This window comes from Bradyrhizobium sp. Tv2a-2, assembly GCF_000472425.1.
Lineage (GTDB): Bacteria > Pseudomonadota > Alphaproteobacteria > Rhizobiales > Xanthobacteraceae > Bradyrhizobium.
Genome location: NZ_AXAI01000004.1, coordinates 170699 through 224677, shown reverse-complemented (window position 1 = coordinate 224677; position 53979 = coordinate 170699). Strand labels below are relative to the sequence as shown.

The following is a 53979-nucleotide window of genomic DNA, read 5'->3' as shown; positions in this document are numbered from 1 at the left end:
GCCGCGATCTGGATCGTCACGGCACGGGCGTCGTAGCGAGGCGGATCAGGCTACGACTTCTCTTCCCAAATCATCGCCAAGTGTACGATGGTCTCGGCGGCCTTTTCCATGTCCTGGCGGCTGACCCATTCCAGGCGGGAGTGGAAGGCGTGTTCGCCAGCGAAGATGTTGGGGCAGGGCAGGCCCATGAAGGAGAGGCGTGAGCCATCGGTGCCGCCGCGGATCGAACTGCGCTCCGGCGTGAGCCCGGCGCGGCGGATCGCTTCGATCGCGTAGTCGACCGTTTCGGGGTGACGGTCGATGATCTCTTTCATGTTGCGGTACTGCTCCTTGATCTCCATGCGGTAGGTGGAGCGCGGATAGTCCTTCATCACGTCCTTGACGATCCGCTCCAGGAGCGCCTCTTTCTGCTTCAGCCCGGCAACGGTGAAGTCACGCACGATGAATCCGATCGTTGTCTGCTCCAGCGCGCCGGAGATGCCGATCGGGTGCAGGAAACCTTCCTTGCCCTCGGTGGTCTCGGGCGAGCAGGTGTCCTTCGGCAGCTGCTCGATGATTGCTGCCGCGATCTTGATCGCGTGCTCCATCTTGCCCTTGGCAAAGCCCGGATGGGTGCTGACGCCCTGGATGATGATGGTAGCGGCGTCGGCCGAGAAAGTTTCGTCCTCGATCTGGCCCGCAGTCTCGCCGTCCATCGTATAGGCGAAATCGGCAGCCAACTTCTTCAGGTCGACCTTGTCGACGCCGCGGCCGATCTCCTCGTCGGGTGTGAACAGTATCTTGATCGTGCCGTGCTTGATCTGCGGGTTCTGCACCAGGAACTGCGCCGCATCCATGATCTCGGCAACGCCGGCCTTGTTGTCGGCACCAAGCAGCGTCGTCCCGTCGGTCGTGATGATGTCATGGCCGATCTGCTGCTGCAGCGCCGGATGTTCGGCTGCGCGGATGATCTGGCTCGGATCGGCGGACAGGGTTATGTCGCCGCCCTGGTAGTTCCTGACGATCTGCGGCTTGACGTTCTTGCCGGTGCAGTCGGGCGAAGTGTCCATGTGCGAGCAGAAGCAGATCACCGGCACCTTCTTGGTCGTCGTAGCCGGGATCGTTGCGTAGACATAGCCGTGCTCGTCGAGATGGGCGTCGGCAAGGCCAATGTCTTTCAGCTCTGCGGCGAGCAGGCGGCCGAGGTCCTTCTGCTTCCCGGTCGAGGGGCAGGTCGGCGACTCCGGATCGGATTGGGTGTCGATGGTGACGTAGCGGAGGAAGCGCTCTGTAACGCTATGCTGAAACGGCAGAGAGGAGGACACAGTCGAAAACCGCGGCTTGGAGGGGATCGGGAAACAATACCACAAAAAGAAATGCCATTCCGAGGGCCGCGAAAAACCTTCGAAATGGCGCGAAGCCGATAGACGAGGCGAGAGGTCTTTTTAGATCGCTTCCTTGAGCTCCTTGGCGGCGCGGAAGGCGACCTTCTTGCTGGCCTTGATCTGGATCTGCTCGCCGGTGGCCGGGTTCCGCCCCATGCGGGCGGCGCGCTTGCGCACCTGGAGGATGCCGAGTCCAACGATGCGGATGCGTTCGCCCTTCTTCAGGTGCTTGGTGATCCGCGTGACCATGTCGGTCAGGATGCTTTCGGCCTGCTTCTTGGACAGCTCCTGATCCTCGGCGATCGCCGCGGCAAGGTGCTTGAGCGTAATGGTGGCCGGGCTAGCTGCTTTCTTCGCCATGTTTGGCCCTCCTCGTTGTTAAGAACGGCTTAGGAACCTAAGACTTTCAGGCCTTAGACGATTCGGCTGGGGCCTACTATGCCACTTCGCCCTGAAAACAGGGCATTTCCTGCATCGGCATCGCGAAAACCGCCGGATAATGCGGACTTGTCCAAGCTGCTTGACTTGGAAAGGTGGCCCCTTTAAGCCCTGCTCGAACGCGGTCTTCACTGCATCCGCGGGAGTAGCTCAGTTGGTTAGAGCGCCGCCCTGTCACGGCGGAGGTCGCGGGTTCGAGCCCCGTCTCTCGCGCCATTATTTCAATGGCTTAGCAGGTTTCCCTGATTTCATGAGTGTCATAAAGGGCGGCGATATGACCCTTTTGGCTGCTTTCTGTTCTAGGTTCTTGCCCCCAGACTAGCTTCATCGAACCGCCGAACGCTGGTGGTGTTCACCGGGTTGTAGACTTTCCGGGGCCGGTTGTTCGCGGCCACGGTATTCGCCATCTTGTTCGATTAATCGGTAATGGAGCCGCCGTCGGCGTCTCCCTCGACGGCCCCCTGATCGGCGCATGTCGGCGAGCTGTCGGCGCTCCCATTGCCAAAGGCAAGTTCCCGCACCTCGGCGAAGTTCTTCTGCAAGCGATCCTCGGAATAGGGCCGCGGCGCGACCGCGCAACTTAAGCAAGGCATCACCGCTCTGTGATTTCCGAGACAGCATCGTTACCGCGACGCCAAGCACGAGAGTCAGACCGAAAACAACGATCACCTCATGAATGTGATTTGAATCTATCTCAACCTGAGAGTGAAATCGCGACCAAACCTGATCAGGCGCGATCGCATCCCAACAGCCGCCTTCGGGCGGCTTTCTCTTTGAGAAGACCCATGAACATCAAGGCGTCACAGGCCAGCATCGACGAGCTCGTTACCGAGGAAGACAGCGGTCAGGCCTACCACACCAAGCACTACACTCATTTCGAGTGGCCGAAGGGCGCTTCGGGCCCGACCGTCGGCATCGGCTACGACTGCGGCTACTCCACGCCTGACCAGATCCGCAAGGACTGGGCAGGCATTATCCCCGACAACATGATCGCCGCGCTGGTCAGCGCTGCCGGACTGAAGAGCGCTGCAGCTGCAGATTTCGTTCGCCGGCACGGATCGAGCGTCACCATCACTTGGGACCAGGCGATGGGGGAGTTCATGCAGCGCGAGCTGCCGAAGTGGGAGGAGCTGTGTCGCGCGGCGCTGCCGAACTATGACCTGTTGCCGGGCGATTGCGCCGGCGCAATCGACAGCCTCGCCTACAACAGGGGCGCGGACGGCTTTCATCTTGCCGGGCCTCGATACACCGAGATGCGCAACATCAGGGCGCACATGGAGGCCAAGGAGTTCGCCAAGATCCCAGCCGAGTACCTGGGCATGCGCAGGCTCTGGCCCGTCAACAGCGACCTGTGGAAGCGCCGCGGCCATGAGGCGTCGCTGTTCTCGAAGGGGCTGCAGGACGCGTGACGCCATCCACGCTCCTTGAGAGACTGCAGTCCTTCAAGGGCAAGCAGATCATCGATTGCATCGACGAGATATCGCGGATCGCCGACGGCTTCACCTCAATGTGATGGACCCGACGTACAATGTTTTTGCAATCGACAACGACTATCGCCGCCTGAACGTGCGGACGGATAGCGAGTCTATCATCACCTCCTTACCATCGGTTAGCCGAAATGACGCCTCCGAGCGACCGCGCTCGTGGATCTGTGCGCTCAGATCTACGGCGGCGCTGGCAATTGGGATCACCTCGACGAAGGTCAGAATGATGGAGGCTATTGGGCCCTGAAGCGGCTCGATGGCTTCGAAGTCGTGGTGTTTCGCGGCTCAATCACGCGCCACGACCGAGTGAACCATGAGATCGACTTATCGAGGAGCGAAGTCTGTACAGAACAGGCCCCGATGAAATATCGATGCCATTATGATGCTCCCTCAGGATGGACTGCCGGGGAGCGCTTGGCCGAAAAGCGCTCGCTTTGGGACCCAAGTGAAATCAAAAACGAGGAGGTCCACTATGCGGTTGTCTAAATTCGGCGCCTTGGCGCTTATCGTGGGAGCAGCAAACGTAACGTCCGCGTCGTTCGCGCGCGCCGCTTCTGATTGTTCGATATTGGTAACGCTAGCGGATTGGGGCCAGAACTCGGCCGGCTACATTGACCTCAGATCCGGGGCAAGTTGCCTATTTCCAATCAGGAAACGCGGCGTGAGCGGCTCGGACGTCTCACAGAAGCCGGAGCACGGCAAGTTGAAAAAGCTCAACATGACGACTTACGAATACACGGCGAAGGCCAGATACAAGGGAAGCGATACTTTTGCCATCAAAGCAACGGGTCAGGGGCAGGCGGCTTCGGGGACGTCGGTCGTCACTGTGCACGCTACGATCAAATAGCGTTCCTCGCGTCCATCGGGACGTATCCGACCTTCCGGTCATTGTGCCATCATCGTGACTACGCCGCTGAAGATCCAAAATGGCTCCGGCAGTCCGCTTGGCGTGATCGCGCTCGACGACCGTTGCTCGGATGGGCCGAACCGATCGTGTCGACGACCTGCCTTCCGCCGTTCGTACGAGGTAGATGACTAGGAACGGAGGCGCGCCAGACGCCGGTGTGCGACAGGCGCTTGCTGATCCGGTCCGCGATGTCGAGCACGAAAATGATGAAGGCGGAACCGACGATCGATCCCAGCGGCGAGCCGACGCCTCCGTAGGCCCGGCTTGGCTACTTGGTGATGGCGGACGTCAGGTCGTGGGACTTAACACAGGCGGCACGCGCCCCAGGATACGCAGCAGCCCGCGCAACCGGCGCAGCCCGCGCAGACAAGGAACCAACCACCGAGCCCCCAGCCGCCACAGCCGCCGCCACAGCCGCCGCCGCAGCCTCGACAGCCGACGAAGCCACCACCGCCGCAGCCTCGGCAGCCGACGAAGCCGCCACCGCCGCAGCCTCGGCAGCCGGCAAAACCGCCACCGCCGCAACCTCGGCAGCCGCCGCCACCGCCGCAACCGTGGCAGCCGCAACCACCACATCCGCGGGCTAGCTGTATGGCGCTGCCGACGTTTTCCCTGTCGAAGAGATGGAACGTGGCGAGACTGACATCGGCCATTTCCTCTTCGCCAAGAACGAAGCGCTGATTAGGCGATGTATGGTCGGATTGCGGGATATCAGCGGTGGGCATCGTGGATGCGGATGCGCTACCGATCAGCGAAAGACCAAGTCCGGCCGCGCCCAATACCTTCGCGGCGGCGGCCTTGGTTGTGCGTTTCTGCTTCGAAGCTTGCTTGACCCGTCGCATGGTCGCATCCTCCGTAAGTACCTGTGAAAGCGCTAGGCTAGGGTGCCCTCAGCGAAGCCGGTGCGCAAGAGTTCCCTGTGCCAAAAGTGCGAAACATTTCATTGAGTTCCCATTCATCTTCATGAACGGGATCGACGGATAGCCGCTTTTGGAGGAGGCTGGGAAATGTCCAAAACAGCGCATTTTGACCCCGACAGACATTCGTCATTCGCTGATTTTGACCAACTTCGGCCGGCCGAACTCCCGCTGGAAAACCCACGAATCCCTGAGATCGTTCGGCCGCTGCCGGGTTCTGCCGCGCTCATTCCGTGCCCACGCAAGTAGCGCACCGTGCGAGAAGACGATCGGCGAACCGAATCCGCCCGGATCTTCGCAATAATGTTGTTGGCCGTTGACACCAGCGTAGGGCACGTCTCTGCCTCCGGTTTACAGCATCGAAACATCCGATGCCGGCCTGACAAAAGCCAGAGAATTTGGACTACATCGGTAACTGAGCTGTCCGTGCTCCAGCGCGTGACTAAAGCTCGCAGCCGATGCCACCGTAGCTGGCGGCGGTTTGTCATGAGCGAAATCGTTTTCGGAAAACCGCTGGAATAGCCCTGAAGGAAACGCGTGCGTGGTCCACTCCGATCGCGGGATACGCGCTTCAATCCGGTCCGCGGTCCAATCGCTGCATGGCTCCAAGTATCTTGAGCAGATAGTGCAGGGTGTGGGTGACGTCGTTGATCGAGAAATCCGCAAGCACCTCTTCGTAATAGGCGCGGATTTTCGGCTGGGCCTGAATGTGCCAGACGCGCCGTCCGGATTTCGTCATCGTCACGATCCGTGAACGGCGGTCGCGCGAGTCGGTCACGATTGAGACGTGGCCGTCCCGCTCCATGCGGCCGATGAGACCTGCGAGGTTCTGCCGGCTGACCATCAGATATTTCGCGAGATCGCCGATGCTCATGCCGCGCTGAACCTCCTGGCGGGACAGCGCCCCGAGGATGGCCCATTGCTGGGTGGTCAGGCCTTCCGCCTCGACGGCGCGGCTTCCGGTTTTATGCAACATATTGGCGCATTGGTAGAGGCGAAAGAACAAGCGGTTCGCCAGCTCCAGCCGTACCGATGGCTCTGTCGAACGATCCGTTACGTCCTCGCCGAGGTCGATCATCGAATCTTTCCTCTTGTGTTCGTCGACTTAATAGGACAATATATTGTCATATATCGCGCGAGAGTGCAAGAGCGCTGCCAAACGACGCGACGACGGGCCGGTGAAAGGCCGGACAAAATCGGGAGGTGTCATGACGCGTTTCAACGGCAAGATGGTCATTGTTACGGGCGGCGGCGGGGGCATCGGCGGTGCCACCTGTCGCCGGTTCGCGCGTGAAGGCGCGAGGGTTGCCGTCCTCGATCTCGATCAAGCCGCCGCGGAAAAGGTCGTTGGCTCTATCCGGAGCGAGGGTGGCACGGCGGAAGCGTATCGCTGCGATATCACCGACAGGGCCAGCGTCGACGCGGCGATCGCCGCCGCCGAATCCCGACTGGGCCCTGCCGATGTTCTGGTGAACAATGCAGGCTGGGATGTCTTCCTTCCCTTCACCAAGACCGTGCCGGCGCAATGGGAGAAGCTGATTGCCATCAACCTCGTCGGTGCACTCCATATGCACCACGCCGTGCTGCCGGGCATGGTGGCACGCAGATCGGGCCGCATCGTCAACATCTCCTCGGACGCGGCGCGCGTCGGCTCGTCCGGCGAGGCGGTCTACGCCGCCTGCAAGGGCGGCCTGGTGGCGTTCTCGAAGACGATTGCGCGCGAGCATGCCCGTCACGGCATCACCGTGAACGTCGTCTGCCCTGGCCCAACCGATACGGCACTGTTTGCCGACTACAAGCAAGGCGTCGGCAATCCGGAAAAGCTGCTGGAGGCGTTCAAGCGGTCGATCCCGCTTGCGCGCATCGGCCAGCCCGAGGATCTGCCCGGCGCCATCCTGTTCTTCGCAAGCGAGGACGCGGCTTATGTGACCGGCCAGGTCCTGAGCGTGTCCGGCGGCCTCACCATGAACGGCTGACCAATAGCAAAGGAGGATCAAATGCAATTCGAAGACATCATCTACGAGGTTCGCAACGGCGTTGCCTGGATCATCATCAACAGGCCGGACAAGATGAACGCCTTTCGTGGCCGGACCTGCGACGAACTGATAAAGGCGCTCCACAGGGCGGGTTACGACAAGACCATCGGCGCGATCGTACTGGCCGGCGCCGGCGACCGCGCGTTCTGTACCGGCGGCGACCAGTCGGCGCATGACGGCAACTATGACGGCCGGGGGACGATCGGCCTTCCGATCGAAGAACTGCATACGGCGATACGGGACGTGCCAAAGCCGGTGATTGCGCGTGTTCAGGGCTTTGCCATCGGGGGCGGCAACGTACTCTGCACCATCTGCGACCTGACGATCTGCTCGGAAAAGGCCATCTTCGGCCAGGTCGGCCCCAAGATGGGGTCCGTCGACCCCGGTTACGGCACGGCATTTCTGGCGCGCGCGGTCGGCGAAAAGAAGGCCCGCGAGATCTGGTACATGTGCCGGCGCTACAGCGGTCAGGAAGCGGTGGCGATGGGCCTGGCTAACGCCTGCGTGCCGCACGACCAGCTCGATGCCGAGGTCCAGAAATGGGGCGAGGAGCTCTGCGAGCGCAGCCCCACCGCGATCGCCATCGCCAAGCGCAGCTTCAACATGGATACCGCACACCAGGCTGGTATCGCCGGCATGGGCATGTATGCGCTCAAGCTCTATTACGACACCGAGGAATCGCGCGAAGGCGTCACGGCGCTGAAGGAAAAGCGCAAGCCCGATTTCCGCAAATTCGCCAAATAGCAGGGAATGCCGGGATCATTAGCGGCCGCCTCAAGGCGGCCCGCGATCATGCATCGGGAGGTACCTCATGAATCCTTACCTGGATGAAGATCTGGTCGCACTGGGTGAACAGGCGCGACGGTTCGCAACCGATCGCATCGCGCCCGGCTTCCAGGAGCGCGACCGCTCGCGCGTCCTGGACCGCGGGCTGATGGGGCAAATGGGCGAGATGGGCTTCATCGCCCCGGAGCTGCCGGTACGCTTCGGCGGCCTGGGATTGGGCTGCCTTGCCGCCGGCGTCATCCATGAGGAGATCGCCCGCGCCGACCTCAGTCTGTCTTACATCAATCTGCTGGGATCGCTGAACAGCCAGATCCTGTCGCATCACGGCCGCCCCGACATTGTCGGCCCGTGGCTTGCGCGTCTGATCCGCGGCGAGGCGCTGCTGGCACTCGCCCTGACCGAACCGCGCGGCGGCTCGGACGCCGCAAGCCTGCGTCTCCAGGTCGAGCGGACTGGCAACGACTACGTCATCAATGGCGAGAAGACGTCGATTTCCGCCGCCGATCAGGCCGATGCCGCCGTGGTGTTCGGCCGCACGGGCACGGCTGATTCAGGCGCACGCGGCATCACGGCTCTCCTCGTTCCCATGGACCTGCCTGGCGTGACGCGAAACCGCTTTGACTGTCACGGCCAGCGCGCCATCGGGCGCGGCTCCATCTTCTTCGAGAACGTCCGCGTGCCGGTGTCGCATCGTCTCGGCGAGGAGAATGCCGGATTCATCCAGGTGATGCAGGGCTTCGATTTTTCGCGTGCCCTGATCGGGCTGCAGGTGCTTGCCGTGGCGCGCGTTGCCCTGGAGGAAACTTGGGCCTATGTCGCCGAGCGTCATGCATTCGGCAAGCCGTTGTCCGCCTTCCAGGGCGTGTCGCATCCGCTTGCCGGGCTCGACACGCAGGTCGAGGCGGCGCGGCTGCTGTGTCTGCAGGCGCTCTGGCTGAAAGACAAGGATGCTCCACACAGCGCCGAGGCTGCCATGTGCAAATGGTGGGCGCCGAAGCTCGCCTACGACGTCGTGCACGAGTGCCTGCTGATGTTCGGCCACGGCGGTTATGATCGCGGCCCCATGGAGCAGCGGCTGCGTGACGTGCTTGGCTTCCAGATCGGCGACGGCACGGCCCAGATCATGAAGACCATCATCGCGCGCAACCGCGCGGGTCGTGCTGCCGTGCCGGCCTGACGACGATAAGAGAAGAGCGCGAAAACACGCGCCTCGTGGAAAAATTGGAGGAGGAAACATGGAGTTCGATGCCGTTCTTCTGCCGTCACGCCGCGCCGAAAGCATGGCACGCGGCCAGTGGCATGATCGTACGATCAACCACTATCTCGACGCCTGCGCGGCTGCAGTCCCTGACAAGCTGGCGCTGACTGCGGTTCGCGCCGAGGGTGGCGATTTCAGGCAATTCACCTATCGGCAGCTCGCGGCCCTGGCAGATCGGATCGCCATCGGCCTGTCCCGTCTCGGTGTTGGCCGCGACGACGTCGTTGCCATGCAGATGCCGAACTGGTGGCAGTTCAGCCTGCTGTACCTCGCTTGCTCGCGAATCGGCGCGGTTCTCAATCCGCTGATGCCGATCTTCCGCGAGCGCGAGCTCGGCTTCATGCTCAGGCACGGGGAAGCAAAACTCCTGGTGGTGCCAAGGCAGTTCCGCAATTTCGACCATGAAGCGATGGCGCGGCGCCTGAAGCCGCAACTGCCGTCGCTGGCGCGTATTGTGGTCGTCGACGGCGGCGGTGAGGATGACTTCGATACGTTGCTGACCAAACCGGAATGGGAGAAGCAGCCGGACGCGACCCGCATCCTCGCGGCAAACCGGCCGGGGCCTGATGACATTACGCAGCTGATCTATACATCAGGCACGACGGGCGAGCCGAAAGGCGTGATGCATTCAGCCAATACGCTGATGGCCAATATCGTGCCCTATGCGGAGCGGCTGAAGCTGGGCAAGGCGGACGTGGTGCTGATGGCCTCGCCAATGGCGCACCAGACCGGCTTTATGTACGGATTGATGATGCCGATCATGCTGCAGGCACAGGCGGTGCTGCAGGATGTCTGGGAGCCCGCAAAGGCGGCCGAGTTGATCCGCCAGCAAGACGTGACGTTCACGATGGCCTCGACACCATTCCTGACCGACCTGACGCGCGTGGTGTCGGAGACGGGCAGGGGCGTTCCGGGTCTCAAGACTTTCCTGTGTGCAGGAGCCCCCATTCCCGGGCCGCTGGTCGAGCAGGCGCGCAAGGCCCTCGGCGCGAAGATCGTCTCCGCCTGGGGAATGACGGAGAACGGCGCGGTCACGCTGATCAGGCTCGACGATGACGATGAGCGTGCCTTCACGACCGATGGCTGCGCGCTGCCGGGCGTCGAGGTCAGGATTCTTGATGGCGACGGCGCCACGGCGCCGGCGGGCGAGATCGGCAGGCTCGTCGTTCGCGCGAGCTCGAATTTCGGCGGATATTTGAAACGGCCGCAGTGGAATAACACGGACCCCGACGGATGGTTTGACACTGGCGACCTCGCGCGCATCGATGCTGCCGGCTATATCCGTATCACCGGCCGCAGCAAGGATGTCATCATCAGGGGCGGGGAGAACATTCCCGTCGTCGAGATCGAGGCGTTGCTCTACAGGCACCCGGCGGTCGCCCAGGTGGCGATCGTGGCCTATCCGGACGAGCGTCTTGGCGAACGGGCCTGCGCGGTCGTTGTGCCGAAATCCAACCAGACATTCGATCAGGCGGCGATGACTGAGTTCCTCAAGCAGCAGAAAGTGACCACCCAATATATCCCGGAGCGGCTGGTCGTCTGCGATGCGATGCCTGCGACGCCATCGGGAAAGATCCAGAAATTCCGGCTGCGCGAGATGCTGCGTGAGGGCGCGCTGTGAGCTTGATGCCGTCGTCATGACGACGCGATCGGGTCTTGCGCAAGATCGCCGTGGCTAGGCCCTCATATCCGGCCGCGCGGCCGCAGCGCCTAGCGTATGAGCGACGCGCCCAGGGGGGGCCAGGCCCGCATCCATTCCCGGATGTCGCTTCGCTCATCCGGGCTGCCCTGGTTAGTCAATCCCATTTTGCGTCATCCACTCGCCGGGAACCTGCCTCTTTACGGGATCGGTGCGAGGCGGTCGCGCCTGATGGGGTTCTGGAGAGGAGCAGTGTCGGCCAATCTACGGAAAGCATGATCGCATCGGGGATGCGTCGACATTCACGGCTTGCCGCGATTTCGGCAGAAGCGCGAGTGGGCCGGATAGAGCTTTCGTGAATTATGAACCAGTTCACAGGCGAATGTTGCCGTCCAGGGCTATTCGGTTTGGTCGAAGCGGGGATCGACGAGTTCGAGACCGCGCCTGACGGATAGGAATCGAATATATGAACCAGGACATTGAACGCACCGGCTATATCCTGATCGTCAATCGTGATCCGGCGATGCGACAGGCGGTGAGCGGGTACTTTACCGACCACAATTTCCTCACCAGCTGTCTGTCCGACTGGAGCGAGTTGAGACGTGACGGCGCCCATCCCTGCCTGATCATCATGGACCAGCCGCGCGGCCTGCACGAGGGGTTGGACCGGCTGCGGTTAATCCGGTCCGAATCAGATGTCCCGGTCATTATCACCAGCCACCTCGCCGACGACGTCGATCCTATCGTCAATCTTGAGCTTGGTGCCGACGATTTCATCGTAAGGCCCAGTCCCAGAGAGCTACTCGCGCGTACCCGCGCCATATTGCGGCGCCGGCGGATGGCATCTGATGCGCCGGGTCGCGATTCGGAAGCAGGCGGCTATCGATTCGATGGCTGGCGACTCGAGCGTTGTGGCCGAAGACTTGTTGATCGCAATGAAACGCCGGTCCGGCTGAGCAAGGGCGAATATGCCTTGTTGCTGGTGTTTCTGGAAGCGCCTCAGCGACCTCTTACGCGCGAACATCTGCTGCGCGCGACGCGCGTTCATGAAGATATTTTCGATCGGAGCATCGATGTTCAGGTCTTGCGGCTCAGGCGCAAATTGGAGAGGAATCCGAATGCGCCGCGCATGATCTGCAGCGAGCGCGGCATCGGCTATGTTTTTACGCTGCCGGTCGAGCGATATTGAGGGCGGAGCCTGGTGGTTACGTCTTGCGCAAGACAAACGCCCCGGTGATCGGTCGCAGCAATCGCAGCGCGTTTTGCGAGTGATCCCGGTTGCCGCTCCTGTCGAGGGCCTCACCTGTCGACTCGCTCAATTCCTCCGATGCCAGGTCGACCTGCCGGGTTACGCTTGAAACGCATTCTTCGGCGAGCTGCAATCGAACCGTAGCTTCCCGGCTCAAGATTGTTGTTTTTCCGCTCCCTGGCTGCAGGAGGATAGCGCGTTGACGACCCGTCTCGACAAGAAGCAGTCAGCGACCAGTAACATCGGAAATCCCGACGAGGCCACATTGGATCAGGTGCTTACCCGCATAAATGCGCTTGCACCTGTTGTCGCGCGGCACGTTCGCGACATTGAGGAAAATCGGCGGCTGCCGGAGGAGATCGTCGCGGCTCTCAAATCGGCGCGGATTTACAGCATGCTCGTGCCCAGGCGTTACGGCGGCCTCGAGCTTGATGCGCCAAGCGCGTTTCGAGCGGTCTCGGCGCTGGCCAGGCTCGATGGGTCGGTAGGCTGGAACGTCATGATTGGCCACCTCGCGAGCCTGATCCCGTTCGTGGCGCATCCGACCTTGGGCGAGCAAATCTTCCAGGACGGCAAGGATCACATCTTTGCGAGTTCGGCGCAGCCGGTCGGCACGGCCGAGCGCGTCCCCGGAGGGTGGCGGGTGACCGGCGTATGGCCGTTTGCCAGCGGGTGCCAGAATGCCGAGTGGATTGTAGGCTCCTGCGTGATGACGGAGGGCGGTTCTCCCATCGACGCGGCAGACGGCCCCGGCCCAATGATCCGCACCTTTGTCATGCCGGCCGAACACTGGGAGATCCGGGACACCTGGCACACCTTCGGCCTCCGGGGCACTGGCAGTCACGATGTCGCATTGACCGACGTGATTGTTCCCAACGAGAACTTTTTCGAGTATCCGTTCGGCATCCCGTTCGCGCCTGATCCTCTGTTCGGCAAGTTCCCCGAGCTCCTCGTGCTGTCGCATGGCGCTCTCGCAGTCGGGATTGCGGAGGGGGCCATCTTGGACCTCGTCGAACTGGCGACAACCGGCATCAAACAAAGATTCATGACCACGCCGTTGGTGGAAACCGAGCGCTTCAAGGAAGGCCTCGGACGGCTTGATGCCGACCTCAAGGCGGCGCGCGCGCTGCTTGAGGCGGAGGTCGCCCGCGTTTGGCAGAGCCCCGAGCGAGCAGCGGGGAAGGACCTGAGCCGCGTCGCGGAACAATTTCAAGCAGTGATCTGGATTACTGCGACCTGCGTCCGCGTCGCGGAAGGCTGCTTCGAACTCGCCGGTAGCAGAGCTATTTTTGAAAGCTCGCCGCTGCAACGGAGGGTGCGTGATCTTGGCGTCGCGGCCCAACATTTGGCGGTCCAACCGCGCCAATACGTAGTGGCTGGGACGGCAGCGCTGGCACGTCTGTCATGAGCATGCATTCCGCGTCGAGGCGGCCGGAGATCACGGCTCGCGCAGAATTTCAGCCGCAAGCGCCCTGGTGATCGGCCGCCCCAGCCGCAGCGCCTCGCAGTCGAGCAGGGTGACGGTGTCGCGCGCGGCCGCATAGGAGCGCTCGATCCGGGTGGCGAGATAGCTGACGACCGTTTCGTCGACGGCAAGCTGGCGGTCGGCGCAGAGCTTGACGATGAGGGCGCGGAACAGCTGGTCGTCAGGCGGCAGCACGGACACCACAGGCACGGCCCGCAGCCGCGAGCGCAGGTCCTTGAGCTCGATCTCGAAGGCGGTCGGCGCCTCGCGCGCGGTGATCAGCACGAAGGCGGTCTCTTCGCGCGCGAGGTTGAGCAAATGGAAGAGGGCGCGCTCATCGGCATCGCCCGGGCGCAGGTCCTCCACGACCAGTGCGCCGGTTGCGAGCGCGCCGGGCACGTTGGCCGGGTTGAGCGCATGCGCCGCGGTGATGCGCGCGCCGGAGGCCTCCGCCCAGATCGCGGCGAGATGGCTCTTGCCGGAGCCCTCGGGGCCCGAAAGCCACATCGTGCGGGCAGGCCATTCCGGCCAGGCCTCGATCAGCGCCAGCGCCGCGGCGTTGGCCGGCCCCTCCAGAAAATTGTCACGCGTCAGGCTCTCTTCGTGCGGCAACACAAAAGCTAGCTGACGCGGATGAACGGCCACGCAAATCTCCTTGAGACCCCGACGTGCGGGGCAGTCGACCACCGGGTCAGTTGATCAGTTCGCCCGGCCGATCACTTGACGTCGATCGTGCTCATGTGGCGTCCCCACTCCACCAGATAAAGGGATACGGAAGCCAGCGAAAACACGGTGACAAGGCCCATCAGCATCACATCATAGGGGCCGGGGTTAAAGTCGAAGGTGAGCGAGGCCAGCACGAGCGCCGCCAGCGCTACCTGCGCGACCGTGTTGATCTTCGACACCATCAAGGGCTTCATCGGGATCGGCTTGTCGAACAACCACGACACGATCACGGCCGAGACGATCATGATGTCGCGCGACACCACCAGGATCACGATCCAGCGCGGGATGGCGCCCCAGATCCCGAGCGCCATGTAGATCGACACGAGCAGCGCCTTGTCGGCGAGCGGGTCGAGCATGGCCCCGAGCTCGCTTGCCATATTGAAGCGCTTCGCCAGAAACCCGTCGACGGCGTCGCTGACGCCGGCAATGACGAAGACCGCGAAGGCTATTTCCATTTGGTTTGAGGCGATCGCCCAGACGACGATCGGGACCAGCAGGATGCGGCCCAGGGTAATAATGTTTGGAATACTCACGCGGCGCTTCCTGGCAACCCGCCCGTACTAGATGCGACCCGGCTCTTTGAACAGTGAGCCAATTGTTATCTACATAGTACAAGCTTACCCGCGTTGCGAGCCATTGCGCCCAGGCGAAATCCGACGTAACCCACCCCAAAACCTGTTGGATTTGCCATGACCGAGCGCAAGAACGGCCTTACTTACGCGGATTCGGGCGTCGATATCGACGCCGGGAACCGGCTGGTCGACCTCATCAAGCCGCTGGTACGCGCCACCGCGCGTGCGGGAGCAGACGCCGAGATTGGCGGATTCGGCGGATTGTTCGATCTCAAGGCGGCGGGCTTTACCGATCCCGTCCTGGTGGCGGCGACCGACGGCGTCGGCACCAAGGTCAAGATTGCAATTGAGGCCGGGCTGCATTCGGGAATCGGCATCGACCTCGTCGCGATGAGCGTCAACGACCTCGTGGTACAGGGCGCCGAGCCCTTGTTCTTCCTGGACTACTTTGCCTGCGGCAGGCTCGAGCCGGAGGCAACGGCTGCGATCGTCGCCGGGATCGCCGAAGGCTGTCGCGAATCGGGCTGCGCCCTGATCGGCGGCGAGACCGCGGAAATGCCGGGGCTCTACAAGGAGGGCGATTACGACCTCGCTGGTTTCGCGGTCGGCGCCGCCGAGCGCGGCACGCTGCTGCCGCATGGTGACATCGAGGCGGGCGATGCGGTGATTGGCCTCGCTTCCTCCGGAGTTCATTCCAACGGTTTTTCGCTGGTGCGCAAGATCGTCGCCAACTCTGGCGTTGCGCTCAATGCGCCGGCGCCATTCGCGCCGGTCATGACGCTCGGCGGCGCGTTGCTCACCCCGACCAAGCTCTATGTCAAATCCTGCCTTCGCGCGATCCGCGAGACGGGAGCGGTAAAGGGGCTCGCGCACATCACCGGCGGCGGCTTCACCGACAACATTCCGCGCGTGCTGCCCAAGCACCTCGGCGTGGGCATCGATCTGGCGCGAGTGCCGGTGCTGCCGGTGTTCAAGTGGCTGGCGGAGCAGGGCGGCGTTGCCCAGCTCGAGCTGCTCAGGACCTTCAACTGCGGCATCGGCATGATCGCGATCGTCAAGCAGGAGGCCGTTGACACGGTGAGCGACGCCTTCACGGCGAGTGGAGAGAGCGTCGCGCTGCTCGGCGAGGTCATCCCGGCCGCGGGCGAGCATCGCGTCGTCTATAACGGCCACCTCGACCTTTCCAGGTGAAGCCATGAAGCGCCGTGTCGCGATCCTCATCTCCGGCCGCGGGTCGAACATGGCCGCACTGCTCAAGGCTGCTGCGGAGGCGGATTTCCCGGCCGAGATCGCTATCGTCGTGTCCAACCGCGCCGACGCGGCGGGACTTGCGAAGGCGAGGGCCGCGGGCGCACCGACGGTGGTGGTCGAGAGCAAACCGTTCGGCAAGGACCGCGCAGGCTTCGAGACGGCGCTGCAGGCGATGCTCGATACGCACGGGGTCGAGCTGATTTGCCTCGCCGGCTTCATGCGGCTGTTTACGACGGAATTCGTGCAGCGCTGGTACGGGAAGATGCTCAACATCCATCCCTCATTGCTGCCGTCCTTCCCCGGACTCGATCCACATGGCCAGGCGCTGCGCGCGGGCGTGAAGATATCCGGCGCCACCGTTCATTTCGTGATCCCCGAGACCGATGCCGGCCCGATCCTGATGCAGGGAGCGGTGTCGGTGAGCGATCACGACAGCGCCGACACGCTGTCGGAGCGCATCCTCGAGGTCGAGCATCGCATCTATCCCGACGCGCTGCGGCTGCTCGCAAGCGGCCAGGTGCGGCTCGAGGGCGATGTCTGCAAGACGATTGCGAGCGCCGCCTCCGGCAATTTCCTGATCTCGCCTGTCATCGACCAGGCGGGAGGTTAAAATCCCCCGGCAGGCGGCCAGGGGACGATGATTGCTGTACTACGCGGGGTCAGGATACTTTCAGGTTTTCCGCTGACGCCTTGCCGCGATTTTCCACGAGGTCGTATTCCACGACCTGGTTTTCGTTCAGCGTACTGAGTCCGGCGCGCTCGACTGCGGAGATGTGGACGAACACGTCCTTGTCGCCGCCATTCGGCTTGATGAAGCCATAACCCTTGGTGGGGTTGAACCATTTGACGGTGCCCTTTTGCATCGTCATCTCCTCTTGTTTCCTCGTCTAGACAAAAAAAGACGCGGTCACGCCGTCAAGCGTGCCACGCCACAAACGGGCTTTGACGATGTCTGCTCGATTTCTCTCGTCGCGAAACACACAGAAGAACGGCCAATTCCCTTTGCAGCGGAATTGCAACACGAAATTCGCGCCTTAGCAAGTCTATGGCATCGCTCGTGAAATCCGTTTTGGCAGAAATCCGGCGGCAAGCCCTGTGGCGGCGGAGGCACAACGGGTGGCAATCCCGGCTCGCCTGAAACCAACCGATGAGGGGAACTGGGGCAAATCGGGCACGGCCGCCGTAATTTCATGGGTATTTTTGGGCTGGCGCTGCTTTTTGGAACGGAATTGATGCGCTGCGTCTCGCAGGCACAGGGCGCCGGGGCAGGCGGCGCGACATCACGCAGCCTTACCAACACGGCACGGCAATGACGGCAAATTCCGCTCCAACCTGCAATCCCACCAGAGGGGCCGCACACGCCTCAGAGCGGCTGCGGCGCGACGTAGCCGTTAAGCCCGAAACTCTGCCGCGCAGCCGTCATCAACGGCACGAGATCGACCGGATGAATGAACTCGTCCCGGAAGCAGGCATGGACCTTCGGATCGAAAATGCTCTTCAACCAGTCGATGACGAGCTTGTGGCGATCGGAATTGCGGAACTCCTTGTGATAGGTGAGCCACAGGTCCATGTGGTAATTGATGCCAAGATCAATCGCCACGAGCGGTGCGCCAAGCGCAATCGCCGAGGTCGGCAGGAAGCCGATGCCGGCGCCGCGCTCGATGGCATAGAGCACGGCGACGCTGGAATTGGTCGAGATACCGACTATGCCCTCTAGCGACTTCAAGCCCAGGATGCGCGCATAGCCGGTCTCGTCGAGTTGCACGCCGTGCTGCTTGACGATGCGGTGGTTACGCAGATCGGCAAGCGACTGCGGCAGGCCGTAGGCGTCGCGATAGGCTCCCGAGGCGAAGGTGTAAATGTGTAGCCGCCCGAGCCTGGTAACGATCTGGTCCGGATTGGTCGGGCGCTCGAACTGGATCGAGATGTCGGCCTCCAGCCGCGACACGTCGGCCTGCTCCATGGCGCAGCGAAGGTCGACCGTGATCTTGCGATAGGTCTTCTGGAAGTCGATCAGCCGCGGCAGGACCCAGAAGTTGCCGGGTCCCTCGGTCACCGCGACACGCACGGTGCCATGCGTATCGGTCGACAGCGAGGCACGGCGCAGGATGTTGAAGCTGAGCCGTTCCATCTGCTCGACGTCGAACAGTAGCGCCCGGCCTTCGTCGCTCAGCGATAAGCCCGCCTGGTCGCGAATGAAAAGCTTGAGGCCGAGTTCCTCCTCCAGCCGGTCGATCTTTCGCATCAAGGTCGTGCCGGTCAGCCCGAGCGCCTCGGCGGCGTGCCGGAAGCTCTGATAACGCGCGCAGACGAGATAGGCGCGCAAGTCCTCCCATGACGCGTTGAGCGGCTCGTCGAGCCGACGACGCTGCGTCAATGCAGCACCCCGATGCAAACCTTGCGGCATACCCGCCATCCCGTCACAGGTATGGTTGATGTCATACTTAGGGGGACATTAAATGCAGATGGCGACTCAAGGAAGCGGGGATTGTTCCCCACGTCACGAGCTCGACCGGCTATCCCAAAGCAGCGTGATCGATGCTGGGCCCGCGACCCAGGGAGAGCTCGCGGGACTTGCGGCGATTGCCGAACGCGAGATCCCTGGCGTCAATGCCTCCACCGAGCTCGTGCAGGTCCTGCGCGCAGATCCAGAATCGATCTTCTCGTTTCGGAGGGCAGGAAAGCTCGTCGGTGGTATCGCCTTCCTCTATTTCAATAGTACCGGTCACGACGCGCTTCTGCGCGACACTATCGACCTGAAAAATCCTGATCGCGCGTATCTGGCGGGGCCGCACGAGAACGTCGCCGCAATCTATGTATGGGCCCTCGCAGGCTACGGCCGTGCGGTGATGGGGCTCGGCAGCGTCGCCGCCCATTTGCGCTCGCCTCGCTTTGCGGAGGCCGATTACTACGCGCGGCCGTCGAGCAAGGATGGACGCGAGCTCCTGATCGCCCTGGGCTTCCGCCCCATCCCGAGGTTCCAGCCTGATCTCTGGTGCTACCAGAGGCTATGGCACCGACAGCAAGGGTTTCCCGCGTTCGAACATTCAATTTGGAGTGGAATAGATGCACGGCACTGAGCGCAGCCCGTCGACCAGGACCCCGTCAACGAGGCCCGATTCGCGCGCGGTCACGATCCGGATCGCTCGCGACCCCAACGATCTGATGCTGGTGATGGCGATCCGCTCGGCGGTCTATCTCGCCGAGCAGGATTGTCCGCTGGAAGAGGAGTTCGATGGCAACGACCTGGTCGCGGCGCACTTCATCGGATTTGTCGGCCGCGAGCCGGCTGGCTGCCTGCGGGTGCGCTTCTTCGGCGACTTCGCCAAGGTCGAACGTCTCGCGGTTCGGCATCAATTCCGGCGCTCGCGGGTGTCGTTCAAGCTGGTCCAGGCCAGCGTCGACTATGTGAGGCGCAAGGGCTTTCGCAAGATCTACGGGCAGGCGCAGGACCGGCTGGTCGATTTCTGGGCGCATTTCGGCGCCAAGCCGCTTCCCAATGATCGCAAGATCACGTTCTCCGATTTCTCCTACACGGAGATGGTGCTCGAGATCGAGCCCTCGGCAGACGCGATCACGCTCGAGAGCGATCCTTACATGATCATTCGTCCCGAAGGCGATTGGGACCGGCCGGGGGTGCTCGACCTCTCGGCAAGCCGCGCGGCGACTTCGCCATTGCGCGATGCGGCGCTGTCGCGAGGCTGACTGTTCGACATCAACGAGAGCGGGGCCATGCTCGACAACACGCCGATCCTGATCTGCGCCGATCTGCAGATCGAATATTTAACCGACGGACGAAGCCATGTGATCAATGACGCCGATGCCATCATGTCGCGCTGCCTTCGACTGATGACCTATTGGCGTGACAATCTCTGGCCGGTGATTCATCTGAAGCGGATTGCGCAGGCGGCCTGGTTCAATCCTGCTTCCAACCTGACGAACTGGGTTGCGGAGTTCAAGCCGCAGCCCGGCGAATTGTCCTTCGAGCATCCGCTGCCATCGGCCTACAGTTCGACGCGCTTTGCCGAATACATGGGAAATATCCGCAGCCTCAACTGCGTGCTGCTCGGCTTCTCGCTGGACGAGACCATCCTGGCGACGGTCGTCGAAGGATTCCACCGCAGCCATCGCTACCAGGTGGTAGCGGATGCAGTCGCGTGCCGCCGCGGCCTCGGCGACGCCGTCGCCTACAAGAGCGCGGTCATCAACGTGATCGATCACTTCGCCGGCATTCGCACAAGCGCCGAGCTGATCGGCGCTGGTGGCCGCATCGCGGTCTGAGCGAAGCCCATCGCGTCAGCCGTTCGGCGAGCTCGACCCGATGCCGCTCGCGATGCGTCAGCTGCGATTGACGCTGACGACGCGGCCGCGCTCGATCGCAAGTGCGAGCTGCCCGCGCTTGAGCGCGAGCGCAGCTTCGCCGAACAGCTCGCGGCGCCAGCCCTGGAGTGCTGCGACCTCGGCCTCGTCGTCGGCTGCGATCTCCTCGAGATCGTCGACGGTGGCGATGACCTTGCTCGCCACGCCGTAGCGCTCCGAGGTCATCCGCAGCAACACTTTCAGCAGCTCGACAATGGCCCCGCCGTTGGAATTGTTGCGCGGCTTCTCGAGCTTAGGCAGCGTCGCAACATCGCGCTCGATCCCGCGCTGGACAGCGGCGACGATGTCGGTACCCCATTTCGAGCGTTCAAAGCCCTTCGGCAGCGAGCGCAGCTGGCCGAGCTTTTCCAGGGTGGTCGGCGCGTGGGTCGCGATGTCGCCGACGGCCTCGTCCTTGAGCACGCGGCCGCGCGGCACGTCGCGGCTCTGCGCCTCCTGCTCGCGCCAGGCCGCAACTTCCATCAGCACCGCAAGCTCCTTCGGCTTGCGCACCCGCGTCTTGAGCCGCACCCAGGCGCGCTCCGGATGGAAGTCGTAGGTCCTGGGCGACGTCAGGATATCCATCTCGACGCTGACCCAGTCGCTGCGGCCGCGCTTTTTTAGATCGGCGTCGAGCGTAGTGAAGACGTCGCGCAAATGGGTGACGTCGGACAGGGCGTAATGGAGCTGCTCCTTGCTCAGCGGCCGGCGCGACCAGTCCGTGAAGCGGTGGGTCTTGTCCGGGCGGTGACCGGTGATGCGCTGTACAAGCTGGTCGTAGGCGATGCTATCGCCATAGCCCAGCACCATCGCGGCGACTTGGGTGTCGAAGATCGGGTGCGGCAGGATCCCCGCCTGGTGCCAGACGATCTCGATATCCTGGCGCGCGGCATGGAATACCTTCAGCACCTTCTCATTGGCCATCAGCTCGAAGAACGCCTTGAGGTCGATGCCGGGGGCCAGCGCGTCCACGACAACAGCTTCCTCCGGGCTCGCCATCTGCACGACGCAGAGCAGGGGGTAATAGGTGGTTTCCCGCAGGAACTCGGTATCCACGGTTATCATGGGATGCCGGGCAAGGCGGTCGCAGGCGGCCGCGAGCTCCGAGGTGGTGGCAATGACTTCCATAAAATGAGGCGTTCTGCCGAAAGCGCTGTTCTGTCAAGGGTCTCGGGATAGATTCGAGGCCTGCATTTAAGCTTGCCCCTAGGCTCCTGGAAAGAAGGTTCCTGGGAAAGGCCTGGTAGTCCTAAGGCACGTAGCGACGTGAATATGACCTAGTAATCGCGGATCCGGCGGGATGGCCGCGCGCTTGACGGCATTGCCAGCACAACTACGCAGAGCGCCAGCATCACCAGGCCCATAAACTCGAATACCAATGCGTCCACGGCAATGTCTCCTTACAAACACGTAACGTTTGTAGGGGCCGCGTTTAACGTTTCTTAATGGATGCGGCCGAGGACAGCGCCGCCTGGCCAAATGGTGCACACGGGGTTAACGGCTCCCGCGTGTAGGATCGATGGCGCGCCGCGAAACCCATCATTCTTCATCTGAAAAGAAAGATCGAGGGTTTCGCAGAGCCTGTAATCGGGTACGCGTTCGCGCGACCCGTTGGCTCTACCTATCGATCCTTCGCTCAGGTCCCGCAGAACGTTTGGCAGACCCGCTCCTCGGGCCGCGGGGGCTCGGCATAGGCCGCAAACTCCGGCTGGTCCTCATAGGGCTTCGACAGCACGGTGAGCAGTTCTTCGAACGGACGGTAATCGTCGCCGTCCACCGCTGCCTTGATGATGGCCTCCACGCGGTGGTTGCGCGGAATGAAGGCCGGGTTGACGGCGCGCATCAGGGCCTGCCGTTGGTTTGCTGATTGCGGCTCCTGGCCGATCCGCTGCCGCCAGCGCTCAGACCAGGCGTCATAGGCCTCCGGCTCGGTGAAGAGCTGGCGCACGTTCCGGTCGGCCTCGGGATCGCCAGCCGCCTCGCTGAGGCGACGGAAGGTGAGGGTGAAGTCGGCCGCGCCCTTGGCCATTTCGTCCAGCAGCGCCTGCGCCAGACCCTGGTCATCCTCATGCTCGGCGAACAGGCCGAGCTTGGCACGCAGCCCCGTCGTGTAGTGGAGGTTGAACTCCTCGCCGAACGTCATCAGCAGGGTCTGGGCCTCCTCGACGGCCTTGTCCTTGTCGTCGGAGAACAGCGGCAGCAGGCACTCGGCAAAGCGCGTCAGATTCCACAGTGCAATGCGCGGCTGATTGGCATAGGCGTAACGGCCGAGTTCGTCGATGGAGCTATAGACCTGCGCGGGATCGTAACTATCCATGAAGGCGCAGGGGCCATAGTCGATGGTCTCGCCGGAAATGGAGGTGTTGTCGGTGTTCATCACGCCATGGATGAAGCCGACCAGAAGCCAGCGCGCGACGAGTTTTGCCTGCCGCGCGATCACGGCCGAGAGCAGGCCCTGATAGGGCCGCTCTGTTGCAAGAAGCTCCGGATAGTGGCGCGCGATGACATGATCGGCGAGGCTGCGCAGCGCCTCGACGTCGCCGCGCGCGGCAAAGTACTGGAAGGTGCCGACGCGGATATGACTCGAGGCCACGCGGGTCAGCACCGCGCCGGGCAAGGCCGTCTCGCGCATCACCTGCTCGCCGGTGACGACGGCGGCAAGCGAACGCGTGGTGGGAATGCCGAGCGCGGCCATGGCCTCGCTAACCACATATTCGCGCAACACGGGGCCGAGGGCGGCGCGGCCGTCGCCGCGGCGCGAGAATGGCGTCGGGCCGGACCCCTTGAGCTGGATGTCGCGCCTGATACCGTCTCCGTCGATGACCTCGCCGAGCAGGATGGCGCGGCCATCGCCGAGCTGGGGAACGAAATGGCCGAACTGGTGGCCGGCATAGGCCATAGCGATCGGGTCGGCGCCGCCGGGCAGGGTCTTGCCGGACAGGATTTCGGCCCCTTCCGGCGACTCCAGGATGTCAGGATCAAGCCCGAGATGGATCGCGAGCGGCCGGTTCAGCTTGATCAGCCGGGGGGCGGCGACCGGCGTCGGGGCCACGCGGGCGAAAAAATTCGCCGGCAGGGCCGCATAAGTGTTCTGGAAGGGGAAATGCACGGTCATGACCCGAAGATAGGTAGAAGAGGCGGCTTTTTCGAGCCCAAACCAGTGACGCATTCGGTTGCCGGGCGGAAACGGCTCGGCTAAACCCTCCCGCAAGTCGACAGAGGGTTCTTTGGGGCCTTCCGATTCGCTTTTCTCCGACATCAGTTTTGGACGTTCCATGCACCGTTACCGCACCCATACCTGCGGCCAGCTCCGCGAGACCAACATCGGCGAGACCGTCCGCCTGTCCGGCTGGTGCCATCGCATCCGCGACCATGGCGGGGTGTTGTTCATCGACCTGCGCGACCATTACGGGATCACCCAATGCGTGGTCGATCCGGATTCGCCGGCCTTTGCAGCCGCCGAAAAGCTGCGCTCGGAATGGGTGGTGCGGATGGAAGGCAGGATGCGCCGCCGCCCTGAGGGCACCGACAATGCGGAACTGCCGACCGGTCAGGTCGAGCTCTACGTCGCCGACATCGAGGTGCTGGGGCCGGCCGGCGAACTGCCGCTGCCAGTGTTCGGCGAGCAGGAATACCCCGAAGATATCAGACTGAAGTACCGGTTCCTCGACCTCCGCCGTGAAAAGCTGCACCAGAACATCATGACCCGCGGCGGCATCATAGATTCCATGCGCCGGCGGATGAAGGAGGCCGGGTTCTTCGAGTTCCAGACCCCGATCCTGACCGCGTCCTCGCCCGAGGGGGCGCGCGACTTTCTGGTGCCCTCGCGCATCCATCCCGGCAAGTTCTATGCGCTGCCGCAGGCGCCGCAGCAATACAAGCAGCTCCTGATGATGTCGGGCTTCGATCGCTACTTCCAGATCGCGCCCTGTTTCCGCGATGAGGACCCGCGCGCGGATCGCCTGCCGGGCGAGTTCTATCAGCTTGACGTCGAGATGAGCTTTGTCACCCAGGACGACGTGTTCGCGGCGATGGAGCCTGTCGTCACCGGCGTGTTCGAGGAGTTCGCCAAGGGCAAGCCGGTCACCAAGGGCTGGCCGCGAATTCCGTTTGCCGAAGCCATCCGCAAATACGGCAGCGACAAGCCGGACCTGCGCAACCCGATCGTGATGCAGGATGTGTCCGAGCATTTCCGCGGTTCCGGCTTCAAAGTGTTCGCGCGGATGCTGGAAGACCCGAAGAACCAGGTCTGGGCGATCCCGGGCAAGGGCGGCGGCAGCCGCGCCTTCTGCGACCGCATGAATTCCTGGGCGCAAGGCGAGGGCCAGCCGGGCCTCGGCTACATCATGTGGCGCGAGGGCAATGAGGGCGCGGGTCCGCTTGCCAACAATATCGGGCCTGAGCGGACCGCGGCGATCCGCGAGCAGCTCGGGCTGGCCGAAGGCGATGCCGCCTTCTTCGTTGCCGGCGATCCCGAGAAATTCTGGAAGTTCGCAGGCCTTGCGCGCACCAAGGTTGGCGAGGAGTTGAACCTCGTCGACAAGGATCGCTTCGAGCTCGCCTGGATCGTCGACTTCCCGATGTATGAGTATAGCGAGGAGGAGAAGAAGGTCGACTTCTCGCACAACCCGTTCTCGATGCCGCAGGGCGGGTTAGAGGCGCTGCAGACCCAGGATCCCCTAACCATCAAGGCGTTCCAGTACGACATCTGCTGCAACGGCTACGAGATCGCCTCCGGCGGCATCCGCAACCATCGCCCGGAGGCGATGGTGAAGGCGTTCGAGATCGCAGGCTACGGCGAACAGGAAGTGGTCGACCGCTTCGGCGGCATGTACCGCGCCTTCCAGTTCGGTGCGCCGCCGCATGGCGGCATGGCGGCCGGCGTGGACCGCATCGTCATGCTGCTCTGCGGCACCACTAACCTGCGCGAGATCTCGCTCTTCCCGATGAATCAGCAGGCGATGGATTTGCTGATGGGCGCACCGTCAGAGGTGACACAGAAGCAGCTGCGTGAGCTCCACATCCGGCTCAACCTGCCGCAGAAGTAGGGTTCGACGGGGCTACAGACCCGTCGACGCCTCGATCTTGAACTGCGCCAGCGCAGCCATCGGATCGGTCTTCAACAGTTGCAACAGCTGCAGCGCCGGCAGCTTGCCGATCGGTGTCAGCTTGATGACCAGCGTCTGTTGCGAGGTCTCGACGAAGCGTCCGATCGCCTCCACCGCCGCGACCGCGTCGGGATTGGCGCCCTCGGCCTGCGTGCCATGGGTCTTGATGGCGTCGAGGAGGGTGCTGCGCGCGGCGTCGTGGCCCAGGTTCTGACTGCGGGCATATTGGTTGACCAGGACATCGACGCCGCCGAGATCATGCAGCGTGAACTCGATCGCGCCGGTGTCGATCTGGGCCGCGGTCGTAGCGGCCTGTTGCGGCTCGGAGAACAGCGTGCGCGGAACGTTGGTGAGAGACAGGCGCGCCTGGGCCTTGGCGAGCCCGGCGATCTCCAGCGTCGCGGGCTCCAGCGCGATCGCGCCGGATGTTTCGGTCCAGTTGGCACCAAAGTCGGCATCGATCCTGGTCGACTGGATACCGGCCGCAAGCAGCGGCCGCATGTTCTTATCGCTCGCCGCGATCGGAACGTCCGCCTTGGCACTCAAATGAGCCTGCGTCGGAGCAGGCCCCACGAACTGGCCCCAATTGATGTTGAGGGTCTCGATACTGACCGGCTTGTTGGCCTCCTTGGAGGGCGCGACCAAATCCTTCACCTCGGCGCCCTGCACGAGCTGGAACAGCGCGAGCGCCTGTTCGGCCGGCGGCTTCTGGCCGGGCGCCATGGTCGCCGAAAGACCTATGAGCTTGACCAGATCGATGCCCTTGAGTGCAAAGTGACCGGCCTTGAACGGCCCTTGCGGCGTGCGCGCATCGAGCCCCTCGACCGCAAGGTCGCCCTTTCCACGGTCCAGGTTGAAGCGGAACGTCGCAAGTTTGGCCGGCCCCTGCGGTGTGTCGATCGAGATGTCGCTGATCTCGAAATTGCCGAGGCGGAATCCCTCATACAGGGCGGCAACCTTCTCCAGGATCTCGCGGGCTTGCGCGGGCGGGGGCGTCGTGCCCGCCTGCGGCAGCATGGCAATCAGCGCAGGCAATTGCAGCCGTGACGGCTGAATGGCGAAATCATCGGCGACGACATGACCGAGGCTGAGGTGAAGGGCCGGCGGGGACTTGATGTCATAATTATCGAGCGAGATGCGCCGGTGCACCTGGTGGAACGTGTCATCGCCGCTCTTTTGCGGATCGAGGATGGTGGCCATCGCCGCCACATCGAAACCTTCGAGCATGAGATTGCCGAACGTCCCGTTGAAGCTCTGCGGCTTGCCGGCGATCTGATTGGTGTAGGCGGTGTCGCCTTTTTCCACTTTGACGGTCGCGATCTTGCCGTCCTTGACGCCGTCGATGCTGATCCCGGAATAGGTGATGTCGCCGGTGCTCTGGACCGAGGAGGCGAGCTTCACCGCTGCGGAAAGCTGCGGAATTGTCACCGAGGAGGCGGCAAGCTGCGTGAAGCGAGCGAAGGCGAACCGGTACAGGTCAAGCGTCGAAGCGTTTGACGGTGGCGCGTCCGTCTGGGTCGGCCCCACATAATCCGTCACCGTGAGCTTCGGCAGTTTGTAGGCATATTGCAGCTGCGTGCTGCCGGAGGCGAGCGCGAACACGGCCTCGATATCCGTGCCCTCGATTCGGTCGACCGAAACCCGTCCGGGCCCCGCTTCGGTGACGCCGAAGGCTGTCACATTCGCGATCTTGATGGTGGTCGGCGGCTGAGTGGCGGTTTCGCCGGCAATGTCCTTGATGGTCAGTATGCGCTTCCAGACGTCGTAGGTCACATCGCCATGGCTCGCCTGGGCGCCCGTACTGCGCATCCGCAGAAAGGCGGCCTCGACCTCGGCGGCCACCCGGTGCTGGGCGTAAAATGTGAAGCCGAAATAGCCGCCGGCCGCCACGATGACCGCAGCGATCAGGCCGATCACGAACTTCATCATTGAAGTCAACTCCGGATTGCGCAGAGGGGTACTGCCGTATTTTCGGTCGAACCGCCGGGATTGGGAAGAGCCGACGCGGTGTCAATGACTTGTGAACGCGCAGACGCTGGGACTTTGCGGATCCAGTTAATCGAATGTTGCATGCCAACAGCGACACGTGCTTCACAACCGCCTCGTTTTGCCGGAAAAAGGCAGACGGGTCCCGGATTGGCAGCCGGGAGCCGGAAATGCGGGAGCATCCATGTCGTCCTATTCTGAAGACCTCCATTCGGCGGCGCTGGCGTATCACCGGCTGCCGCGACCGGGAAAACTGGAAATCCAGGCCATCAAGCCGCTCGCCAACCAGCGCGACCTGGCATTGGCCTATTCGCCGGGGGTCGCTGCGGCCTGCACCGAAATCGCCAGGGATCCGGCCCAGGCCGCGAGCCTGACCACGCGGTCGAACCTCGTCGCCGTCGTCTCGAATGGCACCGCCGTGCTTGGGCTCGGCAATATCGGACCCTTGGCGTCGAAGCCGGTCATGGAGGGCAAGGCGGTCCTGTTCAAGAAATTCGCTGGCATCGACGTGTTCGACATCGAGATTGCCGCCGACACCATCGAGCGGGTGGTGGAGACGGTGGCGGCGCTGGAGCCGACTTTTGGCGGCATCAATCTCGAAGATATCAAGGGTCCGGAATGTTTCGAGATCGAGGCGCGCCTGAAGGAGCGCATGAAGATCCCGGTCTTCCATGACGACCAGCACGGGACCGCGATCATCGTGGCTGCTGCGATCACGAATGCCCTACTGCTCAACGGCAAGAAGCTGTCCGACGTCAAGATCGTGGTGTCGGGTGCGGGCGCTGCGGCGCTCGCCTGCCTCAATCTGCTGGTCTCCCTGGGCGCGCAGCGCAAGAACATCTGGGTCTGCGACATCGAGGGCCTGGTCTATGAGGGCCGGCCGGTGCTGATGGACCGCTGGAAATCGGTCTATGCGCAAGTGAGCGACAAGCGGAAGCTGGCTGACGTGATCGGCGGGGCGGATATCTTCATGGGCCTGTCGGCGCCAAATGTGCTGACCCAGGACATGGTCAAGCAGATGGCGGAACAGCCGCTGGTGCTGGCGCTTGCCAATCCGACGCCGGAGATCATGCCGGATGAGGCGCGCGCGGCGCGGCCCGACGCCATGATCTGCACCGGCCGTTCCGACTTCCCCAACCAGGTCAACAACGTCCTCTGCTTCCCCTTCATCTTCCGCGGCGCGCTCGATGTCGGCGCCACCGCCATCAACGAGGAGATGAAGCACGCGGCCGTCAACGCGATCGCACAGCTCGCGCGCGATGCGCCGTCGGACGTGGTCGCGCGCGGCTTCGACTCGACCGAAGTGCAGGGCTTCGGACCGGGCTCGCTGATTCCGAGCCCGTTCGATCCGCGGCTGATCCAGCGCATCGCGCCGGCGGTGGCGAAGGCTGCCATGGACTCGGGCGTCGCGACGCGGCCGATCAAGAATTTCGACGAGTATGCCGCTGGCCTCGAGCGCTTCTCCTTCCGCTCCGGCCTTGTCATGAAGCCGGTGTTCGCGAAGGCCAAGTCGCAGCCGGTTCGCGTCATCTATGCCGAAGGCGAGGACGAGCGGGTGCTGCGCGCCACCCAGCAGGTGCTTGAGGAGAAATTGGCAAAACCGATCCTGGTCGGACGCCCCTCGGTGGTGGAAGCCCGCATCAAGCGGTTCGGCCTGTCCATCAAGGCGGGCCGGGATTTCGACCTGGTCAATCCCGAGGACGATCCACGCTACCGCTCCTATGTGCAGTCCTATATCGATGTTGCCGGCCGCCGCGGCGTGACGCCTGACGCCGCGCGCACCGTGGTGCGTACCAACAATACCGTGATTGCTGCGCTTGCGGTGATCCGTGGCGAGGCGGATGCCATGATCTGTGGCGTCGAGGGCCGTTATATGAGCCATCTGCGCCATGTACGCGAGATCGTCGGCTGCTGCGACGGCATCAGCGAGTTCGCGGCGCTGGCGCTGCTGATCACCGCCAAGGGCGCCTATTTCATCGGGGATACCGAGGTGCGCTCCAACCCGAGCGCGGAGGAATTGGCGGAGATTGCATCACTGGCCTCCAGCCATGTGCAGCGCTTCAACCTGAAGCCGAAGATCGCATTCCTGTCGCATTCGGATTTCGGCAGCTACGACACCGATTCCTCGCGCAAGATGCGCCATGCCACCGCGCTTCTGAAGCACCATCATCCGGAGCTGGAGTCCGACGGCGAGATGCAGGGCGACACCGCGCTGTCGGAGGCGACGCGCAAGCTGGTCCTGCCGCAGAACCTGCTCGAGGGCGTCGCCAACATCCTGATCATGCCCAACCTGGACGCCGCCAACATCGCCTACCAGATGGTCAAGGTGCTCACCGATGCGGTGCCTGTCGGGCCGATCCTGATCGGACCCTCGCGTCCCGCGCATATCCTCACTCCTTCGGTGACCGCACGCGGCATTCTGAACATGACGGCGATTGCCGCGGTCGAGGCCCAGGAGTGCGCCGGACGGGCGCAGCCGACACCTGAAGAGGCGAGGGAGCGTTCCGAGGGCGTCGCAATTTGATGGTTTGAAAAGCGCAGGCGGACCCCCCATAATCCGCTTGCGCTTTCGCGATCGATCCGCCCCTGACCCGCGTCTGACGAGGCCGACCATGCCAGCTCTGATTACATTCGGGCGAGTTCTGTTCGCCGCTCTCTTCATCTATCTCGGTGCGACCAAGCTGTTTGCCATCCAGCCCACCGCGGATTTCGTCGCCTCGAAGGTGACGATCCCCTCTCAGCTGGCTCCCTATGTCACCCAGGTGGAAACTGCCACCGGAATGACCATGCAGCAGCTGCTTGCGATCGGCGCCGGCGTGTTCGAGACCCTGGCAGGGTTGATGATCGCACTCAATTTCGGGGTGCGGTTCTTTGCGATCATCCTGATCCTGTACGTTGCAGGATCGACCTTCTACTTCCAGGATTTCTGGAATCAGAGCGCGCCCGAAAACGCAAAGACCGTGGTCGATGCCTTGAAGAACCTCGCCCTCATCGGCGCGCTGTTCATCATTGCTGGCTACGGACGAGGCCCGCGAACGGCCGAGCCAGCCTACGGGGATGTATGAGGATCCGGTTCAGCTAGCTGCCCCAGGGGCACCTCTCCCCGCTGGGGAGAGGTGAACGAACTCGCGGCGCGAACCAGTTCAACCCAATCGGCAGTGCTCTCGGAAAACGCTCAGGCGTGACGCTGCCACGGGGTCACCGTGACATCATGGGCCGCATCAAGAATCCGCGCTTGGCCCGGCTTCAGCCCATGCGCGGCGAGCACCTGTTGTGGTGAGCGCCCTGGCACACCACCGAAGCAGGGCTCTCCGCCCGGCAGACGGACGTGTGGCGCCTGGGAGAGCCAGAAGGTGTCATAGCGATCCATGAAAAGGTCGAACACGGCAGGGCCGCCGATGACTGCGATCTTCCCCGAGACGACGCCGGCAAATTCGCAAGCCGCTTCAAGACGGCTGCCGGCCGGATTCCACAGAATCGCCCTGGGATTATCGGGGGCAGTGGCGAGCGAGGCCACCTTGCGAGTCAGGATGATCCGCTTTCGCTTCGGCGAGTTCGGGTGATCCTCCTGTGACAGGCGGCCGTGCAAGACCAGATCCGTTCGGTCGAGGGCCGCCGAGAAGAAGGCCTTGTCGGCATCGAATTTGAGCTCGCGCGGCATCACGTGATCGCCCTTGGCAAGCATGCCGTCGGCGGAGACGATGACGTAGGCTTCGATGCAGAAACGCGACGCCTGTGGCATCAAACTATGTCCACATCGCGCGGGTGCGATAGACCTCAACGCCCGGTTCGGACTCGTTGAAGATGTTCAGCTTGGTGATCGAGACGTGGCAGGCCTCGACACGGTCGTCGGCAAAGCATTTGTCGACGATCTCGTCGAGCAGGGTCTCCAGCAGCGGCGTGTGCGGCCGTCCCGGGAATGCCTTGAGGAAGTTGCGGATATGATCGTAATCGATATAGCCGAAGCTTGCGAGCCGGCGATGCTCGAGCCTGGCGAACAGGCTGATATCGATCGACAGCTTGTTGGGCCGCTCCGGATGCTGCTCCCACGGATGGATGCCGCAGCGTGTCTCCACGACCACGTTCTTCAGCCGTACGATCAGGTGGTCCTGGTGTGAGAAGGTCATGGGCTGGATCGTCATGAGGCCTCGGCCCATACGGACCGAGGCCTCATGGAATCGTTGTCGATCGTTATTGCGAAACCGTGGTAACGACGCTGGAGACCGGACGCTGGCTGACTGTCGGCAGCTTGACGTCCTCTTTCATCAGTTCCTGGTCATATTGGGGCAGCGACTCGACCGGCGCCTTGGCGCGCATGGCCACCACCTTGTAGCCTCCCGCCTTCAGGCGGCGCAGCATCTCCGGCAGTGCCTCGGCGGTGTGCTTGTGGAAGTCGTGCATCAGAATGATGCCCTTGCCGAGCTTGTCGAGCTTCTTGAAGGTGACGTCGATCACCTGCTGGGCATTCTTCGCCTTGAAGTCGAAGGAGTCGAGATCGCAGGAGAAGATCGCGACGTTGCGGGTGCCGAGATAGGTGACCATCTCCGGCGGATGCTGCAGCGCCGGGAAGCGGAAGAACGGCGCGGGCGAGACGCCGCCCAATGCCCATTTCACCGCGCTGATGCCCTTTTCGATCTCTTCCTTGCGTTGGTCCTCGCTGAGCTTCTTGTTGGTGAGCGTGGCGTGCGACCAGGTGTGCGTGCCGACGGTGTGGCCGGCCGCGTAAACCTGCTTGAGGATTTCCGGATAGTAGGTGGCGTGCTTGCCGATCGAGAAGAAGATACCGGTGGTGCACTGATCGGCAAGCGCCTTCAAGACCGCCGGCGTGTTCTCGACCCAGGGGCCGTCGTCGAAGGTCAGTACCACCTCATGATCGCGCAGAAAGTCGAGTTCCTTGAAATGTTCGAAGCCGAAGCCGGGACCGCCTGTGGTGTCGATTTCGACGGTGCGGGCGACGCCGAGAGCGTCCGGATTGTTGCAGGGCGCGCGTGCCGGTTGGACTTGCGTAGCAGCTGCCTGTTGCGGTGCGGCCGGAGTGGGGGCGGCCTGCGCGGGTGCGGGGGCGGTTTGTGCGGCTGCGGCCGGCTTGGGAGGTGCGCTCTGCGACCATGCGACGCCGGGAGCACACAGCGAAACCGCGAAGATCAATCCTGCCGCAACACGCATTGTCGTTTCCCTTGATTGCCGCATAGCCCACTCGGCATCGCTCGCCGTCGGCCAAGCCGTTTCACCCGAAACATCATAGTCCTGCCGGACCTCAACGCAATGATTCTAGGGCTTTGGAGCCGATTTGTCCTGTATGCCGGTTAACGGGCGAATCATCGGGTAAGTCATGGGGGAAGGCCGCTTTCAGCTGACAGCAAGCGCCCGCGCGATCGCGGTTTTGACCCTCGTGTCCGTCGGCTCGACCGCCGATGCAAAGACGTCAGCAATATAGCCGTCGCGGCCGATCAGATATTTGTGGAAGTTCCAGCGGGGAACATCCTTGGGGCGTGCCTCAGCGGCCCATTTGTAGAAAGGGTGCGCATTGGGTCCGACGACGACAGCCTTTGCCGCGATCGGGAAGGTCACGGCATATTGATGCTGGGCAGTCTCCGCAATCTCCGCCGGGCTGCCCGGCTCCTGGCTGCCGAAATCGTTGGAGGGAACGCCGATCATGCCGAGCCCGCGCTCGCCAAATTCGGTCCACAGCTGCTGCAGCCCGGCATATTGCGGGGTGTAACCGCACAGCGAGGCGGTGTTGACTACGAGCAGCGGCCGGCCGGAGTAGTCGGCGAGGCGAATCTCGCCCTGCGACAGCGCCGGAAAGGAGAACGCGTAAGCCGTAATCCGACTCGCCGCAGTCTCTGCACGCGCGCCTCGGCCAGCCAAAACGGCAAGCGCGCCGGCCATCACGCTTCTGCGGTCGATCATGGCAACCTTCCATGCGTCTTGCTGCACGGCGATCATAGCCGATCCAGTTGCTTGCTGCCGCTCAAGAGCGCGTCATCGGCGGGCACCACGGCAACGGCAATAGCGGCATATAATAGACGTTCCAGTCGCAGGCCGACTGCGGTCCGGTTCGCTTGAAGGCGTATTTGATCGGCTCGGATTGTCCGACGCCGATATGTAGTACGATCAGCACCAGCGCGATCGGGTAGGTCCATTTGTGAAAGCGCAGGTCGCGCATCCGCTCGAGCAACACCGCGCCGGCGAGGATGATCAGCGGATCGGTGAAGATGAAATATTCGGTCTTGAGCCCGCGCCGCACCCCAAGCGTATCGATCGCGATCGCCGCACACATGAGCACGAGCGCCTGCACCGCGGCGCGCCGCTCGCCGCGGTGAAAGGCGTAGACGATGCCGGGGATGACCAGCCAGGTCAGGAACACCGTCGGTCGCGCCGAGGAATGCAGCACGAAGGTGTAGCGTGCCAGTACCGATCCCAATCCCTGCAGCAACAGGACGACTGCGCCAAGTCCCGAGCCGTGGGCGGCGTCGGCCGTTGAGGGATCGGCAAAGGTCAGCATCTTCTCCAGCGGATTGAAGACGGCGATCACGTTGTTGGTGTCGTAGGCGAGGTTGAGCAGCAGCAGTGTGATGGCAGCGCCGGCTGCCACCGCACAGATCGCAGCCAGCGTCTCGGCAACGCTGATGCGCCACAGCGTGGCATAGGCGACCATCGCGACCACGATGAAACCGATCAGTGCGAGCTGATAGATCCCAAAGCGGCCAAGCAGCAGCGGATGGAAGCCGGCGGCGTCGAGCAGTTGACGGTCGAAGCCGGTTACCGCGAGCGGCCATGCCGCCCAGCCGGCTGCGCAGGCGAGAAGGCCGGCTGCGATCGCGAGAAGCCAGCTCTGCCTGCTGTTCTGCCAGAACGCGACACTTGCGCTTCGCATACTGCCGAACGGCAGGATCACAAGTGGCAATAGCGCGATCAGCAGGATGGCCTGCACCTTGTTTTCAAGGCCGAGCACGCACAGCGCCGCAGCCAGCGCCATCGCCAGCGGACGCCAGCGGCTGGCACGACGTCCCGCGGCCATCAGGATCATCAGCGCGAAGATGACGGGGCATGCAGCGACCAGCTCGCTGCGCAGGATCCGCGAATGCACGGCTATGCCGCCGGACAGCGCGAACGCCAGCACCGCCAACATGGCGACGCGCCAGTCGCGTACGATGAGGCGGATCAGGCCGGCGAAAATCACCACACAGCCCGTCGCGATCAGGAACGCCAGTACGCGGCCCGCGCGGACGGCGTGTGTCATCGCGGCATCGAAGGCGGCGGTATCGCTCGCCGGCGGGATGGCCGGCAGGGCCCACGCGTCCAGCAGTCCTAAGCCGTGCAGAAAGGCGAACCATGATTTGACGGTCAGGATGGTGAGATAGGCGGTGTGATCGAAGAAATGCTGCGGCTTGCCGTCATTCATGACGAGCGCGTTGTAGATCACCATGAAGTCCATGTCGGCGTTGCGCCAGTAGACGGTGGTATAGCCGAACAGGACGAACGACACGGCAAGGCCCGCGATGATCGCAAGCAGGCCCTTGCGCCAGGTGAGGCGTATCAGCCGATCGAAGGCGTCGTCGGTGATGGCGGGGCGCTGTGCGCGAGTTGCAGCAGGCGTAGAAAGCTGGGTCATGCGGGGCTTGTTTTAGCCGACCCGCCCCGACAAATCGACTAGCGCAGCGACACGATGAAGTCGGTGCCTTCGCCGGTTTCGCCCTGGTTGATGCCCTGGTCCGACACAATGATCGAGCCGCCGGTGGTCAGGGCATCGGTGATGCGAGCCATCACATCAGCGGGAATGGTGATGCGGTTGAGCGCCTCGGTTGGGCTGTCGATCGCAGGCGTCGCCCTGGCCGCGACGGGCTCCGGCTTTACGCCCTTGCGGCGCATGGCGCTGCGCGGCTCGTCCTCATGGACCAGACCGCGCGTCGAGACCGGCAGCGATACCACCGACCAGTGCACGACGTTGGGATCGTTCCTGTCTATCTCGGCGGTGAACACATGGGTTCCGAGCGGCCGGTCCGAGGGCGCGATGGTCACCGGTGAATCGAACAGCGGCGCAAGGTTCTGGCGCACATAAAGCTTGGAGTCCTTGCGGCTGATGAAGACCGCAATCTGGCCGGCCCGCTTGGCAGCCTCGGTCTTCGCCGCCGCGGCCTTGGCGGCATCTGGCAGGCGGGTGTCATCCTTCCTGGCATCGGGGGCGGCATCGGCCTTTGCCGCAGGCTTCTGCGCGGCCGCATCGCCAGCCTTTGCGGGTTCGGCCGGCTTGACCGCGCTCTTCGCATCGCTTGCGCGCATATCGACCTTGGGCGTGGCGGTCGCGACGTCTTCGGTCTTTGGCGTGGCGTTGTCGGCCGTAGGCTGCTTGGTGGCGGCAAGATCGACGGTGACATCACCCCTGGGCGCCGCCGACCCGGCATCGGACATGGTCGCCTGCGCCTTGCTGCTCGCATCTGCGGTGCGGGTCTTGTCGCGCGTCGCATCCGCATCGGGCGAGGGGGCCTCGTTGTGGTCGACCGCCGCCCGCAGCTCGAGCCTGGTCTCAACGACATCCGGCTTGTCTGCCGCGCCCTTGTCGGCCTTGGTGGCGAGCGGTGCATCGGTTGCGGCGTCCGCCGACACTTGCGGTTGCGGCTGCACCTTGATGCTGGGAAGCAGGGGATGCGTGAAACTCGTGGGTGAGATCTCGCCGGGCGTGACCAGCACGCGCGCACCCATCCGCGTCCAGTTCCACATCTTGATTGCAAACGCCTCGGGCATGCGGATGCAGCCGTGCGAGGCCGGATAGCCCGGCAGCACGCCGGCATGCAGGGCCACACCGGACCAGGTGATGCGCTGCATATAGGGCATCGGCGCGCCACTATAGATGTTGGAATGATGCCATTTGTGCTTCTGGATCACGCTGAACACGCCCATCGGTGTGCCGTGGCCCTTCATGCCGGTGGACACCGGCGCTTCGGCAAAGAAACCGTTGGCGTCGTAGAGCTTGACCTGCTGCTTGTTGATCGAGACGGCGATGATCAGCGCGCCCTGCGGCTTGGCGCCGGTCTCCTTCGGCGCGACGACGTTCTTCTTGACCTGACGCCGTTCGACCGGACGGCGCGGCTGCATCGCCGGCACGGGCCGGTAATAGGTCGGATCGGAATCCTGCCAGTAGTAATAGGCGGCGTCGGCGCGCGAAACGCTGCCGATCGCGCCGGCGGCGGCAACGATCGCAATTCGCCAAAACGTTTGGCCTGCAATGTTGGCCGTTACTCTTTGTTGAAAAGCCAAGTGCAGTATCCCCAAAATTCCGATCGGCGGTGCCGATTGGTTCTCGCAGACGCGAAACCCGTTCACCAGCGCGGCGGCGCGAAGCTTCGTCAGTTTCGCCCCAAGCGTAACAAAAAAGCCTCACATTCCGTTAAGCGCCGGCTGGGCCCGGCCTTCCCAGCAATGCTTCGCGCGCCTACATGGCGAAAGCGCGGCCGGTGCATGCTCTGTGACATCGGTAGCGGGAAAAATCTCGCCTTAGACATCACAGCCAATAGTGCACCCAAATCCATGATTTCAGTGCCGCTTTTCGTCTCCTTGCACGGAGGTCGAACCGGTCGCGCGCGGCGCTTTCGGAGAGTTTTATGACACGCGTTACCGCAGCCAGGCGCACCGGATTGGCAGGTCTTTTCCTGTTGCCGCTGGTCTTGCTCACATTTTCGTTTTCGCGCACTTTCGCCGCCGATGAGCCGGACCTGATCTTCCGCCGCTCTACGGTTTTCAAGCTGATGAGCCCGAATGATAAGCTCGCCACCTATGGCGTTGATGATCCGGAGGTTGATGGAGTTGCCTGTCATTTCACCGTGCCGGAAAAGGGCGGCTATGCGGGCTGGCTGGGACTTGCGGAGCAGGTCTCTGACGTGTCGCTGGCGTGCCGGCAGATCGGTCCGATCCGCTTCAAGCGCAAGCTGGAGCAGGCTGACGACATGTTCCGGCAGCGCCGCTCACTTTTCTTCAAGAGGATGCAGATCGTGCGTGGCTGCGACGCCAAGCGCAACGTGCTGGTCTACATGGTCTATTCGGACAAGCTGATCGACGGCTCGCCGAAAAACTCGACGTCGACCGTACCCATCATGCCCTGGGGTGCCGCCGACAGCGAGGTGCAGAAATGCGGCGACTTCATCCAGTGAGCGCCTGATTCCGAGCCGGCGCTGGCCGGTGGTAGCCGCCGACCAGGCGAATGAATTGTTGTGGTGTTGATTGCAAGCCAAGGCTGCAGTCCTGCTGCATCATTGCACCGCAACGGACAGGCCGGCGGTCCGCCAGCGCGCCGCCTGCCAGCGCACGGTCCTGCTGCTGCGATGTTTCGCCTGCGACGGTGTCGCCATGTTCCATGATCGGCATCCTCCCCTTGTTGCCATCTCTTTACGCAGAGATACGTAAAGAATCCGCCGCCTGGTCCTGCACGCCGCGGTTGATAAGTCCGCGGAAGGTGGCATCTCCGGCGCCGCTTCGGTCGTTCTCCTAAGTCATTGAAATGGCATTCGTTCCAGCCGCAATGTTTCGTCGGAACCGCTCCGACGAAACAATTGGCCGGTCCGACGAAACCATTTTGCCGTCTGAGTGCAGAATTGGCGAAACGAAGCATGGTTAATCAGCCGCCATTGCCAGGGGCGATCATAAGCTGCCGGTGATAACTGGAGACGCTCAGATGCGGACGCTGAAATGCCTGCTTGCGTGTGCCTTTATGCTGGCCGGTTTGTCGATGGCGGGTCCCGTGGAGGGAGGTCTGCCGGGCATCGGCACCTTCGCCTATAGCGGCCCGTCGATTGTATCGCCCGCCCTGGTGGTTGCTGCGAACGAGAAGTAGTCGTTGATCATGCTGTTCCGTATTGGTGCCGCGACGCTGGTCGCAACTTTGTCTCTCGCTGCTTCAGCCCACGCCCAGTCGCGCGCGCCGATCAGGTTGCCTGATCCGCGCGCTGACTTCGTGCGCCAATGCGCGCCGCATATGCTCGGCCGCTGGGCGCATCCGGAGGAGGTTTGCAGCTGTCTGCATGATCACGCCGTGGCCGTTGTCGAGGACAACGACCTGCGCGAGGCGCTCTTGCGCGGCATCAGCGAGACCGGCGTGCCGACCATCGAGAACGCGTGGGTGCCGGCCTCGAAGCAATGGGAGATTGGCCCGACTTTTACCATGATCGCCAAGCCTGCACTGCAGTGCATGTTCGATCCGGCGCAATAGCGGTCGGTTTTTCCTGCGTTCTATTTTCCGCTTTTGTTGGGCAGCCGTGCCACACATTTGCGCGCGGGTACCACTCCCGTCGCCGTCATCTTTGAGCCGGAGACTTCTTTCACCTGGCCGGCGGGGCAGGTTCCATCATCGACCAGAACGCGCTGACCGAGCCGCAAGTTCACAATGTTCTGCTCGCGGCCCACATATTGCGCATGCGCCGGGCAGCCGAGGGCGGAAACTGAGGCGGCAGCTACGGTGAGATGAAAAAAGCGCGTGCGTAAAGACGTTGGCATTGGTGTTCGCCGCATATCTCTTTGGGTACGTGAGTGTAAGGACGGACTTGCGATTCTGAAAGACAGCCGGGATGCTGGTTCCCTTGGCCGTCGAATGTGCTTTGATCGGACGGTAACTGGACGAAAGGTGCAGATGAACACTGATATGACCCGACGGATCGTCGATGCCGTCGACGCGGCTTTCGATGCGCAGATTGCGACGACCCGCGATTTTATCGCGATCCCCTCGACCCGTGGCGCGGAAGGCCCCTGCCAGGACATGATGGGTGACCTCCTGCGCGAGCGCGGCTATGAGGTTGACGACTGGCAGATCGACCTCGATGAGCTCGAGGAGCTGCGCGGCTTCGGGCCGGTCGAGACGGATTTCTCCCGGGCCCGTTCGGTGGTCGGCACCTACCGTCCCGCTGCCACGGCTGGAAAATCGCTCATCCTGCAGGGCCACTGCGACGTCGTGCCGACCGGGCCGCTCGACATGTGGGAAACGCCGCCATTTTCGCCTGTGATCCGCGACGGCAAGATGTATGGCCGCGGCGCTTGCGACATGAAGTCGGGCACCATCGGCGCCCTCTACGCGGTCGACGCGATCAAGGCTGCCGGCCTCAACCCCACTGCACGGATTCACTTTCAATCCGTGATCGAGGAGGAGAGCACCGGTGTCGGCGCGCTCTCCACCCTGCAGCGTGGCTACCGCGCGGATGCCTGTTTTATCCCGGAGCCGACCAACGGCAAGATGGTGCGCTCGCAGGTGGGCGTGATCTGGTTTCGCCTCAAGGTGCGTGGCCATCCCGTGCATGTGTTCGAGGCCGGCTCCGGCGCCAACGCCATCACTGCGGCCTATCACCTGATTGCCGCCTTGCAGCAGCTCGAGGCCAAATGGAACGAGCGCGCCAGGGCCGACCGCCATTTCAAGACGCTCACCAATCCCATCAACTTCAACCCCGGTATCATCAAGGGCGGCGACTGGGCGTCCAGCGTGCCGGCCTGGTGCGATGTCGATTGCCGGATCGCGATCCTGCCAGGCTGGTCGGTTGCCGAGGCGCAGGCCGAGATCCGCGCCTGTGTGGCCGCCGCTGCGCGCGACCACCGCTTCCTCTCCAACAATCCGCCTGAGCTCGAATGGTCGGGCTTTCTGTCGGAGGGGTACGAGTTGAAGGATAGTGCCGACGCCGAAGGGGCGTTCGCCAAGGCCTATGGCGCCGTCTATGGCGGCACGGTGCAGGATCTGGTCTTTACCGCGCTCACCGACACCCGCTTCTATGGATTGAACTACAACATTCCGAGCCTGTGCTTTGGCGCAAGCGGCGGGGCCATGCACGGCTTCAACGAATATGTCGAGCTCGAGTCGCTGCGCCAATTCACCAAGGCCACCGCGCTGTTCGTCGCGGAATGGTGCGGCGTAGAGAAGGCCTGACGGAGTAGGGTGGGCAAGGCGCACCTGCGCCGTGCCCACCACAATTCTGGAGGCGCGGTGGCGGTGGGCATGCTTCGCTTTGCGCACCCGACGCGGTGCCATTACCTCCGACGTCATTGCCTGACTTACCCGGCTGCTCCTATCCTTGTCGGAAGCAAGAACTGGAGGATTCATGACGCCGCTGGAGAAGATCAATTCGCTGAAAATGCCCTTTGCCGAGCTCAAGGGCGTGAGCTTCACCGAGGCGAGCCAGGACAAGGTGGTGGCGCGGATGACCGTGCGCGCGGATCTCTGCACCCTTGGTCACCTTCTTCATGGTGGCGCAGTCATGGCACTGGCCGATTCCGTCGGCGCGGCCGCGACCGTGATCAATCTGCCCGAAGATGCCAAGGGCACCACGACGCTCGAAAGCAAGACCAACTTCATCGGTCCCGCCAGGGAGGGCAGCACGGTGATCGCAACCGCGACCCCGATCCATCGCGGCCGTCGCACCCAGGTCTGGCAGACGCGGCTGGAGACGGCAGAGGGCAAGCTGGTTGCCATCGTCACTCAGACCCAGATGGTGCTGGTATGAAAGTAGCGGCCGGACCCCATTAACCGTCGTGCCTTTTGCGTGAAATTCGGGGCCAGACGCGGTCTTGAATTCTATGGTGCGATGCACAATATCCGTTGTTCTAGGGATTCGAACGCCTCCTCGAGGGCTATCCACGAGGAGTTTTGACTTGCCATACGAAGATACCTACCGCCCGCGGCCGGGCTTCGGCTATGTGCGGACTCTGAGCCGCAGGGAAGAATTGCCGCTGTTGCGCGATCACCTGCTGCGGCTCGATCCGGAGAGCCGGCACGACCGCTTCAATGGTTTTCTGGACGATAGTTTCATCGAGAGCTACGCCGAGAAATGCGCTGACGACGGCACGATCATCGTTGCCTATATGGAAAGCGGCATCGTCCGCGGCGCGGCCGAACTGCATCCTGCGGAGCAATCGGAAGATGGGCTGCCCGAGGTCGCGTTCAGTGTCGAGAAATGCGTGCGCCGGCACGGCGTGGGCAGCGTGCTGTTCAAGCGCCTGATTTCGGAAGCGCAATGGAGGGGCCATCGCCGCCTGCGCATCACCACGGGCGCGCAGAACCAGGCCATGCGCGCGCTCGCCGCGAAGTTCGGCGCGTGCCTGATCTTCCGCCGTGGCGAATCCACCGGCACGCTCGATGTCCCGCCGCAGCCGCAGGCTGAATTGGCAAAACTCGCGATCGATACACCGCTGGTCGCAGCGCGCGCGATGATGAATTTGAACCGCGCCTGCTGGAGGCTGTTTTCGAGAATGTACAGTTCGGGGCGCGCGGCCTGACCCGCACGCCCAGCGGTTTCGCCGCGCCCCAGCGCGGCAGGCCTTCAAAACGAAAGTGCCAAAACAAAAGCGCAATGGCAGCCGCCATCGCGCTTGCTTGTTCTGACGCTTGCGCCCGCGCGACCTGCGGCGGGCAGAGAGGGCTGATCAGGTCCCGGTACGCTTGGCAGCGGTTGGGATGCGCCGGACCACGCGGCGCTCGACCACGACCGAGCGCTGGGCGCCCTGTTCGCCCGCAATCACCCGCGTCACGACGCCGCCGCGCGCGGCCACACGGCTCTGCTTCTTCACCTCGGCCTGCACCGCGTCGAGCGGCATCCCCATCAGCGCTGCAGCAATCTCGGCCTGCGCGTCATGATCCTCGGTAATCCCGGCCGCAGCGAAGATCGCTTCTTCCAGGGTTGGCGGATCGCGCCTGACGCGCCGCGGTCCATACTTGGTATTCCAGTCTTCGCTCATGGAGGCCTCTCGTCTGATCCGGGATACCTAGGAGCCAGTATGTTGCATTGCAATATGAAACTGCTATGGCAATTCAGCTATGCGTTGGCGGATTTCCCCATAATTTGATTGTTGCGAATCAGGATTCTCGCCTTTGCCGAGGAGGAGAGTCATGGCACTGCCTTCGCAGTGCGGATCGGCTCCGGCACATGCTGCGGCCAGCGTTTCAGCGCCGCGCGTCCCGCATCGGTCAGGATGTAGACGCCGCGCTCAGCGCGATCGAACCAGCCATAGACATTGTTGAGCAGGATCTTCGGCGCATCCGGAATCTCCGGCTTGAGGTCGCGGACGCGGCGCGGGCCTTGCGACAGGGCGGAGGCGCAGGCCAGTGCCTGCTGCCGGTAGGCAGTCATAATGGGGGCTCGGGTCGAGCCGCCGAGCACGGGATCGCCCAGCCGGCGCTGGTGCTCGGAGATCAGCCGCGAGCGCTTCTTCGGATCGCGCCGGGGCGCCGTGGTTGGCGGCTTCACCAGCACCTCGACCTCGCCGCGGGCGGTGACGCCGAGCATGCCGAAGCCGAGCCGCCGGCAGAGGTTGCGATAGCGCGCGTCGCTTTCGCGTCCCTTGCCGCGCGCCGACATCCTCGCGGCAAGCCAGACCTCGTCGCAGGCAGAAGCGCGATCGACCGCCTGCAGCACCAGCTCCAGATTGAAGCTGAGCTTCAACTCACCGATCACGACGACAGGCGGATCCCCACCCTTGAGCGCGACGAGGTCGCAGCCGCCGATCTCGCCCTTGACCGCAAAGCCGAGCTTTTCGAGGAAGCGTTTGACAGGCAGATAAAGCGCGGTTTCCAAGCTAGCTCCGCTCGACAGCTGCGACTCAGTTTTGCGATTCTAACAGCTGAGCGCCGTGCGCGAGGGCCAGGATTCGTCTCGTCAGTGCGCCCCGTGCCTCAGACCCGGCCTGCGACCGGGATCAGGGCACCGGTCACCGCGCTTGCCGCGTCGCTTGCCAGGAACAGGATCACCTCGGCAAGCTCGAGCGGCCGCACCCACTTTGCAAAGTCCGCCCTCGGCATGCTGCCACGGTTGGCCGCGGTGTCGATGGTCGACGGCAGCACCGCATTCACCGTGACCTTGCCCTTCCACTCCGCGGCCATCGCCTCGGTGAGGCGATGCACGCCGGCCTTGGAAGCCGCGTAGGGGCCCATGCCGGCACCGGCCTGCAGCGCGCCCATGGCGCCGATATTGACGATGCGCCCATTGCCGGACTTGGCAAGGTGGGGCAACGCCGCGTGCGAGGCGTTCAGCGCCGTCATCACGTTCATCGCATGCATGCGTTGCCAGCTCTTGTCGGTGCCGTCGCCAACCGTCTCGAACACGAAGCCGCCGGCAATATTGATCAGCGCATCCAGCCTGCCGAAATGCGCCGCCGCGGCATCGATGGCCTTTTTGGCCTGGGCTGCATCGGTGAGGTCGACACTGCCGAGCTCGATTCGATCCGTCGTTGCGGCGCTTTGCGAAGGCGCGTGATCGATGCCTGCCACGCACGCGCCGCGCGCCTCGGCCGTCTCGGCGACGACCTTGCCGAGCGCGCCCAGCGCGCCGGTTATGACCAGGACCTTTCCGTTCATCTGACGTCTCCGAAGCTGCCGGGCGAAGGCGCACCCTAGCGCGATCCACGCGATGCGGCGAGCCGCCGCGAGCAGCGCGCGTGTACCATTCGGTAAAATTTTCTGGATCTTTGTAAGCGGATGGCCAGAACCCTTCGCCTATCCTGATCGCTCGTGCAATTCGGGGCTGGAGCTCATGATGCGACATTTACCTGACCATGGCCTGCCGCTAATTCAGCTCAAGGAGCAGCGGCGTGACCTTGTGGTTGCCCTGCAGAACAGGAACGGCCCGATCAGCGGCTGGGAGCTGATGCAGATCGCGGCCGTGCAGCAGGCGATCACGGCTTTCGAGGAGGTCATCGCCGATCTCGACGCGGAAGCCGAAATGGACGCCGCGGCCTAGCGCTCCAGCTGATCTTCCTGCGAGTGGTTCGGCCGGTGTTGCAGGCCTGGCGCTGCCCTAGGCCTGAAGATAGCGCGCCTTCAGCTCGGCGCGTTGACGCGCGCCGACCTTCAGCCCATCCCTGAAATAGCTTTCGAGATCACCATACTCGGCGCAGACCGCGTCGAAGCCGGCGGCCAGGAAAGACGCGTCCACCGATCCGATGGCTTGCCTCACATCGTCCGGCAGGTCGGTCGCGGCGGAGGGATCGCGCCGGTAGAAGCGGTTGGTCAACAGATAGTCGTCGGTGATCACTTCGTCGGGCACGTCGAGTGCATGCAGGATCAGCGCGGCGGCAAAGCCGGTACGGTCCTTTCCGGCGGTGCAATGGATCACCAGCGGCGCGTGATCCTCGACGAGATGTCCGAACAGGGCGCGGAAGCTGTGGGTGTTGTGACGCACATAGTTGCGATAGGACTCGCGCATGATGTCGCGCGCGACCGGCGCCGATAGCGTTCCCGCGGCGAGCTCGTTGCGCAAGGCCGTGACCACGGTCGGCTCGATCGGCAGCGAGTGCACGACGATCTCGGACAGCCCGCAGGCCGCACCCGTCCGCTCGTCGATGCCGCGAAAATCGAAGGCGTTCCTCACGCCGAGCCGGCGCACGATATCGATATCGGTAGCGGTGAGGTGGCCGAGATGATTGGAACGGAAAAGCTGCCGCCAGCGCACCACGCGGCCATCGCGCGCGGGATAGCCGCCAAGATCACGAAAATTGCTGGCACCCTGCAGGTCGAAATGGCGGTCCGGGGCTTCTCGCATCGATGTCACTTGCAGCCCCGTTTTCCGATGGCGTCACGAGCGTTCGCCCATGCTGCCGCAGGCGGCGGCTCTCGTCTATAGTGCAAGCTTCCAGGAGGAAGTATGAAGCGATCAGAGATTTCTTTGAGGGGTTTGGTATGTGTCGCGGTTCTCGGCACGGCGCCGGTCCATGCGCAGAGCTTTCAGACTTATCATTGTGCGGACGGAACGCAGTTCATTGTCGGCTTCTATCCTTATGATCCCCGTGCCTATGTGCAGATCGACGGGCGCGAGATCACCTTGCCCAAGCGGCTTGCCCTATCGGGGACCAGATATTCCGGCGGCGACGTCACCCTAAAGATGACCAAAGCCGGCGTCACCACGATCAGACATGCAAGGCGGCGCGAGGCGGCCTGCGAGCTGTTCAAATGAATAAGGCCGAAACCTCGTTGTTTCGGCCTTATTCAGTTCTCTCCATCCAGGCGCCGGCTGGCGCGGGACGTCAACGCAACGGACGGCATCAGCTTTCCCATCCGGGCTTCGATCCGGACCTGGACTCCTGGATCGCCTCTTCGTGGTACCAGCTGCCGCTGCAGATGGTTTCGCTCACGCGGGGCGTGTTCTGGTCGATGGGTGACTGGGTTTCGCCATGGGGGCGACCGAGCAGGGCCGCACGGCCCCCGATTGGGAATTGGTAGATCTTGGCGGACCCGTAACTCAGACTGCCTTTCATAAGGATTCTCCTTCAGCCAGCGCGCCACTTACCTCAATCGTGCGCCCGACTCGTTCGTGGTTGGTTACCGATTCCGATATCGACCGCCGATGTTTCAGAAGCAATCTGACTATTTCCAAATCATTCCCCGGCTAATTTATAGGCAGTTTTGCTTTTGCCTCACGAAGGGCGACGCGCATCTGGCTAACGCTTGGGCCCTTGCAAAGGTTGCTCCAAGGCTCGATTCAGCTTTTCGAATATTACCGTCACCTGCCAACGCCTTCATCCGGACGGCGAAGCGTTCTGATGGCTGCCGCGAAAACAGGCGGAAAATCAGACACTAATGCTGACGTTTCCCGGTTCCGCAAAAACATGGGCGCGCGCCTATGACGCACCCCCAATACGGAAGGCGCGGAGCTGATCGCGCTGCAGCATAGGCAGGCAGCCGCGGAGGTGAGTTCCGGTTCCAGGCCTTGTCGATTGGCACAGTAAATGCTTCAGGAACCCCGGCCGATCGTGGCCGGGTAGGCGTGGCGCGACCAATACCTTTCGGTTCCCGCGTTCGAATTATTCAACAGAGAGGCTCAATGACGAAGTACAAGCTCGAGTATATATGGCTCGACGGTTATACGCCGACACCGAATTTGCGCGGCAAAACCCAGATCAAGGAATTCGCCTCGTTCCCGACCTTGGAACAGCTCCCGCTGTGGGGCTTTGACGGCTCCTCGACCATGCAGGCCGAAGGCCACAGCTCCGATTGCGTGCTCAAGCCCGTCGCCGTTTATCCCGACGCTGCGCGTACCAACGGCGCGCTCGTGATGTGCGAAGTCATGATGCCCGACGGCAAGACGCCACACCCGTCCAACAAGCGCGCTACCATCCTCGACGATGCCGACGCCTGGTTCGGCTTCGAGCAGGAATATTTCTTCTACAAGGATGGTCGTCCGCTCGGCTTCCCGTCGGCAGGCTATCCGGCCCCGCAGGGTCCGTACTACACCGGCGTCGGCTACAAGAATGTCGGCGACGTCGCCCGCACCCTCGTCGAAGAGCATCTCGACCTCTGCCTTGCGGCCGGCATCAACCATGAAGGCATCAACGCGGAAGTCGCGAAGGGCCAGTGGGAATTCCAGATCTTCGGCAAGGGCTCCCGCACCGCGGCCGACCAGATGTGGATGGCGCGCTATTTGATGCTGCGCCTGACCGAGAAATACGGCATCGACATCGAATTCCACTGCAAGCCGCTCGGTGACACCGACTGGAACGGCTCGGGCATGCACTGCAACTTCTCGACCAAGTACATGCGCGAAGTGGGTGGCAAGGAGTATTTCGAGCAGCTGATGGACGCCTTCAAGGTGGCCCGTGCCGATCACATCGCGGTCTACGGTCCGGACAACCATATGCGCCTGACCGGCAAGCATGAGACGGCCTCTATCGACACCTTCAGCTGGGGCGTGGCCGACCGCGGCGCTTCGATCCGCGTGCCGCATTCCTTCGTCAACAACAGCTACAAGGGGTATCTGGAAGACCGCCGTCCGAATTCGCAAGGCGACCCCTACCAGATCGCTTCGCAGGTTCTGAAGACCATCTCCACCGTGCCGACCGGCGCCAAGGCCGCCGCATAAGGCACTGATCAAACAGACCGGGCTCATCATCTGGCCCGGATCGCTACAGGGCCCGTCGGCGTGCACAGCGCGCCGGCGGGCTCTGCTGTTCCAGCAGCCCTCTCATGACAAGCGCTTAAACGCATTTCCCCCGTAACCGAACCGCGCTAGATAGCGGGCGCAGATAAGAACCGGGGGCAACCGTGTTCGGAGGTTTCTACACCGTCAAATTCCAGCTCGGTGAGGCACAGGGCCGCAGCGTGATGTATGTGCGCGACGGCAGGATGCTCGGCGGCAACTCCGCGTTTGCCCATATCGGCACCTATCAGGAGATTGGCGACGAGATCGCCATTGTGGTCGACACGGTTCGTCACAATCCCGATCCGAACTATCCGGCCATGGCGGGCACTGACGACGCGACCCTGCTGGCGCGTGGCCGGCGCGACGGCGAGCAGATCCGCTTTGAGGGGGGCCTGCGCGAATTGCCCGGTGTGCCCTTTCAGTCCGTGATGATGCCGATCAAGGAGCAGCCGCTTCCGATCGCAGGTGGCGTGGGCGAGGACTGCATCCGCAATGGGCTCTACTCCATCCACGTTCGCACGCTTGATGGCGTGGAAGGCGGCTTGACCGGGGTGATGCTGCTCAATGACGGCCGCATTCTCGGCGGTGACGCGTGCTTTTACTATCTCGGCACCTACACCTCCGAGAATGGCCGCTGGAAAGGCCAGATCCTGAACCAGGAACATACTCCGGCCACGGGCGACAATCCGATTTTCGGCGGGCACGAGGTCGGCATCGGCTTTTCCGGGCGTTGCGATGCTGACGGCGCGTCCTGGGAGGCCACGGCGCTGGTCGGCAAGCGCAGCCTGCGGCTGACGGCGGCCTTGAAGCTGATGCGCCGGCTCTGAGAGGGAAGGAATCGACGATGGCGGATGTGGTTCGGCTGCTCTCGACTCTTGCGCTGCAGGGCGCGCTCATTCGCCTGGCTGGACAATTCGAAGCCGCGACCGGCATCCGCATCGCTGCCGATTTTGCGCCGACGGTTGGGCTGTTGCCGCGCCTGCGCGGTGGCGAGGCCGCCGACCTCGTGATCCTCACGCGCGAGGGGCTCGACGAGCTCGCACAGGAGGGGCGCCTGGTCGTCGACAGCCGTACCGATCTCGCGCGCTCCTATGTCGGCCTCGCGGTCAAGGCCGGCGCGCCGCACCCGGACATCGCGACGCCCGCGGCACTGCGGGCGACGCTGCTGGCTGCGCGCTCGGTCGCCTATTCCCGCATCGGCGCCAGCGGCATCTTCTTTGCGCAGCTGATCGGCCAGCTCGGCATAGCGGCCGAGATCGATGCCAGGGCCACCATTGTCCCTGCAGGCTTCACCGCGGAGCGGCTCGTTTCGGGCGAAGCGGATATCGCGATCCAGCAGATCAGCGAACTGAAGCAGGTCAGGGGCATCGAAGTGGTCGGTTCGATCCCGCTCGAACTGCAGACGCCGGGACTGTTCTCGGCTGGCGTGATGGTGAACGCCAAGCGGCCGGTCGAGGCGGCGCGGCTGCTGTGCTACCTCGCTTCGCCGGAGGTTGCGCCCGTGCTGCGCGAGACCGGGCTCGAGCCTTGAATTTGCCCGGACGACGAAGCAATTTCGCTCCCCATGAGTAAATTGTTTTATCGGGCTGGCTTCGCCGTGATCCTCGCCGCATGCGCGCCGTCGCTGGCGCTTGCGCAGTCGGCCGATCTCGTGCTGTGCGACCGCGTTGCTGCCGACCCCACCGATCCCGACAAGCCCGCCGATATCAAGGGTGTCACCGAGATTGCGGCGTCCGACGTCGCGACTGCGATCAAGTTCTGCAAGAACGCTGCGGCGGGCTCGCGCCGTGCGATGTTCGAGCTTGGCCGCGCCTACGCCGCGAACCAGAAGACGGCGGATGCCATCGCCGCCTGGCGCAAGGCGGCGGACAAGGGCTCGACGTCTGCGATGGTCGAGCTCGGCGTGCTCTATGCCACAGGCGCCGGCGTTGGAAAGGACGAGGCGCAGGCGCGAAAACTGTTCGAGCGCGCGGCCGCAGCCGGCAATCCGCGCGGCGTCTCCAATCTCGCGGCTCTCGGCGACGGTGCCAGCACGCCGTCCGATCCGGCGCGTGCTCGCGAAATGCTGGCAAAGGCCGCCGAGACCAACGCCGAAGCGCAGTACCAGCTCGGCCTGATGCTGGCGGACGGCACCGGCGGTCCGAAGGACGAGGAGGGTGCGCGTGCCCTGTTCCAGAAGGCGGCGGCGCAGAACCATCCTGGCGCGCTCGAGCAAATGGGGGTCTTTGCGCAGGAAGGCCGTGGCGGGCCGAAGGACACGGACGCCGCCAAGGCCTATTACCAGCGCGCCGCCGACCTCGGCGACGAAAACGCCAAGGCGGCATTGAAGCGGATGCAGTGTCCGTTCGCGATTAAGGACAAGCGCGGCAACCTCGTCACCAATCTCTGTTTCTAGATCAAGGCGCCGATCGGCCTTCTCGTGCAGTGATAGGGAACCGGGCAGGCCAATCGCCGTTTGCACGATCATGCCCAAGGAGAAGGATCATGATCCGCAAACTGCGATCCGGCGAGTACCGGCTCTATTCGCGCAAGATCGATCCCAGGACCGGCAAGCGCCGTAATCTCGGGACCTTCAAATCGCGCACCGCGGCCGAGAAACACGAACGCGAAGTCCAGTATTTCAAGCGGCACTAAGGCTTCGGTTCTGATTGAATCAGAACCGAAGTTCTAGATTCTTGTTTTGAGGCGCTTTCTTCACGCGAACCGGCGTCCACTTCGCTCGACAACGCTCTGGCGGGCACTTGAACTGCCGTCCGCTTCCGTTGCCTTGATGGCGGCACTCGCGCCCGGTACGCTGCCGGGAAACTTGCGGGAGCACGCCATGAAGCAAATAAGGCTCGGCGAAGTCACAATCGACGCGGTGATCGAACGCGAAGGACCGTGGCGACGGCCGCAAGATTTCTTCCCGGCCTACAACGCAGCCATCTTCAGGCAACACCTGCAGACCATGGAACCGGAGGTGTTCGATCCGTCGCTGGGCATGATGCTCATCACCTACCAGACCTTCGTGGTGCGCACCCCGCGCCATACGATCCTGGTCGATACCTGCACCGGCGAGGACAAGGGCCATCCGCCGCCGTTCGATTTCCCCGGCAAGGAGCGCTGGCGCAAGGAGTTGTTCGCGCTCGGCATCGGCTTCGAGATGATCGACTATGTGTTCTGCACCCATCTGCATATCGACCACACTGGCTGGAACACGGTGTTACGCGACGGACGCTGGATGCCGACGTTTCCGAACGCGAAATATGTCTTTCACAAGCGCGAATATGCGGCTTGGGAGGCCGAGCACAACAAGGGCAACAATCCGCCCGGCACCGTGTTTCGCGACAATTGCCTGCCCATCGTCGAGGCCGGGCAGGCGCTTCTGGTCGACGACGACTATGCGCTCGACGACACCATCACGCTGACGCCGACACCGGGGCACTCGCCCTGCCATTGCTGTGTCAACATCGCCTCGCGGGGTCAGCGCGCGGTGGTGGCTGGCGATCTCATGCACCACCTCATCCAGTGCCGCGAGCCGGACTGGTCGGCAAAGCCGGATTGGGACCCGAAGGAGTCGGCGGCCTCGCGGCGAAAATTCTTTGCCGCGGTCGCGGACACCGATACCTTGGTCATGCCTATACATTTTCCGCGTCCGACGGTGGGCCTGATCAAGACCCTCGGCACCGGATTCGATTATCGGTTCAAACGGGAGTAGGGATGGCCGGTGTTTTGCAATTGAAAGAAAGCTGAGGCCTTGGTGTGAGTGAGGGTTCGAAAGCAGTCTCGCGGGTGGCGATCGCCGGCCTTGGAGCGATTGGCACCAGCGTCGCCAAGGCGATCGATGCCGGGATCGATGGCGTCGTCTTAAGTGCGGTCTCGTCGCAGTCGATCGGCAAGCATCGCGACTGGCTCTCGCAACTGAAATCCGCGCCCGCGACCTTGCCGATCGAACAGTTGGCCGATGTCGCCGACATCGTCATCGAATGCGCGCCGAGCGGGCTGGTCAGGTCGATCGTGGCGCCGGTGGTATCGCGCGGCAAGACCGCGATCGTGCTCTCGGCCGGCGCGCTGCTGGAAAATGACGATCTGATCGAGCTTGCGCGGAAGCATGGCGGCCAGATCGTGGTGCCGACAGGAGCGCTGATCGGGCTCGATGCCGTCACGGCGGCCGCGGTCGGGACCATTCATTCCGCGCGGATGGTCTCGCGCAAGCCGCCCCGGGGCTTTGCCGGCGCGCCTTACGTCGTCGAGAACAAAATCGACCTCGAGGCGGTCACAGCTCCGCAGAAGATCTTCGAGGGGAATGCGCGTGCGGCCGCAAAAGGCTTTCCCGCCAATATCAACGTGTCGGTGGCGCTGTCGCTTGCAGGCATCGGGGCTGACCGTACGATGGTCGAGATCTGGGCGGACCCGACGGTGACGCGCAATGTGCATCGCATCGAGGTGGATTCGGATTCCGCGCGCTTCTCGATGATGATCGAGAACATTCCATCCGAAAATCCCAAGACCGGGCGGATCACGGCGCTGTCGGTAATCGCAGCCTTGCGCAAGCTCCACGCCCCCTTGCGGGTCGGGACCTGAATCAAACGGGCGGCCGTGCGGCCACCCGTTTATTCCGGGTTTGCAGCCGCTTACGCGCCCTTTTCGCACTTCTTCATGAAACTCGTCTTGGCCGCTCCTGCGAGCGGCTTGCCGTCGGAGCCGACCGCTTTGGTCGCGCAGGCATCCGCCATGCACTTCTTCATGAACGAGGTTTTTGCAGCGCCCGCGAGCGGCTTGCCGTCCTTGCCGACCGCCTTGCTGTCGCAGGAGGCATCCTGCGCGAATGCCGAGCCGGCGGCGAATGTGGCGACGATGGCAGCCAGAACAATCTTCTTCATGTGGTGTCTCCCTAAACCAGCAGTGTGCCGATTGGAACCCCAAATTCCGGAGCGATCAAGCGGGATCGTGCGGTTCATCGATAAAATCGCCTCATATGCTGCGCGCGAGAAGCGCCTTGAAGTCGGCCCGCGCCCGCTGGGCCTCCAGCCGCGCAGCTTCCGAGACGTCGCCGATGCCGCCGAAGAAGCCGTGGATGAGGCCCAGTCCCTCGTGATGGCGCACCGCAACGCCTGCGGCCTGCAAAGCCTTTGCATAGGCCATGCCTTCGTCCCGCAGCGGATCGAACCAGGCCGTGCAGACCACGGCCGGTGCAACGCCCGCAAAACTTCTGGCGCGCAGCGGTGAGACCCGCCAATCGGCCCCGTCCTGCGGGTCCTGGATGTACTGGCCGCAGAACCACTCCATCACGGCGCGGGTCAGGAAATAGCCCTCGGCATTTTCGGTGCGGGAGGGAAAGCGCGCGTTCTCGGTTGGATCGGCAAATTGTCCGAAGACGTCGACAACCGGATAGACCAGCAATTGGCCGGCGAGCGGCAATCCGACATCACGGGCCGCAATCGCAGCGGCGGCCGCAAGATTGCCGCCTGCGCTGTCACCGGCAACAGCCAGGCGTGTCGGATCGCCACCGAACTCAGCGATCCGGCTGGCGATATCGCTCACGGCGGTGAACGCATCCCCGAAGGCGCCGGGAAAACAAACCTCGGGCGGACGGCGATAGTCAACGGATACCACGACCGCATCCGTTTCGATCGCCAAAAGGCGTGCCTGCCAGTCATGGGTTTCGAGATCACCGGCGACCCAGCCGCCGCCGTGAAAGAACACGATGGTGGGTGAGTTCACCGACTCCATCCGATAGACCCGTGCCGCGAGGGGGCCGCTGGCGCCCTTGACCTCAACATTCTGCACATTTGCGACCAGTGGCGGCGGCAGGTGCGCGCGCGAGGCTGCGACCGCGCGCAGTGCCTCGCGCGCGCTCTGTGGTGTCATGTTGTCGGGATCGCGCAAGGGAAGCGTCGGAATGACCTTGGCGATGGCGGGATCAAGGGGAACACTCATGGCAAATCCTTGGGTCTTCTTGGTTGTTCTTGCACCCACCTTAGATTTCGCAGACCAGCCCTGCAATCGACCGAATGGTCGGCATGATCAGCACTTTTGGGGTGACAGCTCCGGCATTTCGTGCATTTATTTCGCATGCGAAATAAATCCGGCCTGTCGTGTCCTCGCCTAGACCGTATCGCCTTATCTACCTTCTGAGCGTGGCGCAGCGGCGAGTGCAGCGCGCCGTGGCCGCAAGCTCGGTCGACGCGGTGCCGCCGGCCCAGGCAGGACTATTGTTTGTGCTGGGACGGCAGGACGGCGCGCTGATGGGGGAGGCGGGCGCCGCGCTTGATCTCGGGCCGGCCGGGATCAGCGGACTGGTGGACCGCATGGCGGCCGCCGGCCTGGTCGAGCGGCGCTCTGATCCGAGTGACGCGCGCGCCTCGCGCATCTTTCTTACGGCAAAGGGCCGCAAGGCACTGGTCCGCGCCAAAGACGTCGCGCACGAGACCAATGCGCGCCTGATGGACGGTTTCAGCGTGGAAGAGATCGACATCGTGGCGCGGTGGCTGACGAGCATCCAGCGTAAATTTTCCAAAGGAGACGGCGAATGACCGAGCAAGTTGAGATCAAGAAAGAGAATGGCATCCTGACGC

61 protein-coding genes and 1 tRNA gene (2 of these 62 only partly in view) are annotated in these 53979 nt (G+C 63.1%); 35 read left to right on the top strand and 27 right to left on the bottom strand.

The annotated features are described in order from the left end of the window. Nucleotides 1-36, top strand: the 3' end of a protein-coding gene (locus A3AI_RS0109740) for a class I SAM-dependent methyltransferase (protein WP_024515402.1). 825 nt of this gene lie to the left of the window's left edge; the window shows 36 of its 861 coding nt (coding positions 826-861); its start codon lies off the left edge, out of view; the stop codon is at nucleotides 34-36. A gap of 14 nt (nucleotides 37-50) precedes the next feature. On the opposite strand, the gene pepT is transcribed toward A3AI_RS0109740, so the two are convergent. Both pepT and A3AI_RS0109730 read right to left on the bottom strand, forming a co-directional pair. Then, complete coding sequence (pepT, locus tag A3AI_RS0109735; protein WP_024515401.1) at nucleotides 51-1304, bottom strand: peptidase T; 1254 nt, start codon at nucleotides 1302-1304, stop codon at nucleotides 51-53. Between the two features lie 120 nt (nucleotides 1305-1424). Beyond that, nucleotides 1425-1724, bottom strand: a complete 300-nt coding sequence (locus A3AI_RS0109730; protein WP_024515400.1) for an HU family DNA-binding protein — start codon at nucleotides 1722-1724, stop codon at nucleotides 1425-1427. Between the two features lie 217 nt (nucleotides 1725-1941). On the opposite strand from A3AI_RS0109730, the gene A3AI_RS0109725 reads away from it, so the two are divergent. Then, nucleotides 1942-2018, top strand: a tRNA-Asp gene (locus A3AI_RS0109725). Between the two features lie 200 nt (nucleotides 2019-2218). On the opposite strand, the gene A3AI_RS49905 is transcribed toward A3AI_RS0109725, so the two are convergent. Further along, nucleotides 2219-2344 carry a hypothetical protein gene (locus tag A3AI_RS49905; RefSeq protein WP_283807221.1) on the bottom strand — a complete coding sequence of 42 codons (126 nt, stop codon included), beginning with the start codon at nucleotides 2342-2344 and terminating at the stop codon, nucleotides 2219-2221. A gap of 243 nt (nucleotides 2345-2587) precedes the next feature. Here A3AI_RS49905 and A3AI_RS0109715 point away from each other — a divergent pair, with 243 nt between their 5' ends. Next, the gene (locus A3AI_RS0109715) at nucleotides 2588-3211 is read left to right on the top strand and encodes a DUF8812 domain-containing protein (RefSeq protein WP_024515399.1); all 624 of its coding nucleotides are present in this window, start codon (nucleotides 2588-2590) and stop codon (nucleotides 3209-3211) included. A gap of 547 nt (nucleotides 3212-3758) precedes the next feature. After that, the gene (locus A3AI_RS0109700) at nucleotides 3759-4133 is read left to right on the top strand and encodes a hypothetical protein (RefSeq protein ID WP_024515397.1); all 375 of its coding nucleotides are present in this window, start codon (nucleotides 3759-3761) and stop codon (nucleotides 4131-4133) included. 328 nt (nucleotides 4134-4461) lie between these two features. On the opposite strand, the gene A3AI_RS47345 is transcribed toward A3AI_RS0109700, so the two are convergent. After that, a complete protein-coding gene (locus tag A3AI_RS47345) occupies nucleotides 4462-4764 on the bottom strand; it encodes a hypothetical protein (RefSeq protein ID WP_156927702.1) in 303 nt (100 codons plus the stop codon). Between the two features lie 917 nt (nucleotides 4765-5681). After that, nucleotides 5682-6188 carry a MarR family winged helix-turn-helix transcriptional regulator gene (locus A3AI_RS42490; protein WP_036047825.1) on the bottom strand — a complete coding sequence of 169 codons (507 nt, stop codon included), beginning with the start codon at nucleotides 6186-6188 and terminating at the stop codon, nucleotides 5682-5684. Nucleotides 6189-6318: 130 nt separating this feature from the next. Here A3AI_RS42490 and badH point away from each other — a divergent pair, with 130 nt between their 5' ends. The 6 genes from badH to A3AI_RS0109650 all read left to right on the top strand — a co-directional run bounded on the left by badH (nucleotide 6319) and on the right by A3AI_RS0109650 (nucleotide 13486). Continuing rightward, nucleotides 6319-7086, top strand: coding sequence for a 2-hydroxycyclohexanecarboxyl-CoA dehydrogenase (gene badH, locus A3AI_RS0109680; protein ID WP_024515394.1), 768 nt, complete (start codon nucleotides 6319-6321; stop codon nucleotides 7084-7086). A gap of 21 nt (nucleotides 7087-7107) precedes the next feature. Further along, on the top strand, nucleotides 7108-7890 hold the full coding sequence (gene badI, locus A3AI_RS0109675; protein WP_024515393.1) for a 2-ketocyclohexanecarboxyl-CoA hydrolase: 783 nt from the start codon (nucleotides 7108-7110) through the stop codon (nucleotides 7888-7890). A gap of 67 nt (nucleotides 7891-7957) precedes the next feature. Further along, nucleotides 7958-9109 (top strand): cyclohexanecarboxyl-CoA dehydrogenase, encoded by a 1152-nt coding sequence (aliB, locus tag A3AI_RS0109670; RefSeq protein ID WP_024515392.1) that lies wholly within the window; start codon nucleotides 7958-7960, stop codon nucleotides 9107-9109. A 58-nt stretch (nucleotides 9110-9167) separates the two neighbouring features. Continuing rightward, complete coding sequence (gene aliA / locus A3AI_RS0109665) at nucleotides 9168-10811, top strand: cyclohexanecarboxylate-CoA ligase (RefSeq protein WP_024515391.1); 1644 nt, start codon at nucleotides 9168-9170, stop codon at nucleotides 10809-10811. A gap of 484 nt (nucleotides 10812-11295) precedes the next feature. Continuing rightward, nucleotides 11296-12018, top strand: coding sequence for a winged helix-turn-helix domain-containing protein (locus A3AI_RS0109660; protein WP_024515390.1), 723 nt, complete (start codon nucleotides 11296-11298; stop codon nucleotides 12016-12018). A 259-nt stretch (nucleotides 12019-12277) separates the two neighbouring features. Next, a complete protein-coding gene (locus A3AI_RS0109650) occupies nucleotides 12278-13486 on the top strand; it encodes an acyl-CoA dehydrogenase family protein (protein ID WP_024515389.1) in 1209 nt (402 codons plus the stop codon). Between the two features lie 30 nt (nucleotides 13487-13516). On the opposite strand, the gene A3AI_RS0109645 is transcribed toward A3AI_RS0109650, so the two are convergent. Both A3AI_RS0109645 and A3AI_RS0109640 read right to left on the bottom strand, forming a co-directional pair. Further along, entirely contained in the window at nucleotides 13517-14188 is a 672-nt protein-coding gene (locus A3AI_RS0109645) for a P-loop NTPase family protein (protein ID WP_024515388.1), read from the bottom strand. A gap of 71 nt (nucleotides 14189-14259) precedes the next feature. Further along, on the bottom strand, nucleotides 14260-14802 hold the full coding sequence (locus A3AI_RS0109640; protein WP_024515387.1) for a CDP-alcohol phosphatidyltransferase family protein: 543 nt from the start codon (nucleotides 14800-14802) through the stop codon (nucleotides 14260-14262). 156 nt (nucleotides 14803-14958) lie between these two features. Here A3AI_RS0109640 and purM point away from each other — a divergent pair, with 156 nt between their 5' ends. Then, nucleotides 14959-16032: a phosphoribosylformylglycinamidine cyclo-ligase gene (gene purM, locus A3AI_RS0109635; RefSeq protein ID WP_024515386.1), complete on the top strand. Its 1074-nt coding sequence runs from the start codon at nucleotides 14959-14961 to the stop codon at nucleotides 16030-16032. A gap of 4 nt (nucleotides 16033-16036) precedes the next feature. Next, complete coding sequence (purN, locus tag A3AI_RS0109630; RefSeq protein ID WP_024515385.1) at nucleotides 16037-16702, top strand: phosphoribosylglycinamide formyltransferase; 666 nt, start codon at nucleotides 16037-16039, stop codon at nucleotides 16700-16702. Nucleotides 16703-16751: 49 nt separating this feature from the next. Here purN and A3AI_RS0109625 read toward each other — a convergent pair whose 3' ends face one another. Beyond that, a complete protein-coding gene (locus tag A3AI_RS0109625) occupies nucleotides 16752-16955 on the bottom strand; it encodes a cold-shock protein (protein ID WP_024515384.1) in 204 nt (67 codons plus the stop codon). Nucleotides 16956-17455: 500 nt separating this feature from the next. After that, nucleotides 17456-18499: a LysR family transcriptional regulator gene (locus A3AI_RS0109620; protein WP_024515383.1), complete on the bottom strand. Its 1044-nt coding sequence runs from the start codon at nucleotides 18497-18499 to the stop codon at nucleotides 17456-17458. 52 nt (nucleotides 18500-18551) lie between these two features. Between A3AI_RS0109620 and A3AI_RS0109615 the strand changes: the two genes are divergently transcribed. The 3 genes from A3AI_RS0109615 to A3AI_RS0109605 are packed head-to-tail and all read left to right on the top strand — an operon-like array spanning nucleotide 18552 to nucleotide 20373. Continuing rightward, nucleotides 18552-19172 carry a hypothetical protein gene (locus A3AI_RS0109615; RefSeq protein ID WP_024515382.1) on the top strand — a complete coding sequence of 207 codons (621 nt, stop codon included), beginning with the start codon at nucleotides 18552-18554 and terminating at the stop codon, nucleotides 19170-19172. Further along, nucleotides 19159-19797 (top strand): GNAT family N-acetyltransferase, encoded by a 639-nt coding sequence (locus A3AI_RS0109610; RefSeq protein ID WP_024515381.1) that lies wholly within the window; start codon nucleotides 19159-19161, stop codon nucleotides 19795-19797. The genes A3AI_RS0109615 and A3AI_RS0109610 overlap by 14 nt, the downstream gene beginning before the upstream one ends. A 27-nt stretch (nucleotides 19798-19824) precedes the next feature. Next, nucleotides 19825-20373, top strand: coding sequence for an isochorismatase family protein (locus A3AI_RS0109605; protein WP_024515380.1), 549 nt, complete (start codon nucleotides 19825-19827; stop codon nucleotides 20371-20373). A gap of 57 nt (nucleotides 20374-20430) precedes the next feature. Here the strand turns inward: A3AI_RS0109605 and rnd are convergent, their stop codons facing one another. Together rnd and A3AI_RS0109595 are read right to left on the bottom strand one after the other, a co-directional pair. After that, nucleotides 20431-21579: a ribonuclease D gene (gene rnd / locus A3AI_RS0109600; protein WP_024515379.1), complete on the bottom strand. Its 1149-nt coding sequence runs from the start codon at nucleotides 21577-21579 to the stop codon at nucleotides 20431-20433. Nucleotides 21580-22087: 508 nt separating this feature from the next. Beyond that, nucleotides 22088-23566, bottom strand: a complete 1479-nt coding sequence (locus A3AI_RS0109595) for a protein adenylyltransferase SelO (protein WP_024515378.1) — start codon at nucleotides 23564-23566, stop codon at nucleotides 22088-22090. A gap of 160 nt (nucleotides 23567-23726) precedes the next feature. On the opposite strand from A3AI_RS0109595, the gene aspS reads away from it, so the two are divergent. Next, nucleotides 23727-25499 carry an aspartate--tRNA ligase gene (aspS, locus tag A3AI_RS0109590; RefSeq protein WP_024515377.1) on the top strand — a complete coding sequence of 591 codons (1773 nt, stop codon included), beginning with the start codon at nucleotides 23727-23729 and terminating at the stop codon, nucleotides 25497-25499. A 12-nt stretch (nucleotides 25500-25511) separates the two neighbouring features. Here the strand turns inward: aspS and A3AI_RS0109585 are convergent, their stop codons facing one another. Continuing rightward, entirely contained in the window at nucleotides 25512-27488 is a 1977-nt protein-coding gene (locus A3AI_RS0109585; protein WP_024515376.1) for an aq_1923 C-terminal domain, read from the bottom strand. 241 nt (nucleotides 27489-27729) lie between these two features. Between A3AI_RS0109585 and A3AI_RS0109580 the strand changes: the two genes are divergently transcribed. After that, entirely contained in the window at nucleotides 27730-30069 is a 2340-nt protein-coding gene (locus A3AI_RS0109580; RefSeq protein ID WP_024515375.1) for an NADP-dependent malic enzyme, read from the top strand. A gap of 88 nt (nucleotides 30070-30157) precedes the next feature. Continuing rightward, nucleotides 30158-30610, top strand: coding sequence for a DoxX family protein (locus A3AI_RS0109575; protein ID WP_024515374.1), 453 nt, complete (start codon nucleotides 30158-30160; stop codon nucleotides 30608-30610). A gap of 110 nt (nucleotides 30611-30720) precedes the next feature. Here A3AI_RS0109575 and A3AI_RS0109570 read toward each other — a convergent pair whose 3' ends face one another. The 6 genes from A3AI_RS0109570 to A3AI_RS0109545 all read right to left on the bottom strand — a co-directional run bounded on the left by A3AI_RS0109570 (nucleotide 30721) and on the right by A3AI_RS0109545 (nucleotide 36806). After that, nucleotides 30721-31287, bottom strand: a complete 567-nt coding sequence (locus A3AI_RS0109570; protein WP_024515373.1) for a dihydrofolate reductase family protein — start codon at nucleotides 31285-31287, stop codon at nucleotides 30721-30723. Nucleotides 31288-31291: 4 nt separating this feature from the next. Then, nucleotides 31292-31687 carry a dihydroneopterin aldolase gene (locus A3AI_RS0109565; RefSeq protein WP_198030087.1) on the bottom strand — a complete coding sequence of 132 codons (396 nt, stop codon included), beginning with the start codon at nucleotides 31685-31687 and terminating at the stop codon, nucleotides 31292-31294. 49 nt (nucleotides 31688-31736) lie between these two features. Next, the gene (locus tag A3AI_RS0109560) at nucleotides 31737-32711 is read right to left on the bottom strand and encodes a polysaccharide deacetylase family protein (protein ID WP_024515371.1); all 975 of its coding nucleotides are present in this window, start codon (nucleotides 32709-32711) and stop codon (nucleotides 31737-31739) included. 183 nt (nucleotides 32712-32894) lie between these two features. Beyond that, a complete protein-coding gene (locus A3AI_RS0109555; protein ID WP_024515370.1) occupies nucleotides 32895-33458 on the bottom strand; it encodes a glutathione peroxidase in 564 nt (187 codons plus the stop codon). Between the two features lie 61 nt (nucleotides 33459-33519). After that, nucleotides 33520-35163 carry a hypothetical protein gene (locus A3AI_RS0109550; protein ID WP_024515369.1) on the bottom strand — a complete coding sequence of 548 codons (1644 nt, stop codon included), beginning with the start codon at nucleotides 35161-35163 and terminating at the stop codon, nucleotides 33520-33522. A gap of 38 nt (nucleotides 35164-35201) precedes the next feature. Beyond that, nucleotides 35202-36806, bottom strand: a complete 1605-nt coding sequence (locus A3AI_RS0109545) for a L,D-transpeptidase (RefSeq protein WP_024515368.1) — start codon at nucleotides 36804-36806, stop codon at nucleotides 35202-35204. 344 nt (nucleotides 36807-37150) lie between these two features. Here A3AI_RS0109545 and A3AI_RS0109540 point away from each other — a divergent pair, with 344 nt between their 5' ends. Beyond that, the gene (locus A3AI_RS0109540; RefSeq protein WP_036047822.1) at nucleotides 37151-37696 is read left to right on the top strand and encodes a CreA family protein; all 546 of its coding nucleotides are present in this window, start codon (nucleotides 37151-37153) and stop codon (nucleotides 37694-37696) included. Here A3AI_RS0109540 and A3AI_RS0109535 read toward each other — a convergent pair. After that, nucleotides 37686-37901, bottom strand: a complete 216-nt coding sequence (locus tag A3AI_RS0109535; protein ID WP_156927701.1) for a hypothetical protein — start codon at nucleotides 37899-37901, stop codon at nucleotides 37686-37688. The two genes, A3AI_RS0109540 and A3AI_RS0109535, sit on opposite strands and share 11 nt — an antisense overlap. A 316-nt stretch (nucleotides 37902-38217) precedes the next feature. Between A3AI_RS0109535 and A3AI_RS48725 the strand changes: the two genes are divergently transcribed. Both A3AI_RS48725 and A3AI_RS0109525 read left to right on the top strand, forming a co-directional pair. Beyond that, nucleotides 38218-38376, top strand: a complete 159-nt coding sequence (locus A3AI_RS48725) for a hypothetical protein (protein ID WP_198030086.1) — start codon at nucleotides 38218-38220, stop codon at nucleotides 38374-38376. Nucleotides 38377-38385: 9 nt separating this feature from the next. Continuing rightward, the gene (locus A3AI_RS0109525) at nucleotides 38386-38751 is read left to right on the top strand and encodes a hypothetical protein (protein WP_024515365.1); all 366 of its coding nucleotides are present in this window, start codon (nucleotides 38386-38388) and stop codon (nucleotides 38749-38751) included. Between the two features lie 20 nt (nucleotides 38752-38771). Here A3AI_RS0109525 and A3AI_RS49255 read toward each other — a convergent pair whose 3' ends face one another. After that, the gene (locus tag A3AI_RS49255; protein WP_036047820.1) at nucleotides 38772-39035 is read right to left on the bottom strand and encodes a DUF6719 family protein; all 264 of its coding nucleotides are present in this window, start codon (nucleotides 39033-39035) and stop codon (nucleotides 38772-38774) included. 133 nt (nucleotides 39036-39168) lie between these two features. Here A3AI_RS49255 and A3AI_RS0109520 point away from each other — a divergent pair, with 133 nt between their 5' ends. The 3 genes from A3AI_RS0109520 (at nucleotide 39169) to A3AI_RS0109510 (ending at nucleotide 41792) form a co-directional block, all read left to right on the top strand. Continuing rightward, on the top strand, nucleotides 39169-40446 hold the full coding sequence (locus A3AI_RS0109520; protein ID WP_024515364.1) for an ArgE/DapE family deacylase: 1278 nt from the start codon (nucleotides 39169-39171) through the stop codon (nucleotides 40444-40446). Between the two features lie 172 nt (nucleotides 40447-40618). Then, entirely contained in the window at nucleotides 40619-41020 is a 402-nt protein-coding gene (locus A3AI_RS0109515) for a PaaI family thioesterase (RefSeq protein WP_024515363.1), read from the top strand. Nucleotides 41021-41168: 148 nt separating this feature from the next. Continuing rightward, complete coding sequence (locus A3AI_RS0109510; protein ID WP_024515362.1) at nucleotides 41169-41792, top strand: GNAT family N-acetyltransferase; 624 nt, start codon at nucleotides 41169-41171, stop codon at nucleotides 41790-41792. 147 nt (nucleotides 41793-41939) lie between these two features. Here A3AI_RS0109510 and A3AI_RS0109505 read toward each other — a convergent pair whose 3' ends face one another. From A3AI_RS0109505 to fabG, 3 genes are all read right to left on the bottom strand, one after another. Then, nucleotides 41940-42251 (bottom strand): hypothetical protein, encoded by a 312-nt coding sequence (locus A3AI_RS0109505; protein ID WP_024515361.1) that lies wholly within the window; start codon nucleotides 42249-42251, stop codon nucleotides 41940-41942. Nucleotides 42252-42400: 149 nt separating this feature from the next. Continuing rightward, a complete protein-coding gene (locus tag A3AI_RS0109500) occupies nucleotides 42401-43087 on the bottom strand; it encodes a DUF2161 domain-containing phosphodiesterase (protein ID WP_024515360.1) in 687 nt (228 codons plus the stop codon). A gap of 98 nt (nucleotides 43088-43185) precedes the next feature. Then, nucleotides 43186-43866, bottom strand: coding sequence for a 3-oxoacyl-ACP reductase FabG (gene fabG / locus A3AI_RS0109495; RefSeq protein ID WP_024515359.1), 681 nt, complete (start codon nucleotides 43864-43866; stop codon nucleotides 43186-43188). Nucleotides 43867-44044: 178 nt separating this feature from the next. Here fabG and A3AI_RS0109490 point away from each other — a divergent pair, with 178 nt between their 5' ends. Beyond that, complete coding sequence (locus A3AI_RS0109490; protein ID WP_245286862.1) at nucleotides 44045-44248, top strand: hypothetical protein; 204 nt, start codon at nucleotides 44045-44047, stop codon at nucleotides 44246-44248. A 57-nt stretch (nucleotides 44249-44305) separates the two neighbouring features. On the opposite strand, the gene A3AI_RS0109485 is transcribed toward A3AI_RS0109490, so the two are convergent. Further along, nucleotides 44306-45049, bottom strand: coding sequence for a tyrosine-protein phosphatase (locus A3AI_RS0109485; RefSeq protein WP_024515357.1), 744 nt, complete (start codon nucleotides 45047-45049; stop codon nucleotides 44306-44308). 102 nt (nucleotides 45050-45151) lie between these two features. On the opposite strand from A3AI_RS0109485, the gene A3AI_RS0109480 reads away from it, so the two are divergent. After that, nucleotides 45152-45460: an MliC family protein gene (locus tag A3AI_RS0109480; protein ID WP_024515356.1), complete on the top strand. Its 309-nt coding sequence runs from the start codon at nucleotides 45152-45154 to the stop codon at nucleotides 45458-45460. A gap of 88 nt (nucleotides 45461-45548) precedes the next feature. Here the strand turns inward: A3AI_RS0109480 and A3AI_RS0109475 are convergent, their stop codons facing one another. Beyond that, the gene (locus A3AI_RS0109475; protein ID WP_024515355.1) at nucleotides 45549-45761 is read right to left on the bottom strand and encodes a DUF2735 domain-containing protein; all 213 of its coding nucleotides are present in this window, start codon (nucleotides 45759-45761) and stop codon (nucleotides 45549-45551) included. 566 nt (nucleotides 45762-46327) lie between these two features. On the opposite strand from A3AI_RS0109475, the gene A3AI_RS0109470 reads away from it, so the two are divergent. The 7 genes from A3AI_RS0109470 to A3AI_RS0109440 all read left to right on the top strand — a co-directional run bounded on the left by A3AI_RS0109470 (nucleotide 46328) and on the right by A3AI_RS0109440 (nucleotide 51985). Further along, on the top strand, nucleotides 46328-47362 hold the full coding sequence (locus A3AI_RS0109470; RefSeq protein WP_024515354.1) for a glutamine synthetase beta-grasp domain-containing protein: 1035 nt from the start codon (nucleotides 46328-46330) through the stop codon (nucleotides 47360-47362). Nucleotides 47363-47544: 182 nt separating this feature from the next. Beyond that, on the top strand, nucleotides 47545-48249 hold the full coding sequence (locus tag A3AI_RS0109465; RefSeq protein ID WP_024515353.1) for a GrlR family regulatory protein: 705 nt from the start codon (nucleotides 47545-47547) through the stop codon (nucleotides 48247-48249). Between the two features lie 17 nt (nucleotides 48250-48266). Next, entirely contained in the window at nucleotides 48267-48953 is a 687-nt protein-coding gene (locus tag A3AI_RS0109460) for a substrate-binding domain-containing protein (RefSeq protein WP_024515352.1), read from the top strand. Nucleotides 48954-48986: 33 nt separating this feature from the next. Continuing rightward, nucleotides 48987-49817, top strand: a complete 831-nt coding sequence (locus A3AI_RS0109455; RefSeq protein WP_024515351.1) for a tetratricopeptide repeat protein — start codon at nucleotides 48987-48989, stop codon at nucleotides 49815-49817. A gap of 89 nt (nucleotides 49818-49906) precedes the next feature. Further along, nucleotides 49907-50056: a hypothetical protein gene (locus tag A3AI_RS47340; protein ID WP_156927700.1), complete on the top strand. Its 150-nt coding sequence runs from the start codon at nucleotides 49907-49909 to the stop codon at nucleotides 50054-50056. 187 nt (nucleotides 50057-50243) lie between these two features. After that, the gene (locus tag A3AI_RS0109445) at nucleotides 50244-51119 is read left to right on the top strand and encodes an MBL fold metallo-hydrolase (protein ID WP_024515350.1); all 876 of its coding nucleotides are present in this window, start codon (nucleotides 50244-50246) and stop codon (nucleotides 51117-51119) included. Nucleotides 51120-51163: 44 nt separating this feature from the next. Next, nucleotides 51164-51985: an aspartate dehydrogenase gene (locus tag A3AI_RS0109440; RefSeq protein WP_024515349.1), complete on the top strand. Its 822-nt coding sequence runs from the start codon at nucleotides 51164-51166 to the stop codon at nucleotides 51983-51985. A 50-nt stretch (nucleotides 51986-52035) separates the two neighbouring features. On the opposite strand, the gene A3AI_RS0109435 is transcribed toward A3AI_RS0109440, so the two are convergent. Beyond that, a complete protein-coding gene (locus tag A3AI_RS0109435; RefSeq protein ID WP_024515348.1) occupies nucleotides 52036-52284 on the bottom strand; it encodes a hypothetical protein in 249 nt (82 codons plus the stop codon). 91 nt (nucleotides 52285-52375) lie between these two features. Next, complete coding sequence (locus A3AI_RS0109430) at nucleotides 52376-53341, bottom strand: alpha/beta hydrolase (RefSeq protein ID WP_024515347.1); 966 nt, start codon at nucleotides 53339-53341, stop codon at nucleotides 52376-52378. A 215-nt stretch (nucleotides 53342-53556) separates the two neighbouring features. Here A3AI_RS0109430 and A3AI_RS0109425 point away from each other — a divergent pair, with 215 nt between their 5' ends. Both A3AI_RS0109425 and A3AI_RS0109420 read left to right on the top strand, forming a co-directional pair. Beyond that, nucleotides 53557-53937: a MarR family winged helix-turn-helix transcriptional regulator gene (locus A3AI_RS0109425; protein WP_502685740.1), complete on the top strand. Its 381-nt coding sequence runs from the start codon at nucleotides 53557-53559 to the stop codon at nucleotides 53935-53937. Beyond that, nucleotides 53934-53979 carry the start of an enoyl-CoA hydratase gene (locus tag A3AI_RS0109420; RefSeq protein ID WP_024515345.1) on the top strand. It continues 725 nt past the right edge of the window, so only the first 46 of its 771 coding nucleotides appear in the window; it begins with the start codon at nucleotides 53934-53936; the stop codon falls past the right edge of the window. Before A3AI_RS0109425 ends, A3AI_RS0109420 begins: the two co-directional genes overlap by 4 nt.

What these genes read in the sequence shown, in the direction of transcription:
- purN (WP_024515385.1), top strand. Translation starts at nt 16,037, where the DNA reads ATGAAGCGCCGTGTCGCGATCCTCATCTCCGGCCGCGGGTCGAACATG.
- A3AI_RS0109520 (WP_024515364.1), top strand. Translation starts at nt 39,169, where the DNA reads ATGAACACTGATATGACCCGACGGATCGTCGATGCCGTCGACGCGGCT.
- A3AI_RS0109480 (WP_024515356.1), top strand. Translation starts at nt 45,152, where the DNA reads ATGAAGCGATCAGAGATTTCTTTGAGGGGTTTGGTATGTGTCGCGGTT.
- rnd (WP_024515379.1), bottom strand. Translation starts at nt 21,579, where the DNA reads ATGGAAGTCATTGCCACCACCTCGGAGCTCGCGGCCGCCTGCGACCGC.
- A3AI_RS0109560 (WP_024515371.1), bottom strand. Translation starts at nt 32,711, where the DNA reads ATGCGTGTTGCGGCAGGATTGATCTTCGCGGTTTCGCTGTGTGCTCCC.
- A3AI_RS47340 (WP_156927700.1), top strand. Translation starts at nt 49,907, where the DNA reads ATGATCCGCAAACTGCGATCCGGCGAGTACCGGCTCTATTCGCGCAAG.
- A3AI_RS0109470 (WP_024515354.1), top strand. Translation starts at nt 46,328, where the DNA reads ATGACGAAGTACAAGCTCGAGTATATATGGCTCGACGGTTATACGCCG.
- aliA (WP_024515391.1), top strand. Translation starts at nt 9,168, where the DNA reads ATGGAGTTCGATGCCGTTCTTCTGCCGTCACGCCGCGCCGAAAGCATG.
- A3AI_RS0109485 (WP_024515357.1), bottom strand. Translation starts at nt 45,049, where the DNA reads ATGCGAGAAGCCCCGGACCGCCATTTCGACCTGCAGGGTGCCAGCAAT.
- A3AI_RS0109565 (WP_198030087.1), bottom strand. Translation starts at nt 31,687, where the DNA reads ATGACGATCCAGCCCATGACCTTCTCACACCAGGACCACCTGATCGTA.
- A3AI_RS0109730 (WP_024515400.1), bottom strand. Translation starts at nt 1,724, where the DNA reads ATGGCGAAGAAAGCAGCTAGCCCGGCCACCATTACGCTCAAGCACCTT.
- fabG (WP_024515359.1), bottom strand. Translation starts at nt 43,866, where the DNA reads ATGAACGGAAAGGTCCTGGTCATAACCGGCGCGCTGGGCGCGCTCGGC.
- A3AI_RS0109625 (WP_024515384.1), bottom strand. Translation starts at nt 16,955, where the DNA reads ATGCAAAAGGGCACCGTCAAATGGTTCAACCCCACCAAGGGTTATGGC.
- A3AI_RS0109490 (WP_245286862.1), top strand. Translation starts at nt 44,045, where the DNA reads ATGCGACATTTACCTGACCATGGCCTGCCGCTAATTCAGCTCAAGGAG.
- A3AI_RS0109555 (WP_024515370.1), bottom strand. Translation starts at nt 33,458, where the DNA reads ATGATCGACCGCAGAAGCGTGATGGCCGGCGCGCTTGCCGTTTTGGCT.
- A3AI_RS0109430 (WP_024515347.1), bottom strand. Translation starts at nt 53,341, where the DNA reads ATGAGTGTTCCCCTTGATCCCGCCATCGCCAAGGTCATTCCGACGCTT.
- A3AI_RS0109460 (WP_024515352.1), top strand. Translation starts at nt 48,267, where the DNA reads ATGGCGGATGTGGTTCGGCTGCTCTCGACTCTTGCGCTGCAGGGCGCG.
- A3AI_RS0109540 (WP_036047822.1), top strand. Translation starts at nt 37,151, where the DNA reads ATGACACGCGTTACCGCAGCCAGGCGCACCGGATTGGCAGGTCTTTTC.
- A3AI_RS0109605 (WP_024515380.1), top strand. Translation starts at nt 19,825, where the DNA reads ATGCTCGACAACACGCCGATCCTGATCTGCGCCGATCTGCAGATCGAA.
- A3AI_RS0109570 (WP_024515373.1), bottom strand. Translation starts at nt 31,287, where the DNA reads ATGCCACAGGCGTCGCGTTTCTGCATCGAAGCCTACGTCATCGTCTCC.
- A3AI_RS0109660 (WP_024515390.1), top strand. Translation starts at nt 11,296, where the DNA reads ATGAACCAGGACATTGAACGCACCGGCTATATCCTGATCGTCAATCGT.
- A3AI_RS0109550 (WP_024515369.1), bottom strand. Translation starts at nt 35,163, where the DNA reads ATGACCCAGCTTTCTACGCCTGCTGCAACTCGCGCACAGCGCCCCGCC.
- A3AI_RS0109515 (WP_024515363.1), top strand. Translation starts at nt 40,619, where the DNA reads ATGACGCCGCTGGAGAAGATCAATTCGCTGAAAATGCCCTTTGCCGAG.
- aliB (WP_024515392.1), top strand. Translation starts at nt 7,958, where the DNA reads ATGAATCCTTACCTGGATGAAGATCTGGTCGCACTGGGTGAACAGGCG.
- A3AI_RS0109525 (WP_024515365.1), top strand. Translation starts at nt 38,386, where the DNA reads ATGCTGTTCCGTATTGGTGCCGCGACGCTGGTCGCAACTTTGTCTCTC.
- A3AI_RS0109620 (WP_024515383.1), bottom strand. Translation starts at nt 18,499, where the DNA reads ATGCCGCAAGGTTTGCATCGGGGTGCTGCATTGACGCAGCGTCGTCGG.
- A3AI_RS0109455 (WP_024515351.1), top strand. Translation starts at nt 48,987, where the DNA reads ATGAGTAAATTGTTTTATCGGGCTGGCTTCGCCGTGATCCTCGCCGCA.
- A3AI_RS48725 (WP_198030086.1), top strand. Translation starts at nt 38,218, where the DNA reads ATGCGGACGCTGAAATGCCTGCTTGCGTGTGCCTTTATGCTGGCCGGT.
- A3AI_RS0109535 (WP_156927701.1), bottom strand. Translation starts at nt 37,901, where the DNA reads ATGGAACATGGCGACACCGTCGCAGGCGAAACATCGCAGCAGCAGGAC.
- badI (WP_024515393.1), top strand. Translation starts at nt 7,108, where the DNA reads ATGCAATTCGAAGACATCATCTACGAGGTTCGCAACGGCGTTGCCTGG.
- A3AI_RS0109615 (WP_024515382.1), top strand. Translation starts at nt 18,552, where the DNA reads ATGCAGATGGCGACTCAAGGAAGCGGGGATTGTTCCCCACGTCACGAG.
- A3AI_RS0109505 (WP_024515361.1), bottom strand. Translation starts at nt 42,251, where the DNA reads ATGAGCGAAGACTGGAATACCAAGTATGGACCGCGGCGCGTCAGGCGC.
- A3AI_RS0109475 (WP_024515355.1), bottom strand. Translation starts at nt 45,761, where the DNA reads ATGAAAGGCAGTCTGAGTTACGGGTCCGCCAAGATCTACCAATTCCCA.
- A3AI_RS0109700 (WP_024515397.1), top strand. Translation starts at nt 3,759, where the DNA reads ATGCGGTTGTCTAAATTCGGCGCCTTGGCGCTTATCGTGGGAGCAGCA.
- A3AI_RS0109595 (WP_024515378.1), bottom strand. Translation starts at nt 23,566, where the DNA reads ATGACCGTGCATTTCCCCTTCCAGAACACTTATGCGGCCCTGCCGGCG.
- A3AI_RS0109585 (WP_024515376.1), bottom strand. Translation starts at nt 27,488, where the DNA reads ATGATGAAGTTCGTGATCGGCCTGATCGCTGCGGTCATCGTGGCGGCC.
- A3AI_RS0109575 (WP_024515374.1), top strand. Translation starts at nt 30,158, where the DNA reads ATGCCAGCTCTGATTACATTCGGGCGAGTTCTGTTCGCCGCTCTCTTC.
- badH (WP_024515394.1), top strand. Translation starts at nt 6,319, where the DNA reads ATGACGCGTTTCAACGGCAAGATGGTCATTGTTACGGGCGGCGGCGGG.
- A3AI_RS42490 (WP_036047825.1), bottom strand. Translation starts at nt 6,188, where the DNA reads ATGATCGACCTCGGCGAGGACGTAACGGATCGTTCGACAGAGCCATCG.
- A3AI_RS0109610 (WP_024515381.1), top strand. Translation starts at nt 19,159, where the DNA reads ATGCACGGCACTGAGCGCAGCCCGTCGACCAGGACCCCGTCAACGAGG.
- purM (WP_024515386.1), top strand. Translation starts at nt 14,959, where the DNA reads ATGACCGAGCGCAAGAACGGCCTTACTTACGCGGATTCGGGCGTCGAT.
- A3AI_RS0109715 (WP_024515399.1), top strand. Translation starts at nt 2,588, where the DNA reads ATGAACATCAAGGCGTCACAGGCCAGCATCGACGAGCTCGTTACCGAG.
- A3AI_RS0109445 (WP_024515350.1), top strand. Translation starts at nt 50,244, where the DNA reads ATGAAGCAAATAAGGCTCGGCGAAGTCACAATCGACGCGGTGATCGAA.
- A3AI_RS49255 (WP_036047820.1), bottom strand. Translation starts at nt 39,035, where the DNA reads ATGCCAACGTCTTTACGCACGCGCTTTTTTCATCTCACCGTAGCTGCC.
- A3AI_RS0109435 (WP_024515348.1), bottom strand. Translation starts at nt 52,284, where the DNA reads ATGAAGAAGATTGTTCTGGCTGCCATCGTCGCCACATTCGCCGCCGGC.
- A3AI_RS0109580 (WP_024515375.1), top strand. Translation starts at nt 27,730, where the DNA reads ATGTCGTCCTATTCTGAAGACCTCCATTCGGCGGCGCTGGCGTATCAC.
- aspS (WP_024515377.1), top strand. Translation starts at nt 23,727, where the DNA reads ATGCACCGTTACCGCACCCATACCTGCGGCCAGCTCCGCGAGACCAAC.